53 protein-coding genes (1 of these 53 cut by a window edge) are annotated in these 56,422 nt (G+C 65.6%); 35 read left to right on the forward strand and 18 right to left on the reverse strand.

Annotated elements, in window-relative coordinates:
- Positions 1 to 169: 169 nt before the first annotated feature.
- A complete protein-coding gene (locus ACQR0W_RS32715) occupies positions 170 to 1,099 on the reverse strand; it encodes a LysR family transcriptional regulator (RefSeq protein ID WP_315736697.1) in 930 nt (309 codons plus the stop codon).
- A gap of 104 nt (positions 1,100 to 1,203) precedes the next feature.
- Here ACQR0W_RS32715 and ACQR0W_RS32720 point away from each other — a divergent pair, with 104 nt between their 5' ends.
- From ACQR0W_RS32720 to ACQR0W_RS32760, 9 genes are all read left to right on the forward strand, one after another.
- Entirely contained in the window at positions 1,204 to 1,524 is a 321-nt protein-coding gene (locus ACQR0W_RS32720) for a Dabb family protein (RefSeq protein WP_315754956.1), read from the forward strand.
- 84 nt (positions 1,525 to 1,608) lie between these two features.
- Complete coding sequence (locus ACQR0W_RS32725; protein ID WP_316187475.1) at positions 1,609 to 2,508, forward strand: NAD(P)-dependent oxidoreductase; 900 nt, start codon at positions 1,609 to 1,611, stop codon at positions 2,506 to 2,508.
- A gap of 13 nt (positions 2,509 to 2,521) precedes the next feature.
- Complete coding sequence (locus ACQR0W_RS32730) at positions 2,522 to 3,406, forward strand: intradiol ring-cleavage dioxygenase (protein ID WP_315754952.1); 885 nt, start codon at positions 2,522 to 2,524, stop codon at positions 3,404 to 3,406.
- A gap of 64 nt (positions 3,407 to 3,470) precedes the next feature.
- The gene (locus ACQR0W_RS32735; protein ID WP_316187473.1) at positions 3,471 to 4,865 is read left to right on the forward strand and encodes an FAD-linked oxidase C-terminal domain-containing protein; all 1,395 of its coding nucleotides are present in this window, start codon (positions 3,471 to 3,473) and stop codon (positions 4,863 to 4,865) included.
- Positions 4,862 to 6,385, forward strand: coding sequence for a sugar ABC transporter ATP-binding protein (locus tag ACQR0W_RS32740; protein WP_316187472.1), 1,524 nt, complete (start codon positions 4,862 to 4,864; stop codon positions 6,383 to 6,385). The genes ACQR0W_RS32735 and ACQR0W_RS32740 overlap by 4 nt, the downstream gene beginning before the upstream one ends.
- On the forward strand, positions 6,378 to 7,328 hold the full coding sequence (locus tag ACQR0W_RS32745; RefSeq protein ID WP_316187470.1) for an ABC transporter permease: 951 nt from the start codon (positions 6,378 to 6,380) through the stop codon (positions 7,326 to 7,328). The genes ACQR0W_RS32740 and ACQR0W_RS32745 overlap by 8 nt, the downstream gene beginning before the upstream one ends.
- Positions 7,325 to 8,302 carry an ABC transporter permease gene (locus ACQR0W_RS32750; RefSeq protein WP_316169848.1) on the forward strand — a complete coding sequence of 326 codons (978 nt, stop codon included), beginning with the start codon at positions 7,325 to 7,327 and terminating at the stop codon, positions 8,300 to 8,302. Before ACQR0W_RS32745 ends, ACQR0W_RS32750 begins: the two co-directional genes overlap by 4 nt.
- A gap of 38 nt (positions 8,303 to 8,340) precedes the next feature.
- Positions 8,341 to 9,315: a sugar ABC transporter substrate-binding protein gene (locus ACQR0W_RS32755; protein ID WP_315752360.1), complete on the forward strand. Its 975-nt coding sequence runs from the start codon at positions 8,341 to 8,343 to the stop codon at positions 9,313 to 9,315.
- 66 nt (positions 9,316 to 9,381) lie between these two features.
- A complete protein-coding gene (locus ACQR0W_RS32760) occupies positions 9,382 to 9,669 on the forward strand; it encodes a YciI family protein (RefSeq protein ID WP_315752359.1) in 288 nt (95 codons plus the stop codon).
- A 156-nt stretch (positions 9,670 to 9,825) separates the two neighbouring features.
- On the opposite strand, the gene ACQR0W_RS32765 is transcribed toward ACQR0W_RS32760, so the two are convergent.
- The 7 genes from ACQR0W_RS32765 to ACQR0W_RS32795 all read right to left on the reverse strand — a co-directional run bounded on the left by ACQR0W_RS32765 (position 9,826) and on the right by ACQR0W_RS32795 (position 17,014).
- Complete coding sequence (locus tag ACQR0W_RS32765) at positions 9,826 to 10,719, reverse strand: NAD(P)-dependent oxidoreductase (RefSeq protein WP_316174297.1); 894 nt, start codon at positions 10,717 to 10,719, stop codon at positions 9,826 to 9,828.
- On the reverse strand, positions 10,716 to 11,120 hold the full coding sequence (locus ACQR0W_RS32770) for a carboxymuconolactone decarboxylase family protein (RefSeq protein ID WP_315713518.1): 405 nt from the start codon (positions 11,118 to 11,120) through the stop codon (positions 10,716 to 10,718). The genes ACQR0W_RS32765 and ACQR0W_RS32770 overlap by 4 nt, the downstream gene beginning before the upstream one ends.
- Before the next feature lie 210 nt (positions 11,121 to 11,330).
- A complete protein-coding gene (locus tag ACQR0W_RS32775) occupies positions 11,331 to 12,791 on the reverse strand; it encodes an aldehyde dehydrogenase family protein (protein WP_316169850.1) in 1,461 nt (486 codons plus the stop codon).
- Between the two features lie 360 nt (positions 12,792 to 13,151).
- Complete coding sequence (locus tag ACQR0W_RS32780) at positions 13,152 to 14,129, reverse strand: HEAT repeat domain-containing protein (RefSeq protein WP_315825319.1); 978 nt, start codon at positions 14,127 to 14,129, stop codon at positions 13,152 to 13,154.
- Positions 14,130 to 14,131: 2 nt separating this feature from the next.
- Complete coding sequence (locus ACQR0W_RS32785) at positions 14,132 to 14,365, reverse strand: 4Fe-4S dicluster domain-containing protein (protein WP_006609939.1); 234 nt, start codon at positions 14,363 to 14,365, stop codon at positions 14,132 to 14,134.
- A gap of 21 nt (positions 14,366 to 14,386) precedes the next feature.
- Positions 14,387 to 16,129, reverse strand: coding sequence for a fumarate reductase/succinate dehydrogenase flavoprotein subunit (locus ACQR0W_RS32790; RefSeq protein WP_315713521.1), 1,743 nt, complete (start codon positions 16,127 to 16,129; stop codon positions 14,387 to 14,389).
- A 111-nt stretch (positions 16,130 to 16,240) separates the two neighbouring features.
- Positions 16,241 to 17,014 carry a ferredoxin--NADP reductase gene (locus ACQR0W_RS32795; RefSeq protein ID WP_315825320.1) on the reverse strand — a complete coding sequence of 258 codons (774 nt, stop codon included), beginning with the start codon at positions 17,012 to 17,014 and terminating at the stop codon, positions 16,241 to 16,243.
- Between the two features lie 254 nt (positions 17,015 to 17,268).
- Here ACQR0W_RS32795 and ACQR0W_RS32800 point away from each other — a divergent pair, with 254 nt between their 5' ends.
- The 6 genes from ACQR0W_RS32800 (at position 17,269) to ACQR0W_RS32825 (ending at position 22,820) form a co-directional block, all read left to right on the forward strand.
- Positions 17,269 to 17,559, forward strand: a complete 291-nt coding sequence (locus ACQR0W_RS32800; RefSeq protein ID WP_315713523.1) for a gamma-butyrobetaine hydroxylase-like domain-containing protein — start codon at positions 17,269 to 17,271, stop codon at positions 17,557 to 17,559.
- Positions 17,560 to 17,633: 74 nt separating this feature from the next.
- Positions 17,634 to 18,419, forward strand: coding sequence for a Crp/Fnr family transcriptional regulator (locus ACQR0W_RS32805; RefSeq protein WP_315752353.1), 786 nt, complete (start codon positions 17,634 to 17,636; stop codon positions 18,417 to 18,419).
- Between the two features lie 163 nt (positions 18,420 to 18,582).
- Positions 18,583 to 19,998 (forward strand): ABC transporter substrate-binding protein, encoded by a 1,416-nt coding sequence (locus ACQR0W_RS32810; protein ID WP_316169851.1) that lies wholly within the window; start codon positions 18,583 to 18,585, stop codon positions 19,996 to 19,998.
- Positions 19,995 to 20,882, forward strand: coding sequence for an ABC transporter permease (locus ACQR0W_RS32815; protein ID WP_315825322.1), 888 nt, complete (start codon positions 19,995 to 19,997; stop codon positions 20,880 to 20,882). The genes ACQR0W_RS32810 and ACQR0W_RS32815 overlap by 4 nt, the downstream gene beginning before the upstream one ends.
- Complete coding sequence (locus ACQR0W_RS32820) at positions 20,879 to 21,751, forward strand: ABC transporter ATP-binding protein (RefSeq protein WP_315769575.1); 873 nt, start codon at positions 20,879 to 20,881, stop codon at positions 21,749 to 21,751. Before ACQR0W_RS32815 ends, ACQR0W_RS32820 begins: the two co-directional genes overlap by 4 nt.
- A 310-nt stretch (positions 21,752 to 22,061) precedes the next feature.
- The gene (locus ACQR0W_RS32825) at positions 22,062 to 22,820 is read left to right on the forward strand and encodes an SDR family NAD(P)-dependent oxidoreductase (RefSeq protein WP_316169852.1); all 759 of its coding nucleotides are present in this window, start codon (positions 22,062 to 22,064) and stop codon (positions 22,818 to 22,820) included.
- Between the two features lie 13 nt (positions 22,821 to 22,833).
- On the opposite strand, the gene ACQR0W_RS32830 is transcribed toward ACQR0W_RS32825, so the two are convergent.
- Positions 22,834 to 23,859 (reverse strand): LacI family DNA-binding transcriptional regulator, encoded by a 1,026-nt coding sequence (locus ACQR0W_RS32830; RefSeq protein WP_316169853.1) that lies wholly within the window; start codon positions 23,857 to 23,859, stop codon positions 22,834 to 22,836.
- 18 nt (positions 23,860 to 23,877) lie between these two features.
- Complete coding sequence (locus tag ACQR0W_RS32835; protein WP_315825479.1) at positions 23,878 to 24,144, reverse strand: hypothetical protein; 267 nt, start codon at positions 24,142 to 24,144, stop codon at positions 23,878 to 23,880.
- Here ACQR0W_RS32835 and ACQR0W_RS32840 point away from each other — a divergent pair.
- From ACQR0W_RS32840 to ACQR0W_RS32860, 5 genes are all read left to right on the forward strand, one after another.
- On the forward strand, positions 24,083 to 25,222 hold the full coding sequence (locus ACQR0W_RS32840) for a sugar ABC transporter substrate-binding protein (protein WP_315825326.1): 1,140 nt from the start codon (positions 24,083 to 24,085) through the stop codon (positions 25,220 to 25,222). The two genes, ACQR0W_RS32835 and ACQR0W_RS32840, sit on opposite strands and share 62 nt — an antisense overlap.
- 76 nt (positions 25,223 to 25,298) lie before the next feature.
- Complete coding sequence (locus tag ACQR0W_RS32845) at positions 25,299 to 26,840, forward strand: sugar ABC transporter ATP-binding protein (RefSeq protein WP_315713530.1); 1,542 nt, start codon at positions 25,299 to 25,301, stop codon at positions 26,838 to 26,840.
- Positions 26,837 to 27,817: an ABC transporter permease gene (locus ACQR0W_RS32850; protein ID WP_315713531.1), complete on the forward strand. Its 981-nt coding sequence runs from the start codon at positions 26,837 to 26,839 to the stop codon at positions 27,815 to 27,817. Before ACQR0W_RS32845 ends, ACQR0W_RS32850 begins: the two co-directional genes overlap by 4 nt.
- Complete coding sequence (locus ACQR0W_RS32855) at positions 27,814 to 28,794, forward strand: ABC transporter permease (protein ID WP_315713532.1); 981 nt, start codon at positions 27,814 to 27,816, stop codon at positions 28,792 to 28,794. Before ACQR0W_RS32850 ends, ACQR0W_RS32855 begins: the two co-directional genes overlap by 4 nt.
- A 461-nt stretch (positions 28,795 to 29,255) precedes the next feature.
- A complete protein-coding gene (locus ACQR0W_RS32860; protein WP_316187469.1) occupies positions 29,256 to 30,239 on the forward strand; it encodes a phosphatase PAP2 family protein in 984 nt (327 codons plus the stop codon).
- A 79-nt stretch (positions 30,240 to 30,318) separates the two neighbouring features.
- On the opposite strand, the gene ACQR0W_RS32865 is transcribed toward ACQR0W_RS32860, so the two are convergent.
- From ACQR0W_RS32865 to ACQR0W_RS32895, 7 genes are all read right to left on the reverse strand, one after another.
- Entirely contained in the window at positions 30,319 to 31,014 is a 696-nt protein-coding gene (locus ACQR0W_RS32865; RefSeq protein WP_315713534.1) for an ABC transporter ATP-binding protein, read from the reverse strand.
- Positions 31,014 to 31,763 carry an ABC transporter ATP-binding protein gene (locus ACQR0W_RS32870; RefSeq protein ID WP_315752344.1) on the reverse strand — a complete coding sequence of 250 codons (750 nt, stop codon included), beginning with the start codon at positions 31,761 to 31,763 and terminating at the stop codon, positions 31,014 to 31,016. Before ACQR0W_RS32870 ends, ACQR0W_RS32865 begins: the two co-directional genes overlap by 1 nt.
- A complete protein-coding gene (locus ACQR0W_RS32875) occupies positions 31,760 to 33,052 on the reverse strand; it encodes a branched-chain amino acid ABC transporter permease (protein WP_434840897.1) in 1,293 nt (430 codons plus the stop codon). The genes ACQR0W_RS32870 and ACQR0W_RS32875 overlap by 4 nt, the downstream gene beginning before the upstream one ends.
- Positions 33,049 to 33,996, reverse strand: coding sequence for a branched-chain amino acid ABC transporter permease (locus tag ACQR0W_RS32880; RefSeq protein WP_315752342.1), 948 nt, complete (start codon positions 33,994 to 33,996; stop codon positions 33,049 to 33,051). The genes ACQR0W_RS32875 and ACQR0W_RS32880 overlap by 4 nt, the downstream gene beginning before the upstream one ends.
- A gap of 118 nt (positions 33,997 to 34,114) precedes the next feature.
- The gene (locus tag ACQR0W_RS32885) at positions 34,115 to 35,347 is read right to left on the reverse strand and encodes a branched-chain amino acid ABC transporter substrate-binding protein (RefSeq protein ID WP_434840896.1); all 1,233 of its coding nucleotides are present in this window, start codon (positions 35,345 to 35,347) and stop codon (positions 34,115 to 34,117) included.
- Positions 35,348 to 35,593: 246 nt separating this feature from the next.
- Complete coding sequence (locus ACQR0W_RS32890) at positions 35,594 to 36,865, reverse strand: serine hydrolase domain-containing protein (protein WP_434840895.1); 1,272 nt, start codon at positions 36,863 to 36,865, stop codon at positions 35,594 to 35,596.
- A 119-nt stretch (positions 36,866 to 36,984) separates the two neighbouring features.
- Positions 36,985 to 38,205 (reverse strand): ABC transporter substrate-binding protein, encoded by a 1,221-nt coding sequence (locus ACQR0W_RS32895; RefSeq protein ID WP_434840894.1) that lies wholly within the window; start codon positions 38,203 to 38,205, stop codon positions 36,985 to 36,987.
- Between the two features lie 282 nt (positions 38,206 to 38,487).
- On the opposite strand from ACQR0W_RS32895, the gene ACQR0W_RS32900 reads away from it, so the two are divergent.
- Together ACQR0W_RS32900 and ACQR0W_RS32905 are read left to right on the forward strand one after the other, a co-directional pair.
- Positions 38,488 to 39,180 (forward strand): TetR/AcrR family transcriptional regulator, encoded by a 693-nt coding sequence (locus ACQR0W_RS32900; protein WP_315713541.1) that lies wholly within the window; start codon positions 38,488 to 38,490, stop codon positions 39,178 to 39,180.
- Positions 39,181 to 39,232: 52 nt separating this feature from the next.
- Positions 39,233 to 41,278 carry an acetoacetate--CoA ligase gene (locus ACQR0W_RS32905; protein WP_434840893.1) on the forward strand — a complete coding sequence of 682 codons (2,046 nt, stop codon included), beginning with the start codon at positions 39,233 to 39,235 and terminating at the stop codon, positions 41,276 to 41,278.
- A 22-nt stretch (positions 41,279 to 41,300) separates the two neighbouring features.
- Here the strand turns inward: ACQR0W_RS32905 and ACQR0W_RS32910 are convergent, their stop codons facing one another.
- Positions 41,301 to 42,206 carry an MBL fold metallo-hydrolase gene (locus ACQR0W_RS32910; RefSeq protein ID WP_434840892.1) on the reverse strand — a complete coding sequence of 302 codons (906 nt, stop codon included), beginning with the start codon at positions 42,204 to 42,206 and terminating at the stop codon, positions 41,301 to 41,303.
- 233 nt (positions 42,207 to 42,439) lie between these two features.
- Between ACQR0W_RS32910 and dinB the strand changes: the two genes are divergently transcribed.
- The 13 genes from dinB to gudD all read left to right on the forward strand — a co-directional run.
- Positions 42,440 to 43,546, forward strand: coding sequence for a DNA polymerase IV (dinB, locus tag ACQR0W_RS32915; protein ID WP_434840891.1), 1,107 nt, complete (start codon positions 42,440 to 42,442; stop codon positions 43,544 to 43,546).
- 164 nt (positions 43,547 to 43,710) lie between these two features.
- A complete protein-coding gene (locus ACQR0W_RS32920; protein WP_315825333.1) occupies positions 43,711 to 44,532 on the forward strand; it encodes a sulfurtransferase/chromate resistance protein in 822 nt (273 codons plus the stop codon).
- Positions 44,529 to 45,920 carry a chromate efflux transporter gene (gene chrA / locus ACQR0W_RS32925; protein ID WP_434840890.1) on the forward strand — a complete coding sequence of 464 codons (1,392 nt, stop codon included), beginning with the start codon at positions 44,529 to 44,531 and terminating at the stop codon, positions 45,918 to 45,920. Before ACQR0W_RS32920 ends, chrA begins: the two co-directional genes overlap by 4 nt.
- Positions 45,921 to 45,971: 51 nt before the next feature.
- A complete protein-coding gene (locus ACQR0W_RS32930; RefSeq protein WP_316174313.1) occupies positions 45,972 to 46,886 on the forward strand; it encodes a DUF1259 domain-containing protein in 915 nt (304 codons plus the stop codon).
- Between the two features lie 262 nt (positions 46,887 to 47,148).
- A complete protein-coding gene (locus ACQR0W_RS32935) occupies positions 47,149 to 47,817 on the forward strand; it encodes a Crp/Fnr family transcriptional regulator (protein ID WP_315752481.1) in 669 nt (222 codons plus the stop codon).
- A gap of 88 nt (positions 47,818 to 47,905) precedes the next feature.
- Positions 47,906 to 48,109 carry a YgaP family membrane protein gene (locus tag ACQR0W_RS32940; protein ID WP_315752337.1) on the forward strand — a complete coding sequence of 68 codons (204 nt, stop codon included), beginning with the start codon at positions 47,906 to 47,908 and terminating at the stop codon, positions 48,107 to 48,109.
- A gap of 70 nt (positions 48,110 to 48,179) precedes the next feature.
- Positions 48,180 to 49,067, forward strand: a complete 888-nt coding sequence (locus ACQR0W_RS32945) for an MBL fold metallo-hydrolase (RefSeq protein WP_315825335.1) — start codon at positions 48,180 to 48,182, stop codon at positions 49,065 to 49,067.
- Between the two features lie 151 nt (positions 49,068 to 49,218).
- Complete coding sequence (locus ACQR0W_RS32950) at positions 49,219 to 49,560, forward strand: hypothetical protein (protein ID WP_315825336.1); 342 nt, start codon at positions 49,219 to 49,221, stop codon at positions 49,558 to 49,560.
- A 177-nt stretch (positions 49,561 to 49,737) separates the two neighbouring features.
- Complete coding sequence (locus ACQR0W_RS32955; protein WP_316169859.1) at positions 49,738 to 51,852, forward strand: protein-disulfide reductase DsbD family protein; 2,115 nt, start codon at positions 49,738 to 49,740, stop codon at positions 51,850 to 51,852.
- Positions 51,849 to 52,487, forward strand: coding sequence for a DsbA family protein (locus ACQR0W_RS32960; protein WP_316169860.1), 639 nt, complete (start codon positions 51,849 to 51,851; stop codon positions 52,485 to 52,487). Before ACQR0W_RS32955 ends, ACQR0W_RS32960 begins: the two co-directional genes overlap by 4 nt.
- 502 nt (positions 52,488 to 52,989) lie before the next feature.
- Positions 52,990 to 53,892 carry a LysR substrate-binding domain-containing protein gene (locus ACQR0W_RS32965; protein WP_315713553.1) on the forward strand — a complete coding sequence of 301 codons (903 nt, stop codon included), beginning with the start codon at positions 52,990 to 52,992 and terminating at the stop codon, positions 53,890 to 53,892.
- Positions 53,893 to 54,026: 134 nt separating this feature from the next.
- The gene (gene kdgD / locus ACQR0W_RS32970) at positions 54,027 to 54,971 is read left to right on the forward strand and encodes a 5-dehydro-4-deoxyglucarate dehydratase (RefSeq protein WP_315752332.1); all 945 of its coding nucleotides are present in this window, start codon (positions 54,027 to 54,029) and stop codon (positions 54,969 to 54,971) included.
- 156 nt (positions 54,972 to 55,127) lie between these two features.
- On the forward strand, positions 55,128 to 56,422 hold the 5' portion of the coding sequence (gene gudD, locus ACQR0W_RS32975; RefSeq protein WP_315825339.1) for a glucarate dehydratase. The gene runs 61 nt beyond the window's last position; only the first 1,295 of its 1,356 coding nucleotides appear in the window; it begins with the start codon at positions 55,128 to 55,130; its stop codon lies off the right edge, out of view.

A 56,422-nucleotide genomic window follows, 5' to 3' on the forward strand; every position in this document is an offset into this window, starting at 1 on the left:
TCTGGCACAGCCGTCACGTCCATCGCAGCCCACCTCCACGTTCGTGACGACGCGTACGTCCCTCTGCTCGAGGCGGGTTGCACGCAAGAGACCATGATTTCCGAAAAATAGCAATGTAATTATTTTTCTCAGAACATGATCCACCCTCCCCCCGCACGCGGGCATCGGCTCAATCCGGCTTGGGCGGCTCGATCCAGATCCCCGGGTCGGAATGGGTCCGGATGTGATCGACGAGGAAATCGGCGAACACCCTGATCTTGGCCGGCAGCCTGACGCGGTTCTGGTAGGCGATGTTCATCGTCAAGAGCGGCAGCTCCCAGTCGAGCAGGACCGGCACCAGCCGGCCGGCCAGAATGTCGCTCTGCACGATGTAGAGCGGCTGGATCAGGATGCCGAGCCCGGCAAGCGCGGCGCCCTTGATCACCTGGCCGTCATTGCTGTCGAGCGTCGGCGCGATCCGAATGCTCTGGGCTGTCGTGCCGTTGCGCAGGGACAGGGAATACGGATCATTGGCAAGATTGTAGATCAGCATGTCGTGGCGCACCAGATCGCCGGGAACGACGGGACAGCCACGGCTCGCGAGATAGGACGGCGCGGCCGCCAGCACGCGCCGCATCTGCCCGATGCGGCGAACGACGATGCCCGAGTCCGGCTCATGCTCGCGGGTGCGGATCGCCACGTCGATGCCCGCCTCGATGAAATCCGGGTAGCGGTTGGCGGCGATGATCTGCAGGCTCAGCTTTGGATACATCGCGCGAAACGCCGGCAGCATCGGCGCGAGATAGATCGTCGCGAACGACAGCGAGCTGGTGACGCGCAGCATGCCCTGCGGCGACAGCGCGCGGTCGCTGACGGCGTCCTCGGCCTCGGCCAGCTCGTTGAGCAGCGGGCCGCAGCGCTGCAGCAGCTCCTGCCCGGCTTCGGTCAGCCAGAGCCGGCGCGTGTTGCGCTCGATCAGGCGCACCGCGAGCCGTTCCTCCAGCGCGCTGAGATGCCGGCTCGCCGCGGCGTTGGACATCCGTAAGGACTCGGCGGCCTTGGACAGGCTGCCCAGCTCGGCCGTCTTGGAAAACACCTCGAGTTGGAGCAGACGGTCCATTGTTACGCTAAACGGAAAACAGAGTTACAATTTTTGTCCTTTATTTCCATTTCCTGCAAGGCAAAATCGTCAGACAAGAACAAGCACAGGTGAGGGACGCACGAATGACGGGGCCGATCAGGCACATCGTGATGTGGCGGCTGCGCGCCGAGACGGCTGCCGAGCGCGCCGCGGCCCGGCTCAAGGTCAAGACCCTGTTCGAGAGTTTGAAAGGCCGGATCGACGGCCTGACCCACATCGAGGTCGGTCTCGATGTCAGCGACGTCGACTATGCCTGCGACGTCGTCCTGTTCTCCGAATTCGCCAGCAGCGCCGCATTGAAGGCCTATGCGTCGCATCCGGAGCACCTGCGCGTCCGCGAGGAGCTCGGCGACCTCAGGATCGGCCGCTTCCAGGTCGACTATCCCGTGGCGACCGGCACGTGACCGGCCCCCTCACGTCGACGAACCTGCGAGGCAGTATCGCGTCGCCACAGGCGCAGCAAATGAAGCAATCGGCGGACCTCACCCATGTCACTTCCTGACAAGCGCCTCGCCTTCATCGGCATCGGCAAGATCGGCCTGCCGATCGCGGCGCGGCTCGCCAAGGCCGGCCATGACGTCACGGCGTTCGATCCCAACGCCGCCCGGCTCGACGAGGCACGTGTGCTCGGCATGGCCGCCGCGTCGTCCGCTGCCGAGGCGGTGCGCGACCATGCCGTGGTCATCTCGTCGCTGCCCGACGACGCCGCACTGCGCGCGGCGATGCTCGGCAGCAACGGACTGATCGCAGCCATGGCGACCGGCGCGATCCTGATCGAGACCAGCACCGTGGGCGTCGATGCGTCGAGCGAGGTCGATGCCGCCACGGCCGCCCGCGACGTCGCTTATCTGCGCACGCCGATCTCCGGCAATGCCAGCATCGCCCACACCGGCGAGCTGACCTGCTTCGTATCCGGACCGAAAGCGGCCTTCGCGCGGATCACGCCGCTGCTGGCAAGCTTCACACGCGCGCAGACCTATCTGGGTGCGGCGGAAGAGGCGCGCTACGCCAAGCTCGCCGTCAACCTGATGATCGCTGCGACGGCGGCGATGATGGCCGAAAGCCTCGCCCTCGCACGCAAGGGCGGCATCGCCTGGCCCGACATTCTGAAGGTGCTGCATGACAGCGCAGTCGCCTCGCCGATGGTGAAGTACAAGACCGCGCCGCTGTTGGCGCGCGACTTTGCCGCGACGTTCTCCTGCGCGCAGATGGCCAAGGATCTCGATCTGATTCTCGGCGCCGGCCATGCCGTCGGCGTGCCGCTGCAGCTCGCGGCGCAGGTCCGTGAGACCTATGGCGCGCTGATCGCGTCAGGCGATGCCGACACCGACTTCCTCGCCACCGTCCGGCATGTCGAGCGGCTGTCCGGGCTCGGCGAGCCTCTCTGAAAGGAGCCGCGTCTTGCGCAACTTCAACGAGACCACGATCACAGATGCCGTGCTCGAACGCCTGGCGGGCGCGCGTGATGCGCGGATCAAACAGGTCAGCGAGGCGCTGGTGCGGCATCTCCATGCCTTCGTGCGCGAGGTCCGTCCGACCCAGCAGGAATGGGAATACGGCATCGACTTCCTGACCCGCACCGGCCAGATGTGTGACGACAAGCGCCAAGAGTTCATCCTGCTGTCGGATACGCTCGGCGTTTCGATGCTGGTCGACGCCATCAATCATCCGGTGCCGGAAGGCGCCACCGAGACCACGGTGCTCGGCCCCTTCTTCGTCCAGGCGGCGCCGGAACGCGCCAATGGCGACGATATCGCGGGCCCGATGAAAGGCGATCCGCTGCTGGTGACCGGCTCGGTGTCGAGCGCGGACGGCGCGCCGCTGGCAGGCGCCGTGGTCGACGTCTGGCACTCCGACGACGACGGCTATTACGACGTGCAGCGGCTCGAGCAGATCGGCGATCTCGCCATGCGCGCGCGCTTCCACACCGACGCCGACGGCCGCTTCCATTTCTGGTCGATCAAGCCCGCCGCCTATCCGATCCCCAACGACGGGCCGGTCGGCGACATGCTCACGGCGCAGGGGCGGCATCCGTGGCGGCCGGCGCATGTGCATTTCATGATCTCGGCGCCGGGCTTCGAGCGGCTGGTGACGCATGTGTTCGTCGCCGGTGACCAGTATCTCGATTCCGACGTCGTGTTCGGCGTCAAGGACAGCCTGATCCGCGACTTCACGCGCTGCCCGCCGGGCCGTGCGCCAGATGGCCGCATGGTGACGGACGGATATTTTCATCTCAATTATGATTTCGGCCTGAAACGGCTTGCGGAGCGCGCCAATCAGGTTTGAGCTGAGCGGACGACAAGGACCGTCAAGAGTCCTGTCATCGTCGAGGAAGCGGACGGGAGGAATGATGGAGTTGCGGGTCGGCACCGGCGCATTGGCCGAGCGGCTTTCGAACCTGATCGGGCCGCGTGCGAGTCTCGCGCGCGGCGTGCTGGATCAGCACGGCCGGAGCGAGTCGTACTATCCGGCGATGCCGCCCGACATCGTCGTGTTTCCCGAGACCACGCAGGAGGTTGCCGACATCGCCAGGCTGTGCGCCGAGGCTGCCACGCCGATCGTGCCGTTCGGCGCCGGCACGTCGCTCGAAGGCAACGCTGCGGCTGTCGCGGGTGGGGTCTGTTTCGACTTCGCCCGCATGAACAAGGTGCTGGCCGTGCATGACGCCGACATGGACGTCGTGGTGCAGCCCGGCATCACCCGCAAGCAGCTCAATGCCGAGCTGCGCGGCAGCGGCCTGTTCTTTCCGATCGATCCCGGGGCCGATGCCTCGATCGGCGGCATGAGTTCGACCCGCGCCTCCGGGACCATGGCGGTGCGCTACGGCACCATGAAGGACAACGTCCTCGCGTTGGAGGTGGTGCTGGCCGACGGCCGGGTGATCCGCACCGCCAAGCGTGCGCGCAAATCCGCCGCCGGCTACGACCTGACACGGCTGTTCGTCGGATCGGAGGGGACACTCGGCGTGATCACCGAGATCACGCTGAAGCTGCATCCCCTGCCCCAGGCGATCTCGGCCGCAACCTGCAGCTTCCCGACTTTGCACGACGCGGTCGACACAGCGATCGCGCTGATCCAGTCGGCCGTCCCCGCAGCCCGCATCGAGCTCGTCGATGACGTCATGATGCGCGGCATCAATGCCTATTCGAAGCTCGGCTATCAGGAGAGGCCGACCCTGTTCCTGGAATTCCACGGCTCCGAGGCCGCCGTCGCCGAGCAGGCGCAGACGGCGGAGGCGATCGCGATCGAGCATGGCGGCCGCGGCTTCGCCTGGGCCAAGGCGGCCGAGGACCGCAGCCGGCTCTGGCACGCCCGCGACAATACGCTGTACGCCGGCCTCGGCCTGCGGCCGGGCGCCCGCGCCGTCATCACCGACGTCTGCGTGCCGATCTCGCGCCTCGCCGAATGCCTGACCGAAACGCGCCGGGACGCCGACGCCAACGGCTTCCTCGCACCGATCGTCGGCCATGTCGGCGACGGCAATTTCCACATGCTGATCATGATCGATCCGACTGATGCGCACGAGCTGGCCGGCGCCAAGGCGCTGCAGTCGCGCATGGTGGCGCGCGCGATCGCGATGGACGGCACCTGCACCGGCGAGCACGGCATCGGCCTCGGCAAGGTCGACTATCTCCGGGACGAGCTCGGCGAAGCCGTCGCGGTGATGCGCGCCATCAAGGCCGCGCTCGATCCGGATGGCCTGATGAATCCGGGCAAGATCTTCGCCGCCGGAGCGCAGGCATGAGCGCCGCAGCCGCCATCGCATCTCCATCGCCTGCGCCGCTGCTGGAGCTGCGCGGCATCAGCAAGACGTTCCCCGGCGTCAAGGCGCTGGACGACGTCTCGTTTGCGATCTACCCGGGCGAAGTCCACATGCTGCTCGGCGAGAACGGCGCCGGCAAATCCAGCCTGATGAAGATCCTGTGCGGCGCCTATAGCGCCGATGCGGGTGAGGTCTATTACAAGGGTAAGAGGGTTGCGATCGCCTCGACGGCCGATGCGCAAGACCTCGGCATCGCCGTGATCTTCCAGGAATTCTCGCTGGTGCCGTTCCTCGACATCGCGCAGAACATCTATCTCGGCCGCGAGCCGAAAGGCCGCCTGCCCGGCACCATCGACCGCCGCAGGATCCTGGCCGATGCGAAGCGCGTGCTCGACAGCATCGGCTTCGACATCGATCCTTCTGTCATCGTCGACACGCTCGGCGTCGCGCAGCAGCAGATGGTCGAGATTGCGAAGGCGATCAGCCAGAATGCGCGGATCCTGGTGATGGACGAGCCGACGGCGGCGCTGTCCGACCGCGAGGCGGAGCTGCTGTTCGCGCTGATCCGACGGCTGAAGGCGGACGGCGTCGCGATCGTCTACATCTCGCACCGCATGGCCGAGGTGTTCGCGCTCGGCGACCGCATCACTGTGCTGCGCGACGGCCGCCGCATCGGCGATGTCAGCCCCGCCGACGTCACGCCCGACCAACTCGTGCGCATGATGGTCGGCCGCAATGTCGACATGACCTATCCGCGCCACTTCGCGGAAGCACCCGGCGAGCTGCTGCTCGAGGTCAAGGGACTGAGCGCCACGACCGGGATCGCCGACATCAACATCGAGGTGCGGCGGGGTGAGATCGTCGGCCTGTGCGGCCTCGTCGGCTCCGGCCGCACCGAGGTGGCGCGCGCGATCTTCGGCGCCGATCCGGTCAGCGAAGGCGAGATCATCTTCGACGGCAAGCCGATCGCGGGCGAGCCCGACGTCGCGGCCCGCCGCGGCATCGCGCTGATCCCCGAGAGCCGCAAGAGCGAGGGCCTGGCGCTGCTGCGCTCGGTCGGCGACAACCTCGTGGTCTCGGCGCTGAAGAAGCTGTTTCCCAGCGGGCTCTACGATCCCCGCGGCGCACAGCGCGCGGCGGACGGGCTGATCCGGCAATTGCGCATCGCAACACCGAATGCGCGGCAGACGGTCGGCCTGCTCTCCGGCGGCAACCAGCAGAAGGTCGTGATCGGCAAGTGGCTGGCGGCAGGCGCCAGGCTGTTCATCTTCGACGAGCCGACGCGCGGCATCGACGTCGGCGCCAAGTCCGAGATCTTCGCGCTGATCGACCGGCTGGTCGCCGATGGCGCGGCCGCGCTGATGATCTCGTCCGAGCAGATCGAGATCTGCCACGTCTGCGACCGCGCCTATGTCATGCGCGAAGGCCGCATCGCCGGGCACCTGGCGCGCAGCGAGCTGACCGAGGAGAATATCGTGCGACTGGGGATGCATGATGAGTGACGCCACCATCGTCGCGCCGCTCCGAACGCTGCAGCGCATCCCGGGCGTGGCGATCGTGCTGGTGCTGTTGATCGCGCTGTTCGGCGCGATCGCGCCGGGCTTCCTGTCGGCCGCGAACCTGTCCAACGTGCTGGTGCAGTCGACGATCCTGACCATGCTCGCGCTGCCGATGACCCTGATCATCATGACCGAAGGGCTCGACCTCTCGATGGGCGCGGTGCTGACGCTGACCTCGCTCTGCGTCGCCATCGTCTCGCTCGCGACCAAGTCCGTGCTGCTCGGCCTGGGCGCCGCCGTCCTGGTCGGCGCGGCGTTCGGCACCATCAATGGTTGGCTGGTCGCGATCGTCGGGATTCCGCCGTTCGTGGCGACGCTCGCCACGCTCGGCATGGCGCAGGGCCTGTCGCTGATCGTGAGCGACGGCCAGAGCGTGGTCGGAATTCCCCACGGCGTGCGCGACATCTATTCGGCGACGCTGCTCGGCATTCCCGTGCCGATCGTGATGGGGCTTTTGACCTACGCTGCGTTTCACGGCCTGCTCTATCACACCAGGTTCGGCACCTACATCTTCGCGCTCGGCGGCAATCGCGAAGCGCTGCGCTATGCCGGCCTGTCGCCGACACGACTCCTGATCGCGGTCTACGCGATCGGCGGCACGATGGCTGGCATCGCCGGTCTGCTGATGACCGCGCGGATGAATTCGGGACATCCGACCGCAGGGCTCGGGATGGAGTTCGACGCCATCGCGGCGGTCGCGGTCGGCGGCACCTCGTTCGAGCGCGGCAATGGCTGGCTGCTCGGCACCGTGCTCGGAGTCGTCGCCGTCGGCGTGCTGCGCAACGGACTCAATTTGGTATCGCTGCCGTCCTCGGTGCAGGTCGCGAGCGTCGGCGCGCTGGTCATCATCGCGATGTTCCTCGACGGCCTGCGGAGCCGGTCATGACCGACATCGCCAAGGACACGCTGCCGCCGCCGCGCTCGCTCCTGTCGCAGAACGCCGCGCAGGTGTTCTATCGGATGCTCGCCGCGCTGCTGATCTGCGCGGCGCTGACCGTGCTGAGCGACTCCTTCCTCAGCCTCGGCAACATCCTCAACGTGCTCAGGCAGGCGAGCCTGACCTTCTTCATCGCCTCCGGCCTCACCCTGGTGGTGCTGACCGCCGGCCTCGATCTGTCGGTCGGCGCCAACGTTGCCTTGTCGGCGTGTCTCGCCGGCACCGTGATCCATCAGACCGGCTCGCCCGCACTCGGGATCCTGACCGGGCTGCTCGCCGGCGGCAGCGTCGGCTTCCTCAATGGCTTCATGGTCACGGCGCTGCGCATCCCCTCCTTCATCGCCACCTACGGCATGCTCTGGGTGCTGAACGGCGTCACCTACTGGTACATGGCGGGCGAGACGATCCACGGCTTTCCCGCGGGCTTCCGCCAGATCGGCAGCGGCTATCTGCTCGGGCTGCCGATCCCGGTCTATCTGCTGCTGGTGTTTCTCGCGATCGGATCGTTCTTCGCGCAACGCACGATCTGGGGCCAGGAGATCTACGCCATCGGCGCCAATCCGGTCGCGGCCCGGTTGTCCGGCATTCCGGTCGCGCGCCGGCTGCTGCTCGTCTACACCGTCTCCGGCACCATGGCCGGGCTCGCCTCCATCATCTTCCTGTCGCGGCTCAACTCCGCCGAAGCCGACATCGGCGAGAGCCTGACCTTGCCGGCCATTGCCGCGGTGCTGATCGGCGGCACCTCGCTGTTCGGCGGCGTCGGCACGGTGTTCGGCACCTTCATCGGCGCCCTGATCCTGACGCTGGTGCTGAACGGCATGAACCTGCTCGCGATCAGCGCCAACTGGCAGCCGCTCGTCACCGGAATCATCGTGATCGTCGCCGTCTGGCTCGACATGAAGACCCGGCGCCGGGCGCAATGAACCTGGAAGACAACCAAAAAACGAGGGAAGGAAACGATATGCAACAACGGATCACGCGCTGTCTCGCTCTGTCACTTCTGATCGCCGCAGGCGCGACGCAGGCCCGCGCCGACGGCGAGACCATCGCCGTCTTCACCAAGAACCAGACCAATCCGTTCTTCCAGACGGTGCGCGTCGGCGCCGACAACATGGCGAAGGTCCTCAACGCCAAGATCCTGCACTACATCCCGACCAAGCCGGACTCGATCCCCGAGCAGCTCAGCCAGATCGAGGACGTCGTGGTGAAGAAGCCGAGCGCGATCGTGTTCACGCCGGTCGACTACAAGGCGATGGTGCCCGGGGTCGAGAAGATCAACGACGCCAAGATCCCCGTCGTCAACATCACCGACCGCTCCGCCGGCGGCAAGTTCGTCGCCTTCGTCGGCGCCGACGACTACAGCCTGGGCCTTGAGACCGGACGTTTCCTGCTCAAGACGCTCGGCGGCAAGGGCAACATCGTCATCATCGAAGGCGTCAAGGGCTCGCTGACCAATGTCGACCGCGTCCGCGGCTTCAACGACGCGCTCAAGGAGAACCCCGGCGCCAAGCTGCTGGCGTCGCAGCCCGGCAACTATCAGCGCCTGCAGGCCCTGCAGGTGATGGAGAACCTGATGCAGTCCAATGCGCAGATCGACGGCGTGCTCGCCGCCAACGACGCCATGGCGGTCGGCGCGATCGAGGCGCTGGACGGCGCCGGCCGCAAGGCGCAGGTGATCGGCATCAACGGCACCAAGGAGGCGATCGACGCCATCAAGTCCGGCAAGCTGCTCGCCAGCGGCGACTACAACGGCTTCGCCCAAGGCTGCCTCGGCACCATGATGGCCGTCCGCGCATTGCGCGGCCAGCCCGTCATCAACGAGATCGTGCTGAAGCCGACCGTCATCACCAAGGACAACTATCAGCCGTTCGACGTGACGCTGGAGCAGCGCACCTGCCCGAGCTTCGAGGATGCAGGCAAGCTCAGCGCGAAATAGGATCAGCCATCAGTCGGGAAGCAGGACGGCACGCAGCCGTCCTGCTTCACTTTGCGGAGAGAATTCATGCTGTTTGCGATTCACGCGCTCGACAAGCGGGACGCGCTGCCGGTCCGGCTTGCCAACTACGACGCGCACAAGGCCTATCTCGGCGACAGCGCCCGCCTGCCCGTCACCATCGTGATGTCCGGCCCGCTCGTCTCCGACGATGGTTCGACGATGATCGGAAGCCTGTTCCTGGTCGAGGCTCCCGGCCGCGCCGAGGTCGAAGCGTTCAACCGCGCCGACCCGTTTGCCGCGGCCGGGATCTGGGAGAAGGTGACGATCACCGGGTTCCTGCGGCGCCAGGGTTAATCCGACTGCGTCACGCGGATCTCAGCAGTTGCAGTTTCCGCCGTCACCCGGAATCTGGAAATTGTCAGGTGTGGACGCAAAACAATCGCGAGATCCCGGGTTCAAGGCCCGCGGCCTTGCCCCGGAATGACGGTGGTTGCGACGCAGTAGTACCAGTCACCCCTTCAGCTCGACGCCGGCCAGCGCCTCGCTCAGCTTCGCCAGCGCGGTGTGATCCTGCCCGGGTCCGAGCATCCCCTGCGCGCTGGCGCTGAGCTCGCGGCAGAGGTTGGAGAACGGCGCGGCGACGCCGGCGGCACGCGCGACCTCGAGCGCGATCGACAGGTCCTTCACCATCAGGTCGAGCCCGAAGCCGCTGTTGAATTGGCGCGACAACACGAACTGCTTGAACTTCTTCTGCGTCGAGTTGTTCATGCCGGTCGAGGCGTTGAGCACGTCGGTCATCAGGCCTGGGTCGATGCCGAACTGCTGGCCGATCAGCAGCGCCTCGACGCCGATCAGGAAGCCACCGGCCGAGACGAGGTTGTTGAGCGCCTTCATCGCCTGGCCCGAGCCGAGGCCGCCGATGCGGTGGATCGTGGTGCCCATGGCGCGCAACAGCGGCTCGACGCGGTCGAGCGCGCCCGGCTCGCCGCCGGCCATGATCGCGAGCTCGCCGGTCACGGCGCGCGGCACGCCGCCACTGACCGGCGCATCGAGCATGGTGACGCCGAGCGGGGCGAGATCGGCGGCGATCGCCTGCGTCGCCGCCGGCGCGCCGGAGCTCATGTCGATGACGATGTGATCGCGCGTCAGGCCGGCGCGCAGCGCGCCGACGGCGTCCGCGACATGTTTGCTGGTCGGCAGCATCGTGATGATGACATCCGCCTGCCCCGCCGCGGCCGCGAGGTCGCCGGCCTCGACACCGCCAACCTTGGCGACGAACTCAGCAGCCCGCCCGGGCACGGCGTCATTGACGGCGACCGCAAAGCCGGCGCCGAGCAGGCGCGCGGCCATCGGCCAGCCCATGTTGCCGATGCCGACGAACAGGACCATTTGCGGCGCGCTCATGCGCCGTCCTTCTTGGCGATGGCACCTTCCGCGACCAGCACCTCATGCGCGGCCTTGAACGCCTCGAGGCCCGCGGGAATGCCGCAATAGACGGTCGCGTGCAGCAGGATCTCCTTGATCTCGTCGACCGTGACGCCGTTGGTGAGCGCGCCCTTGACGTGCAGCTTCAGCTCGCTCGGCTTGCTGAGCGCGGTCAGCATCGCGAGATTGATGATGCTGCGGGTGCGGCGATCCAGTCCTGGCCGGGTCCAGGCATAGCCCCAGCACATTTCGGTGGTGATGTGCTGGAAGGCCATCATGAAGTCGTCGGCCTTGGCGAGGCTGCCATCGACATAGGCCGCGCCGAGCACCTCGCGGCGCACCTTCAGGCCCTTCTCGAACAGTTCTTTTTCGTCGCTCATCCACTCGTCTCCTTCTGCAAACCCTGATGTCATCTCGTTGTTTGCGCATGATCTCCGCGCAAACGCCTTCGGCGTTTGTCGCGAGGGAAAACCGGCTTCCACTTTTCCGGACCCTGCTCTGGCGCCTCGCCGCGCGGACTGACAACGACAACGCCGGGCGGCATTGTCAGTGACGTCCGCACGGCGGAATTGATCGGAGATGCGAATCCGCTAGCCGTGCTTGACGATCAGGGTCTTCATCGCGGCAAGCTCGTACAGCGCCTCGAAACCCTTCTCGCGGCCGTGTCCCGATTTCTTCATGCCGCCGAACGGCAGCTCGATGCCGCCGCCGGCGCCGTAGCCATTGACGAACATCTGGCCGACTTTGACCTTGCGCGCGACGCGCATCGCTCGCGAGCCGTCGCCCGACCAGACGCCGGCGACCAGGCCGAAATCGGTGGCGTTGGCGAGCCTGACGGCGTCGGCCTCGTCGTCGAACGGCATCGCCGCCAGCACCGGACCGAACACCTCCTCGCGCGCCAGCTCGGAGTCGCGCGCGACGTGCTGATACAGCGCCGGCGCCACATAGAAGCCCTCGCTCGGCACGCCCTCGGCGATCCTGCCGGACGCCACGCGCCTGGCGCCGCCACTTTCGGCGCGCGCCAGCATGTTTTCGATCCGCGTCTTCTGCACCGCGCTGATGACCGGACCAAGATCGAGATCCATCTCCGGCGTGCCGGCCGTGATCTTCTCGAAGCGGAGCGTGAGGTCGGCCAGGAAGCGGTCCCAGATCGAGCGCTCCACCAGCACGCGCGAGCCGGCCGAGCAGGTCTGGCCGGCGTTCTGCACGATCGCCGCGGCCACCGAGGTCAGCGCGGCATCGAGATCGGCGTCGGCGAACACGATCTGCGGCGACTTGCCGCCGAGTTCGAGCGTGCAGCCGATGTGGTTCCTCGCGGCCGCCGTCTGCACGAGCGTGCCGACCTCCGGGCTGCCGGTGAAGGAGATGAAATCGATGCCGTCATGCGCCGACAGCGCCGCACCCGCCTCCTCGCCAAGACCCGGCACGACATTGATCGCACCGGCCGGGAAGCCGGCTTCCGCCGCGAGCTCGGCAAGACGCAGCGGCACCAGACAGGCCTCCTCGGCCGGCTTGATCACGGTCGCGTTGCCCATCGCCAGCGCCGGCGCGACGGTGCGACCGAACATCTGGCCCGGATAGTTCCAGGGAATGATGTGGCCGGTGACGCCGAGCGGCTCGTACACCGTGGTGACGAAGAAGCCGTCGAGGAACGGGATGGTGTCGCCATGCACCTTGTCGGCGGCGCCGCCGTAATATTCGAAATAGCGCGCGACGGCGACGACGTCCGCCTTGGCCTGCTTCATCGGCTTGCCGGTATCGGCCGCTTCGAGCTTCGCGAGCTCCTCGGCATTGTCCTCGACGAGGCGGCCGAGCTTCGACAACAGGCGCCCGCGGTCCACCGCGGCGAGCCGGCCCCACGGGCCTTCCAGCGCGCGGCGCGCCGCCGCCACGGCAAGATCGATGTCGGCCGCGTCACCGGCGGCAATCGAGGCGATCACCTGTCCGGTCGCCGGCGCCAGCATCGCAATGGTGCGGCCCGACTGCGCGGGCTGCCACTTGTTCTCGATGAAGACGCCCTTGGCGGCAGGCAGTTTGATATTGGCGTTCATGGCAGCTCTCCGACTTCCTTTGCAGCTCGTCCGCGGGTCATATCAGACCTCGGCACGGCGCATCCCCTCGCGGCCGCGCGACAGCCGGTCGGCAATGGAGGCGTGTCACCAGGGCCGGACTGACCGGCCCCTCTCTCCGTTTGCGCTGCAGCGGTCATGATGCCCGATGGATGCGTCCGACGTTTCTGTCAGACAATCCGGGAGCCGTCCAGAACGGGACGTGGGGCGCACGAGAACGTGCGGCGCGCGGCCCTGCGGGGCTCGCGCGCGATCGGCCGCGACATGATCGTCGCAAGGCTCGTCATCTGGCTGACCGCCCGGTCCGCCATGCGGTCGGGAACGCTCGTGGCCGGCGCGCGATTACGCGCCGGTTCTCGCCTTGCTCGCCGCGATCTGGTGCAGCGCCCATCTCGCATTCTTGCGCACGTCGGGATCGAGATCGTCGGCGACCAGCGCGAGGTACGGCTCGCCGTCGGGCGCAGCGATCTCGCCGAGCGCAGCCGCCGCCTCCTTGCGCAGATTGGCCTGCTCGTGGGTGATGCATTGGCCGATCGGCCGCACCGCATGCGGCACCTTCATGCGTCCGAGGCTGCGGATCGCCTTCAGGCGCACCTGCCAGAACTCATCCGCCAGGCAGGCGATCAACGGATCGGCGGCGACTGCACCATTGACGTTGAGCCCGAGCGTCTCGGCCGCCATCTCCCGCACCATCCAGTCGGAATCCTTGAGCGCGCGTGTGATGGTCTCCGCGGCGATCTTCATGTGCGAGAAGGCGAGCGCGCTGACCGCCGCGCGCCGGACATGCGCATCGGGATCACTGATCAGCGCCGTCAGCGCCGGAATCGACTCCTCGAGCTTGAGGAAGCCGATGACGCCGATCGCCTGCACGCGGACCGCGGCATCCGGATCCTGCAGCGCCTCCAGCGCCGGCTTGAGCGTGTCCTTGCGCCGCAGCTCCTTCAGCGCGCGCAACGCGCCCATCCGGACGAAGGCGTGGGCATGCTTCACCAGCGGCAGGATGGCGTCGGCCGAAGCGGGATCCTTGAACTCGGCGAGACTGTCGGCGGCTGCCGATGCAACGATCCGCTCGGGATCGACGAGCAATTGGACCAGCGCCTCCGCCGCCTCCGGCCCGTCGAACTCGCCGAGCGCCATGGCGACCTGCTGGCGCACGCCGGCGTCGGGATCGGCGACCATCTTCGCCAGATGCGCGACCGCGGCGGGATCGCCGGAATGTCCCAACGCGATGATCGCGACCCGCCGCTCCGCCGGATCGGCGGCGCCGAGCCGCTCGTCGGCGTCGTCGAGATCGTCGTAGGATTCGAACGGGCTCGACATGATCACCTCAACAGATAGGGAATGTTGACGGTGACGGCGCCGGTCGGGCAATCCGCCTCGCAGGGCATGCAGTACCAGCATTCATCATAGGCCATGAAGGCCTTGCCGGTCATGTCGCTGATCCGGAGCACATCGAGCGGGCAGACGTCGACGCAGACCGTGCAGCCCTTGTCGGCGATGCATTTGGCGTCGTCAACGACGACCGGGACCGACGTCTGATAGGTCGCAAGAGGCATGTCTCGTTCTCCTTCTGATCGTCAGGCGCTGGCGCGGATGCGCTGCTTGTCGTAGAGGTCCTTCTCATCGTCCGCGATCGGCACGACATAGGGCTGCACCGCCCGCTTCTCGCTGGTCATGCGGCCGTCCAGCTTGCTCAGCAGCGTGTGACAGAACCAGTTCTCGTTGTCCTTCTCCGGAAAATCGGTGCGCCAGTGATAGAGCCCCCAACGGCTCTCCTCGCGGAACAGCGAGGCATGGGCGGCCATGTCCGCGCAATCCATGATCGACTGTACCTCCAGTGCGCGCAGCAGTTCATGCGCGTTGCGTGCGATCATGCGCTCCTGCATGTCCTCGCGGACCTCGGCGAGCCGGCGCATCCCGAGCTCGTACTTCCGCGTCACCTTCGGCGGCTGCAGATAGTCGTTGACCAGGCGCCGCGTCTTGTACTCGATCTGGTTCGGCGGAATGCCATCCTCGCGCTTGGTCGGCGCAAGCACGCGCTCGCGCTCCAGCGCGATCTCGGCGGCATCGATGTCGCCGAAATCATGATTGTCGGCGAACTCCATCGCGTCGAGCCCGGCGAACGAACCGTTGGTGAATGCGCCCAACATATAGTTGTGCGGAACGCTGGCCATGTCGCCGGCCGCATAGAGCCCGGGGACGGTCGTGCGGGCATTGTCGTCGACGAACACGCCCGACGCGCTGTGGCCGGAGCAGAAGCCGATCTCCGAGATGTGCATCTCGATCGATTCCTTGCGGTAGTCGACGCCGCGGCCCTCCTGAAACAGCCCCCGCGTGGGCCGCTCGACCTTGTGCAGGGTGTGCTCGATCTCCTCGATGGTCTTGTCGTGCAGGTGCTTGAGCTGCAGGAACACCGGCCCCTTGCCGGACAGCAGCTCGTTGTAGAATTCCAGCATCATCTGGCCCGACCAATAGTCGCATTCGATGAAGCGGCGATCCTCGTTGTTGGCGGTATAGGCGCCGAAGGGACCGGCGACATAGGCGCAGGCCGGACCGTTGTAGTCCTTGATCAGCGGATTGATCTGGAAGCATTCGAGATTGGCGAGCGCCGCGCCCGCGTGATAGGCCATCGCATAGCCATCGCCGGAATTGGCCGCATTCTCATAGGTGCCGAACATGTAGCCCGAGGTCGGCAGGCCGAGCCGTCCCGCCGCGCCCATGCACAGGATGACGGCCTTGGCCTTGATCACCAGCATTTCGGCGGTGCGGGTGTTGACGCTGACGGCGCCGGCGATGCGGCCATCGCTCGACTTCAAGAGCCGCGTCGCCATGTAGCGGTTGGAGATCAGGATGCGTGCGCGGCGCAGTTGCCGGTACAGCGCCTTCTTGACGGTCTCGCCGTTCGGCATCGGCAGCACGTAGGTGCCGATGTGGTGCACCTTCTTGACGGCATAGTCGCCGTTCTCGTTCTTGAGGAAGCGGATGCCGAAGCTGTCGAGCTCCTCGATGATCCCGTAGCAGCTCTGGGCGTATTTGTAGACCGCCTTCTGATCGACGATGCCGTCATTGGCGATCGTGATCTCCTTGGTGTATTGCTCCGGCGTTGCATAGCCGGGGATGACGGCGTTGTTCAGGCCGTCCATGCCCATCGAGATCGCGCCGGAGCGCTTGACGTTCGCCTTCTCCAGCAGAACGACGTTCGCCTTGGGATTCTTCAACTTGGCCTTCAGGGCAGCCATCGGACCGGCGGTGCCGCCGCCGATCACCAGCACGTCGCAGGACACCTCCGAGAGGCCGTCGACGATCTCATCCATTGCCATTCTAAGCTCCTGCTTGGCCGGGGTCACACCGGTCCGGATCAGACTTGTTCAGCGGGGCACCCGGCGATAGCAATTAGTTGTCGCCTGAGCGCATTTCTTCGCGCCGGCCAGTCAGCGCTCGACGAACGCCTTCTCGACCACGAAATGGCCGGGCGTGCTGTGGTTGCCTTCGACGAAGCCGCGCCCCTCCAGCATGACCTGGAGCTCGGCCAACATCGCCGGGCTGCCGCAGAGCATGATGCGGTCGGTCTCGACATCGAGGTCGGGCCCGCCGATGTCGGCGAACATCTGCCCCGATGCGATCAGGTCGGTGATGCGGCCCCGGTTGCGGAACGGCTCGCGGGTCACCGTGGGATAATGAAGCAGCCGGTTCCGGACCAGCGGTCCAAAGAATTCGTGGCCGCGCAGGCCATCGACGAGCTGCTCGCCATAGGCGAGCTCCGAGACCTGGCGGCAGCCATGGGCCAGCACGATGGTCTCGTAGGTCTCGTAGATGTCGGGATCCTTGACCAGGCTGGCGAACGGCGCCAGCCCGGTGCCGGTCGACAGCAGCAGCAGACGCCTGCCCGGAATCAGGTTGCCCGCGATCAGCGTTCCCGTCGCCTTGCGCCCCACCAGGATGCGATCGCCCTCTTTGATCTTCTGCAGCCGGGAGGTCAGCGGCCCGTCCGCCACCTTGATGCTGAAGAATTCCAGCTCCTCCTCGTGATTGGCGCTCGCCATGCTGTAGGCGCGCATCAGCGGCCGGCCGTCGACCTCGAGCCCGATCATCGCGAACTGGCCGTTCTGGAAGCGGAAGCCGGGATCCCGCGTGGCGGTGAAGCTGAACAGCGAATCGGTCCAGTGCCGGACCGACAACACCGTCTCGGTCTGAAAAGCGCTCATCGTCGTCTCCTGAGGCGCGGGGCGCGCCGTGTGGCGGTTGCTGACGACGATGTCGCGGAAACGGCGCGGTTCGGCAATTTCGAACGCGCCGCGGCGGTGGATTAGTTGCAAAGATTGTTCCGCGGGAAGGCGAGCGCGCGGCAACGAAGCACCTCGCGCTCCACATTCCGTCGAACGAGGCAATTAGTTGCTGGGGGCCCCGGTCCGTCTCCCCTAGCGTGACGACGCCGGCTTCGGCACAACCAGGAGGCGCCATGATTCCAGCCGATACCCTCAACAGCGAAGTCAGTCCCGACCTGGCGTCGTTACGGCTGCGGAATGCCGGCGGCGCTCCCGCGGAGCTGTCCGCCGAACGGCTGCGGCTGTCCTGCATGTGCGCGCATTGCAGGCGGGCCCGCCTCGACGGCCGCTTCCCGGCGCAGTTTCCCGGGATCGGCATCGTCGGGGTCGGAGATCTCGGTTACGGCTTGAACATCGCGTTTTCCGACGGCCACAATCGCGGCATCTATCCGAAATCATACCTTTGGGAACTCGTTGCCGCCTGAGGTGTGTCGCGTGGTGACGGATGGCACGAACATTGCTCCGCTTCTGATCAGTATGATCAATGCGGAGGCAAGACATGTTGCTGCAGGCAGCCAAATCAGCTGCGGACGCCGTGCCCTCTCCCATGACGTCAGCGCGCGCGGTGACCAGTTCGTCGCTCCTGCTCACCGAAAGCCAGCAATCCATCGGCGGCCCGCCGTCGCTGATCGAAAGGCTCAGCCTGCGCGAGCGTGAGCAGGTGCTCAAGCAGGGCCGCCGCAAGGTGCTGAACCGCGGCCAGACGCTGTTCAGCCAGGGCGCCAGGCACGACGGCATCTTCCTGGTCGAGAGCGGCCGCATCCGCGTGTTCTATACGTCGCCGCAGGGGCGCGAGATCACGCTGGCCTATTGGCATGTCGGCAATTTCGTCGGCGGTCCCGAGGTGTTCGACACCGGCGTGCATCAATGGTCCGGCATCGCCGCCAGCAACGCCAGCGTGATCCAGCTTCCCGGCAAGGAGCTGCGAACGCTGGTGGCGGAGATCCCCAATCTCGCGATCGGACTGATCGAGGGGTTGAGCTTCAAGGGAAAATGCTACTCCGCCCTGGCGCAGATGCTGGGGACGCGTTCGATCACCGAGCGGCTCGCTCATCTGCTGCTGCATCTCGTCGATCTCTATGGCGTGGACGATCCCGACGGCAAGGTCATTGCCGCGGCCTTCACCCATGCCGACATCGCCCACATGGTCGGGGCGACGCGGCAGTGGGTGACGATCAGCCTCAAGCGGATGCAGGAAAAGAATATCGTCCGCACCAGGCGTTCGCAGATCGTGGTCTGCCGGCCCGACGTCCTGGACGAGATGCGCGGCCAGGCCGCGGATTAGCCGGCCTGCTCATGCAAGCGGCTGTCATGAGCGAAATTGCCCAAGGAGTACGCAACCGGATTTTGACGGCAACTAATCCACCCGCTGCCGAACTCCGGATTTGCGCTCGTGGACGCGGCCTTCATCATGGCGCCATCAGCCATCCAACCGAACGGGGATGAGAATGGTCCGCTGCCGTCACGCGCTCTTGCTATCCGTCACCTGTCTGTCCCTGATCGCGGCGCAGCCCGTCGCAGCAGAGACAGTCACGATCGGCATAGGCACCCAGGACACCACGACCAACACGGTGACGGCCGGCACCATCGTGCGGCAGCTTCACCTGCTGGAGAAGTATCTGCCCAAGGACGGCAAATACGCCAACATCAAGTTCGAGATCGAATGGCAGAACTTCACCTCCGGTCCGCCCGTCACCAACGGGATGATGGCGAACAAGCTGCAGTTCGGCATGATGGGCGACTACCCGCTGATCGTGAACGGCTTCACCTTCGAGAACAATCCCGAGAGCAAGAGCCGGCTGATCGCCGTCGCCGCCTACAGCCTCGCCGGCTCCGGCAACGGCATCGTCGTTCACAAGGACTCGCCCTACTACGAACTCTCCGACCTCAAGGGCAAGCTGGTCAGCGTGCCGTTCGGCTCGGCCGCACACGGCATGGTGCTGAAGGCGCTTCAGGACGGCGGCTATCCGGCGGATTTCTTCCAGCTGGTGAGCCAGACGCCGGAGGTCGGCTCGACCAACCTGCAGGAAAAGAAGATCGACGCGCACGCCGATTTCGTGCCGTTCGCGGAACTGCTGCCGTTCCGCGGCTTTGCGCGCAAGATCTTCGACGGCGTCCAGACCAACCTGCCGACATTCCATGGCGTCGTCGTCCGCACCGACTTCGCGGAAAAATATCCCGAGGTCGTCATCGCCTATGTCAAGGCGGTGATCGCCGCCAACCAGTGGCTGCGCCAGGATCCGAAAGCGGCGGCCGAAAAGATCCAGGAATGGACCGGGATCAACAAGGAGGTCGTCTACATCTTCCTCGGCCCCGGCGGCAACATGACCACGGATCCGACGATCAAGCCGGCGCTGGTGGATGCCGCCGCAACCGACGTCAAGGTGTTGCAGAGCCTCGGCCGCATGAAAGAGTTCGATCCGAAGACATGGGTCGACGACAGCTACATCCGCAAGGCCTATGCCGAGCTGAAGCTGGACTACGACAAGGATCTCGCAAGCACCGCGAACTACGAAATCTCCGGCGAGGACAAGTTCTGCAACAGGCCGATCACCGAGCCGCGCAAGGCCGGCGAGGTCTGGGTCGACGGCGAGGGCATCATAGCCTTCAGCAGCGCGACCTGCACGCTCGGCGCCTATGCCGACTACAAGGCCAAGGGCAAGAAGATCAACGTCGCCTACGTCTTCGACACCGGGCGCGGCATCAAGCTGTTCGCCGACCAGGCGTTCTTCGCCGCGGCCAATGGCGAGATCGCGCCGTTCCTGCTGAAGAAGGATGCCGAGGCCTATGCCGCCAAGATCGGCGGCAAGGTGATGGGACTTGATGACGCCGTGAAGCTGGCGGTCGCGGGAGGCAAGACTTGAGCAGCCCCGCTTTGATGACGTCCCCCGACCAGGCCGCGGTGACCGCCGCGCCTGGCACCGCGATCCCGCCGAGCCGTCCGGACGTCTCCGCCCGCGCGGCACGCTGGTTCCGGCTGAACCAGGACAGGCTGCAGTCGGTGCTGATCGGCACCGCGTCGCTGATCCTGTTCCTGATCGGCTGGCACCTGCTGACGACCTACCGCGTCGTCTTCTTCGTGAAGTTCACCAACGTGCCGGCGCCGCTGGCCGTCTATGCGAGCTTCACCAAGGCGATCCACGATCCGAAATTCCTGATGCACATCCTGCTCAGTTGCCGCCGGATCTTCATCGGGTTCTCGCTGGCCGCACTGGTCGGCGTGCCGCTAGGCCTGATCATGGGCCGCTTCAGGCTGGTGCACGAGATCGTGTTTCCGGTCGCCGAGGTGCTGCGTCCGATCCCGGCGATCGCCTGGGTCCCGATGGCGATCATGCTGTGGCCGACCAACGAGCAGAGCATCGTCTTCATCACCTTTCTCGGCTCGTTCTTTCCGATCCTGGTCAACACGCTGCACGGCATGACACTGGTCGACCCCGTGCTGGTGCGGGCCGCCAAGTGCCTCGGCGCGCGGGAGACCGCGATCTTCCGCGAGGTCTATTTCCCGGCGTCGCTGCCGCACATCTTTACCGGCCTCACCGTCGGCATGGGCGTCGCATGGGTGTCGCTGATCGCGGCCGAGATGATCTCGGGGCAGTTCGGCATCGGCTACTTCACCTGGGAAGCCTATTCGCTGGTCCAGTATGCCGACATCGCGCTCGGGATGATCGCGATCGGCGTGCTCGGGCTCGGCTCGAGCCTCGTGATCCGCGCAGCCGGACAGTTGGTGATGCCCTGGAGGTCGCGATGAGCCAAGCCGCAGCGGATACGAGACAGGGCCATATCGAGGTCTGCAACTTCGCCCTGAGCTACGAGACCATCGACGGCGCCGTCGAGGCCGTCACCGACACCCAGATCCACGTCGAGCCCGGTGAGTTCGTCTCGATCGTCGGACCGTCGGGTTGCGGCAAGTCGACACTGCTCAACGCCGTCGCGGGTTTCCTCAAGCCCACCAGCGGCGTCGTCACGGTCGACGGCCATGCCGTGACGGGTCCGAGCGCCGAGCGCGGCATGGTGTTCCAGCAATATTCGCTGTTTCCCTGGAAGACGGTGCGCGAGAACGTCGAGTTCGGGCTGAAGATGCGCGGCATGCCGAAGTTCGAGCGCGCACGCGCGGCGCGCACTCTGCTCGGGCTCGCCGGCCTCGAGGCGTTCGAGAACCATTATCCCGAGCGCCTCTCCGGCGGCATGAAGCAGCGCGTCGGCATCGTGCGCGCGCTCGCCACCGGTCCCAAGGTGCTGCTGCTCGACGAGCCGTTCGGCGCGCTCGACGCGCAGACCCGCATCATCATGCAGCAGATCCTCACCAACATGTGGCAGCGGCTGAAGATCTCGGTGCTGTTCGTCACCCACGACATCGACGAGGCGATCTTCCTGTCCGACCGCGTCTACTGCATGACCGCGCGCCCGGGCTCGATCAAGGCCGAAATCCAGATCCCGCTCGAGCGCCCGCGCCAGCAAGCGATGATGATGTCGTCGGAATTCCTGGCGCTGCGGCGCGGGCTGATGTCGCTGATCCGCGAGGAAAGCCTGAAGGCGATGGGCGGCGAGATCACCGATCTCGGCATGCAGGGACTCAGCATCGAGCTGCAGGGCCAGTCGATCGCCGAAATCCTCTGAGGCGCTCGACCCGCGACGTCCGCTCCAGCTACGCCCGAAAGCGCCCGATGGTCGCACCCGGGCGGCGCATCAGTGCTGGCGTCCCTGCCGGTCCTGACGCAGAATGCCGGAAAGCCAAACAAGGACATCGCAGGGGGAGTGCCCGGATCCGTCAGCATCGACATCGGGCGCGAGTTGCTCGCAGGCGCACACGAAGGGGTCCAGGCGAACGCGCACCGGCTGTGCATCGCACGGCACGGACGACGTTCGAGATCCTGCCAGTGTCGCCGTCGGGCGCGGCTGCTCTCCAGGCGCAACTGAGAGGAAGCCAATGCAGGGCACCATCTTTCCAAGCCTCAAGGATCGGGCCGTCCTCGTGACCGGCGGCGGCTCCGGCATCGGGGAAGCGATCGTGCGCAATTTCCTCGGCCAAGGCGCGCGTGTCGGATTCATCGACATCGATCTGGAGGCGTCGCAGCAGCTGCTGGCGAGCCTGCCTGCGGAGGCCAAGGTGCACTTCGAGCATGCCGACCTTCGCGACATCGGTGCGCTGAGGGCCGCGGTCGACGGCGCCCGTGCGGCGCTGGGGCCGATCACCATTCTGGTGAACAACGCCGCGCGTGATGACCGCCACGCGATCGAGGACGTCACGCCGGACTATTGGGACGAGCGCATCGCCGTGAACCTCAAACATCAGTTCTTCGCGGCCCAGGCGGTCGCGCCGGACATGATCCAGGCCGGAGGCGGCGCGATCGTCAATCTCGGTTCGGTGAGCTGGGTGCTCGGCCAGGGCAACATGCCCTGCTACACCACGGCGAAGTCGGCGATCCAGGGACTGACCCGCGCCCTCGCCCGCGATCTCGGACCCAATAACGTGCGGGTCAATTCCATTCTTCCGGGCTGGATCATGACCGAGCGGCAGCAGAGACTCTGGCTGACGCCCGAGGGCGAGGCCGAGCTCATGCGCCGCCAATGCCTCAAGCGCAAGCTCATGCCGGACGACATCGCCCGCGTGGTGCTGTTCTTCGCCGCCGACGACAGCGGCGCCTGCACCAACCAGAACTACATCGTCGACGGCGGCTGGGCCTGAGGCTCGACCATCATCACGAAGCCACGAGGTGCGGTCCGGTGCTGCCGCGTGCGACGATCTCGAAGCCGAGGTCGATCCGCCGCGTTCTCGGCCGCTTGCCGGTGGCGATCACCTGAAGCACCAGTTCGGACGCCACGCGCCCCATGTCGGCGCGCGGCGTCAGCACGGTCGACAGCGGCGGATTGGAGGCCGCCGCGAATTCCAGGTCGTTGAAGCCGATCAGCGAGATCCGGCGCGGGACCTCCAGCCCCGCCTGCTGGCAGGCGAATAGCGCACCAAGCGCGATGTTGTCATCGCAGCAGAAGATCGCATCGGGAGCTTCGCTCGCGAGCATCTCCTCGGTCAGCTTACGCCCCAGCGAGATCGTCGCCTGCGCCGGCAGCCAGGCCACCAGCGACGTGCCGTCCAGCCCCGCTTCGGCCAGCGCCGCACGATACCCCTCGAGCCGGGCGCGGGCCCGGTCGTCGCGCTGTCCCGAGAGATAGGCGATCCGCCGATGTCCCAGCTCGATCAGGAAGCGGGTCGCGGCGTAGCCGCCCTGGCGCTGCGAAAGTCCGACATTCAGATCGATCGGATCGTCGGTCAGCTCGAACGTCTGCACCACCGGAATCCGCGAACGTTCGAGAACGCGCCGCGCGGCCCGCGTCTGGTTCACTCCGACCAGGATCAGCGCCTCGATGTTCTGGCCCAGCAAGGTCCTGATCGCGCCCTCTTCCTCCTCCGCCGAGTAGCGGCTGCTGACGACGACGGGGCGAAAGCCGAGCGGCAGCAGGGTGTCGTAGATCGCCTGCAGGTAGTCCGCGAAGATGCCGTTGGAGAGCGACGACACGACGATGCCGATCGAATGCGTGCGGGTCGAGGCGAGCCGGCTCGCCGCGTAGTTCGGCACATAGGCCAGCCTGTCGACCGCGGCATCGATCCGCTTGCGCAACTCCGGCGACACCATATCGGGCCGCCGCAGCGCCCGCGACACAGTGACAGCGCTGACATTGGCGATGCGCGCGACGTCCTCCAGCGTGGTGCGACGCTTCTGAGACATGATCCTTGCAACATTGATTCACGCGGATTTGTCCGAACCATATTCATGACATGCGGCCGGCCGCTTGGCAAAAGCCGCGCGACGGTAATTGACAGCGCTGTCATTGATCAGTAACGCTTGGCGGGTCGAGACGACGAGCAATGCTCGCACAACCTCCGGAAACAAAGAGGCGTCTCGCACATGCGTCATTGATTTGGCGCCACAACAACAGGGGAGGTCACGAATGTCGTCCAAGTCGATGAGGGCGCGATGCCTTGCCACTTGTGCATCGCTGGTGTTGGTCACGGCGTTTGCCGGCAAGGCGCTGGCGGAGCCGGAGATGGTCAAGGGACCGGCGACCGAGCCTGAATGCATGGTGCCGTGGACCACGGACACCAAGTTCTTCAAGTTTCCGGCCAAGAAGGGCCCGTACCGCATCGCACTGGCGAACGGCTACATCGCCAATACCTGGCGCATCCAGATGATCCAGACCGCGAAGGCCTATGCGGCGCAGCCGGAGGTCAAGGCCAAGCTGAAGGAATTCAAGGTCGTCTCGACCGGCGAGGACGTACCGGCCCAGATATCGGCAATCAACAACTTCATCGATTCCGGCTATGACGCCATCGTCGTCAACGCGCAGAACCCGACCGCGTTCGGGCCGGTGATCAAGCGCGCCAAGCAGGCCGGCGTGATCCTCGTCGCCTTCGACAACATCCTCGCGACGGAAGATGCGATCAACGTCAATGTCGACCAGAAGGGTCTCGGCGAACTCTGGGCGAAGTGGCTGGTCAAGAACGTGCCCGGCGGCGGCAAGGTGCTCGAGGTGCGCGGCGTCGCCGGCACCTCGGTCGACACCGATCGGCACAACGGCTTCCACTCCGTTCTCGATGCCTCCGGCAAGAAGTGGCAGGTCACCGAGGTCGTCGGCAAATGGGACGACGGCGTCGCCCAGAAGGCCACGGCGGATGCGATCGCGACCAATGGCCCGTTCGATGCGATTTCCGGCCAGGGCGGCGACACCGGCATCGTGCAGGCCATGCTCGACGCCAAGCACAAGATGGTGCCGTTCGGCGGCGAGACCGAAAACGGCTTCCGCAAGTTCTGCGCCGCCAAGGCGTCCGAAGGCCTGAAATGCTCTTCCGCCGGTACCGGACCTGCGCAGGTCGCGGTCGCGATCAAGGTCGCGCTCGCCGCGTTGGAAGGCAAGGTGGTGCCGCAATCGGTCAAGCTGCCGCTCGCCGTCGTCGAAGATCCGAACTTCAAGAAGGATCAGGACTACTTCCCGGCCCAGTCCGACAACTTCTTCGTCGGCAACTCCTTCCCGACCTGCGGCATCAACTTCACGGCGCAGGAGATCATGGGTCAGTCGAAGGAAAATCAATAGGCCGGTGTGATCGCTGGTCCGCGAGTTCTCTCGCGGCCAGCCCGTCCCTATTGCCCAAACGACTGAGGGAGCAAGCATGATCGCGGCCGAGCCGCTGTTTCGCGCCGAAGGACTGTCCAAGCGCTACGGCGGCGTGATCGCTCTCGACGGTGCGGACCTGGAGGTCCATCCCGGCCGCATCCACGCCATTCTCGGCGAGAACGGCGCCGGCAAGTCGACGCTGATCAAGCTGATGGTCGGCGTGGTCGCGCCGGACGAAGGCCGGATGACGCTTGAAGGACGCGCGGTCGCCTTCAGCGGTCCCTCCGCCGCGAACGATGCCGGCGTCGTCTGCATCTTCCAGGAGCTGTCGCTGATCCCCGACCTGTCGGTCGCCGACAACATCATGATCTCGCATCCGCCGACGCGGTTCGGCATGATCGACCGGCGCGCCCAGCGCCGACTTGCCGAGGAGGCGCTGCACCGCGCCGGCGCCAGCGACATTCATCCGCGCGCGCTGGTGAAGGACCTGCCGCTGTCGCGCCGCCAGATGGTCGAGATCGCGAAAGCGCTGTCGCGGCAGCCCAAGATCCTGATCCTCGACGAGGCAACCTCGGCGCTGACCGCATCCGACGTGACCAAGGTGTTCAAGGTGCTGAAGCGCCTGCGCAGCGAGGGGCTGGCGCTGCTCTACATCTCCCATCGCATGCACGAGATCGCGGAACTCGCCGACGATTGCAGCGTGTTCCGCAACGGCCGCCGCATCTCGACCTTCCCGGCCGGCACCAAGACGGATGCCGAAGTGATCGAGCTGATGATCGGCCGCGAGTACAAGCATGCCTTCCCGGAAAAGCCGCCGCGCAAGACCGATGGGCGGCCGCCCGCGCTGCAATGCAGGAGCATCAGTTGGGGCGACCGGCTGAAGGACATCTCGTTCTCGCTGCAGGCCGGCGAGATCATCGGTCTCGGCGGGCTCGACGGCCAGGGCCAGCGCGAGCTGCTGCTGGCGCTGTTCGGCGTGCTGCGCGACTGTCGCGGCGACATTCTGATCGACGGCAACAAGGTGACGATCGACAGCCCCGTCACCGCCAAGTCGGAGCGCATCGGCCTCGCGCTCATTCCGGAGGACCGCAAGACCGAAGGACTGATGCTGCCGATGTCGGTGCGCGACAATCTCTCGGCCGCCGCCTTCGACCGGTTCGCGACATTCGGCATCATCGACCGGCAGCGGCAATCGATGCTGATCGAGGAGATGATCCGCCTGATCGAGATCAAGACCGCCTCCCCCGATCTCGCTGTCAGCGCGCTCTCCGGCGGCAACCAGCAGAAGGTCGTGATCGCGAAATGGCTGATGAACAAGCCGCGCATCATCCTGCTCAATGATCCGACGCGCGGCATCGATGTCGGCACCAAGCAGGAGATCTACCGGCTGCTGCGCCGGCTTGCCGACGAGGGCGCCGCGATCCTGCTCTATTCGACCGACTATGACGAGCTGATCGGCTGCTGCGACCGCGTGCTGGTGATGTACGATGGCGCGATCAGGCGCGAGCTCGCGGGCGCCGAGATCACCGAGCGCGCGCTGGTCAGCAGTGCGCTCAATGTCGACGAAGGCGAGCGAGCGGAAGCGAGTCTGGCATGACCGAGTGGCGGTACTGGCTCTCCGAACAGCGCGGCACCCTGCTCGCGATCGGGATCTTCGTCGCGATGTTCCTGCTCTATGCGACCAATCATCCGGCCGGCTTCAGCGCCAACATGGTGCAGACCGCGGCCAACAAGGCGACGCTGCTGGCCTTTGTCGCGATGGCGCAGGCGATCGTGGTGATCACCGCCGGCATCGATCTGTCCGTCGGCATGATCCTGACCCTGACCAACTGCCTCGCATCCTGGATCGTGGTCGGCACCGCCACCGAGACCGCGCTCGGCGTGGCCGGCGTGCTCGGCACCGGCATCGTCTGCGGCATGATCAACGGCGCGATCGTGATCTTCGGGCGCCTGCAGCCGATCGTGACGACGATCGCCACCGGGGCGATGTACTACGGCATCGCGCTGTTCCTGCGGCCCAATCCCGGCGGATCCGTCAACGAGACGCTGGCGGATGCCTTGACGGGAAGATTGTTCGGCGTGCTGCCCACGAGCCTCGTGGCACTGGCTGCGGCGGCGCTGCTGATCTGGGTACCCTATAGCCGCTCGGTCATCGGCCGCGCCGCGTTCGCGACCGGCTCCTCCGAGGTCGCAGCCTACATGTCCGGCGCGCCGATCCGCGCGGCCAAGTTTGTCGCCTACACCTTGGCTGGCCTATTGTCGGCGATCGGCGGCCTGTTCCTGACGTTCTTCTCCTACACGGGCGAAGCCGCCTATGCGAGTGGCAATGCCTACACGCTGTTCTCGATCGCGGCCGTGGTGCTCGGCGGCGTATCGCTGATGGGCGGACGCGGCAGCGCGATCGGGGCGATCTTCGGCGCGCTCGCCTTCCGCACCATCGGCGATCTGCTGTTCGTGTTCGATTTCGATCCGCTGTGGCAGCCGCTGTTCCAGGGTCTCGTGCTGATGCTCGCGGTCTCGATCGGCGCGTTCGGTCTGGTGCGGGTGCGCAATCGGCTGGAGTGGTTCGGATGAGCGACGCAACGGCACCACGACCGACCCATCGCGGGATCGCCATGCTGCGTCGGATCGATCCGGCGGTGGCGGCCTCGTTCGGCTGCATCCTGCTGCTGCTGCTGGTGGGCAGCCTCTATTCGCGCAGCTTCCTGTCGCCGGATTATCTGCTGCAGCAGTTGAAGGTCGCGAGCTTCCTGGGCGTGATCGCCACCGGCATGATGCTGGTGATCCTGCTCGGCCAGATCGATCTCTCGGTACCCTGGGTTGTCACGACGGGCGCGATGATGGCCTGCGCGGCGGCCGCCCATGGCACGACCGGCGCCATCATCGCGATTCCCTGCGGCATTCTCTGCGGAGCCGCCATCGGTCTCCTGAACGGCATCGGCGTCGCCTATCTGCGCATTCCCTCGATGATCATCACCCTGGCGACCAACGCGGTCGCGCAAGGGCTGATGGTCGCCTACACCGGAGGCTTCGCGCCGCAGGATTCCGCCTCCAAGGCGATGCGCTATCTCGCCACCGGCAATATCGTGCCCGGCCTTCCCAACGCGGTGCTGGTGTGGGCGATCATCGGCGGCGCCGCGATCTGGCTGCTGTCGCGGACCACGTTCGGCCGCGCCATCTATGCCATCGGCAATCGCGAGCGCGCGGCCTATCTCTCAGGGATCGATACACGCCGCATCACCATGCTGGCGTTCGCGCTGTCCGGCGCCCTCTCCGCCTGCGGCGGCGTTCTGCTCGCGGGCTACGCCTCGAAGGCGGCGCAGTCGATGGGCGACGCTTATCTGCTGCCCTCGATCGCGGCCGTCGTGCTCGGCGGCACGCACATCCTCGGCGGCCGCGGCAGCTATCTCGGCACCGTCGCCGGCGTCGTGCTGATCACCCTGCTGCAATCCATTCTGTCGGTGATGCAGATCAGCGAGGCCGGTCGCCAACTGATCTACGGCGCGGTGATCATCCTGATGCTCCTGATCTACGGCCGCCAGAAGCTGTGATGCATGCGACGTCGCGACGGACTTTGCTGACGGCGACCACCTCTCGCGCAAGCCCGCGAGCGATCGGCCGCTGACCCCACAGCACCACCACAAGTAGCTCGCCCGCAACGACTGGCGAAGCCCTTCAAACCAAAGCTGCCTCGGATTCGCTCTCGGTCTCTTCTCACCGATTCACCCGCTTTCTATGGGCGCGAAGGCGGCCTCATCGCCGAATGTGCTTTCCTGTCCGGCACAACCGAAACAGGGTTCCAGGCTACGCTTGATTAAGCATCGTTGCACGGTATCTGCGTATTTTACCCGCCGAGGTTGATTTATTGGCCCGACCGGCCGTAACAAGACACCGACGGGAAACAAATCGAAATCCATTTGAAATGTGAGAGCGGACGACAATGTCGGACACCGCAGCCGGTGGTCTATTGCCTGATCTCAGCCGCCGCTGGCTCCCCTGGACAAAGAGCGTCTTGCAACGGGCGCATGACAGCGAGGATGCCGCGACGGCCTGGGCCGTGTTCCGGTTCAACTGGGCTGTCATGACAGCTCTTTGGGTGCTGTTCGGACTGTGCCTGATCTTCACGGATTTTCGCATCGAACCCGTCGGCTACATCATCGTGCTATCGACATCGGCCATCTATGGTGTCATCGGCTACGCCAACGCACGGTCGGCGCGGCGTGCCAAACCCTGGATGTTCTCATTCCTGACGGGAATGGCCCAGACCACACTGGCATCCACCGTGCTGGCATCACTGTCCTACATTGCGACGGCCGCCAACCTGCCGCTTCAGGACGCCAACCTGCTCGCCCTCGATCGCGCCCTTGGCTTCGACTTTCGCGACTACTTGTCGTTCGTCAATGACCGCCCCTGGGCCGTCCTGAGCCTCGCGTTCGGCTATCGATCCATTTCCTGGACGATCTGCATCATCGTCGTGGCCCTTCCCTTGCTGGGCCACTATCGCCGGTTCGCGGAGTTCAACCTCGCGATCAGCCTGACGCTGGCGCTGACCTGCATCATCACCTTGTTTGTCCCTGCACTCGGCGTGTATCACGCGTTGGAGCTGCCGCCGTCCGCCTACGCAAACCTCATCCCGCAGGCCTATTTCGACACGGCGCGCGAGGTGCCCCTGGTTCGCGATGGGACGCTGCGCCTGTTGGATACCAGCCATCTCGCGGGGATCGTGACCTTCCCGAGCTTTCACGCGGCAGCCGCGGTCCTCGACGGCTGGGCATTGTGGTCATTGCGCTGGTTGCGACCGTTCAATGTCCTGATCCACGGCGCGATGCTGCTCTCGACCCCGATCGGCGGCGGACATTTCCTCGTCGACATGATCGCCGGCATCGCGATCGCGACGGCGTCGATCTGCATCGCGCGCCTCGTTGCCCTGAGGCTACGCGAACGCCACGCCGCGTTTCCGCACCGCATGCTGCGACATCCATTGCCTCAGACCTGAAGGATTTGGACAAGGCGGGTGTCTGTGGCAGATCTGCCCGAGCTGCATCGGCGAAAATGTGCCGGCGGCTCCTGCGCCCTCACACTTCGAGCCACTCCTGCCGGACCGCGGTGTTGGCCTTGAGCTGATCCGGTGTCCCTTCGAACACGACGCGACCGTGGCCCATGACGTAGACGCGTTTCGAAATGCGCATCGCGATCGAGAGCTTCTGCTCGACGAGCAGGATCGCGACGCCCGCCGCTGCGATCCGGGCAATCAGATCGCCGACCTGCTGCACGATCAGCGGCGCCAGACCTTCGGTGGGCTCGTCGATCATGATCAGGTCGGGGTCGCCCATCAGCGTGCGGCAGGTGGTCAGCATCTGCTTCTCGCCGCCCGACAGCACACCCGCAGGCGTATCGGCGCGCGCGGCGAGATTGGGAAACATGTCGAGCATGTCCTGAAGGCGCCACTTCCCCGGCCGCCGCGTGTCCTTGATGCCGAGCACGAGGTTTTGCCGAACGGTGAGGCTCGGGAAGATGTCACGGTGTTCGGGCACATAGCCGAGGCCAAGGCGCGCGATCTTGTAGCTCGGCAAGCCGGCAATGTCCCGGCCCTTGAAGCGGATCGTCCCCTGCGGACTGACCTCGCCCATGATCGCCTTCACGGTGGTCGAGCGGCCGACGCCGTTGCGGCCGAGCAGGCTCACCACTTCGCCGGCGGCGACGTCGAGGTCGACGCCCTGCAGAATATGGCTCTTGCCATAGTAAGCGTGGAGGTTCCTGACCTCGAGCATCAGTGGGCCTCCTCGCCGAGATAGGCTTCCCTCACCTTCGGGTCGCGACGGATCTCCTCCGGCGTGCCCGACGCGATGATGTGGCCATAGACCAGCACCGAGATGCGATCGGCGAGACCGAATACCACGCTCATGTCGTGCTCGACGATCACCAGCGTCCGCCCCTCGGTGAGCCGCCGGATCAACGAGACGGCGCGCTCGGTTTCCGCGTGGCTCATTCCGGCGGTCGGCTCGTCGAGCATGACGACCGTCGCACCGCTCGCGATGGTGACGCCGATCTCCAGCTCGCGCTGCTCGGCATAGGTCAACAACCCCGCGGGAATGTCACGCCGATGCGTGAGATGGATGTCATCGAGGATCTGGGCGGTCCGCTCGCGCACCTCCGGCAGGCTGTCGACGTTCTTCCAGAACGCGTAGCGATGTCCGGTCGCCCACAGCACGGCGCATCGGACGTTCTCCCACACGGTCATGCGGGCGAATACGTTGGTGACCTGGAACGAGCGCGACAGGCCGCGCCGATTGATCTCGAACGGCCGCAGGCCGGAGATGAGCGTGCCGTTCAGCCTCACCTCGCCGGAGGTCGGCCTGATGTGTCCGCTGATCAGGTTGAACGTCGTGGACTTGCCGGCGCCGTTCGGGCCGATGATGGCGTGGCGCTCGCCCTTGGTGACGCTGAGATTGAGGTCGCGGATGACGCCGACATTGCCGAAGCGCTTTTCGACGGCGCGAACTTCGATCGCTGCGGTCATGCCAGATACCCCCGATCACGCGCCACGGTGGCGGCCCTGTCCCAGGCTCCGGCGATCCGCTGCCACGTCGACCGCGCGACAAAGAAGCCGGCGACCACCAGAATCGCGGCGACGCCCCATGTCGCCGGCGATTGCGGATTGAAGGCCACGCCGAACAGGTTGATGGCGTCACCACCCGAATAGCGCGCGACCGTCTCGATGGTCAGGATGACGCCGTAGGCGAGCGCCCCGGTCGGCACGATGGCAACGAGATAGGACGGGATCACCATTCCGAGCGTTCCGGCACGGACCAGCGGCCGGTGCATCATCAGCAGACCGGCAATGCCACCGGGTGAGAACATGACGATGCCGATGAAGATGATGCCAAAGTAGAGCTGCCATACGCTGGTGAGGCTCGTCAGCCCGAGCTGGAGATAGGTCACCAGGATCGCGCCGAGGATCGGACCGAAGAAGTAGGCCGTCCCGCCGATGAAGGTCGCGAACAGCACCAGGCCCGACTGGATTGCACCGAGATAGGCGGAATTCGCGATCTCGAAGCTGATCGCCGCGAGGCCGCCCGCGACGCCGGCGAAGAATCCGGCAAAACAATAGGCGAGATAGCGGACGACGTGCGGGTCGTAGCCGATGAACTGGACCCGTTCGGGATTGTCGCGCACCGCATTGCTGATCCGCCCCAGGGGCGTCCGGGTCAGCGCATACATCGCGATTGCCGACAGCACCAGCCAGAACGCGATCAGGTAATAGACCTGCAGCTGCGGCCCGAAGGTCCAGCCGAACATGCGCGGCAGAGCGGTGCGGTCCGTGGTGATGCCGGCTTCGCCGCCAAACACCGAGCGCAGGATCAGCGACGACGACGCCACGAGCTCGCCGATGCCGAGCGAGATCATCGCGAACACCGTGCCGGCGCGCTTGGTCATGACCCAGCCGAGGATGATCGCGAAGGCGAGCCCGCCCAGCCCGCCGAACAGCGGAATGAAGGGCAGCGGAATCGGCCAGCCATGCGCCACCACCGCATTCATCATGTGACAGGCCGCGAAGCCGCCCAGGCCGTAGTGAACCGCATGACCGAACGACAGCAATCCGGTCTGACCGAGGAGGATGTTGTAGGAGAGCGCGAAGACGATCGCGATCCCGATGAGGCTGAACGAGGTCAGCGATCCGCCCGAATTGAAGAGCAGCGGCAGCACGATCAGCGCCGCCACGCCGATCACCCAGACGGCATAGAAGCGGAGACGGGATCCGGCGGGCTTTGCCGCGAGATGAGACGCGGAGGTCACTGCTGCGGTCATGATTCGCGAGTCCCCATCAGGCCCACGGGGCGCACGATCAGGACGAGCACCAGCAGCAGGTAGGGAACGATCGGCGCGACCTGCGCGATCGTCACGTTCCAGATGTCGGTGAGCACTGATGGCCCGGCGGATGGATCGAGCGGGCCGAAGGCGCTTGCCAGCGAGCCGTTCAGCGCGACGGCGAAGGTCTGCACCAGGCCGATCACCAGCGAAGCGATGAAGGCGCCCGGCAGCGAGCCCAGGCCGCCGAACACGATCACCACGAACAGGATCGGCCCGAGCGCCGCGGCCATGTCGGATTGCGTCACCAAAGCGGGACCGGCGATGACGCCGGCGAGACCGGCCAGCGCGCTACCGACCCCGAACACCACCATGAACACGCGTCCGACGTTGTGGCCGAGATGGCCCACCATGTGGGGATGGGTCAGCGCCGCCTGAACGATCAGGCCGACCCTGGTGCGCTTGAGCACGATCAGCAGCGCCACGAAGATCGTCACCGACACCGCCAGCATGAACAGCTTGTAGGCCGGATAGTTGGTCGAGAAGATCGTGAACGCGGGAAAGTCCAGCAGCGCCGGGACGCGATAGTCGAGCGGCGTCTTGCCCCAGATCATCGAGACGACTTCCTCGATCGCGAATGCAAGGCCGAAGGTCAGCAGCAGCTCGGCGACGTGGCCATGCTTGTGCGTGTTGCGGAGCCCGTAGCGCTCGACGGCCATGCCGATGGCCCCGACGAGGAGCGGCGCCAGCAGCAGGGCCGGCCAGAAGCCGACCCATTTCGTGAGCTGGAAGCCAAAGAAGGCGCCGAGCATGTAGAAGCTGGCGTGAGCAAAATTGAGCACCCCCATCATGCTGAAGATGACGGTCAGCCCGCTCGACAGCAGGAACAGCAGCATGCCGAACAGCACGCCGTTGAGGGTGGAGATGACGATGAGTTCAAGCACGGTGCACCCGCGAATGTCCGGGGCCTCGATACCCCGCCGCTCATTCCCTAACAGATCGACGCAGGGCCGACGCCGCTTCCCGCACGGTGAGGACGTGCGGGAAGCCAGCGCGGATCGGTTACGGCCGCGCCATCTTGCACGTCGTCGACACCATGGCTTGGGGCGTATCGACCCTGGAGACCAGGTGCCATCCCCAGCCGGTGTTCTCCTCGTCGAACGGCTCGTTCGCCGCGAGCTTGCCGAAGGACGAGACGTAGATCGGCTGCAAGAACTGGTGATCATCCTTGCGCATGAAGCCGGTGCCGCCATCCAGCACCTCGAGCTTGAGGTCCTCGAGCGCGGCCGCGACCTTCACCGGATCGATGGAGTTGGCCTTCTCGGCCGCCGCCTTGAACATGCGCATCTCGTTGACCGCCCGCGGATACCACAGCGACATGTTGACCTTGGCGCGGAACGCCTTCTCGTAGTCCATCGCAGCCTGGTGGCCCGAATTGGCGAAGCCTTCGGTCAGCTGGAAGACCTGATGATCCAGGCCGGTCTGCTTGATGGCGGTCGGGCCGCCGGCGCCGCCCGCATAATAAGTGTACCAGTTGACCTTCAGGCCGGCATCCGCGGCGGCCTTGAGCAGCAGCGCGATGTCCTGGCCCCAATTGCCGGTGATGACGCTGTCGGCGCCGGACGCCTTGATCTTGGCAATGTAGGGCGAGAAGTCCGTGATCTTCAGCAGCGGATGCAGCTCGTCGCCGACGATCTGGACATCGGGTCGCTTCGCCGCCAGCATCTTGCGCGCATCGCTGCGGACCGACTGGCCGAACGAATAGTCCTGATTGATCAGATACACCTTCTTGATGGAAGAGATGTCCTTCATGTAGTTGGTGAGCGCCTCCATCTTGATGTCCGAGCTGGCGTCCCAGCGGAAATGCCAGTAGCTGCATTTCTCGTTGGTCATGCTCGGATCGACGGCGGCATAGTTGAAGTACAGCACTTCCTTGCCGGGGTTGCGCGTGTTGTGCTTGTTGACGAAATCCTCCAGCGCGAGCCCGACGGACGATCCGTTGCCTTGCGTGATGTAGCGGACGCCGGCGTCGATCGCCTTCTGGGCCTGGATCAGGCTCTCTTGCGGATTGGTCTTATTGTCGAACGGCACGATCTCGACCTTGTGGCCGAGAATGCCGCCCTTGGCGTTGAGCTCGTCGGCCAGGTACTGGAACGTCTTCAGGCCACCCTCGCCGATGCTCGCGCCGCCGCCGGACAGCGGATCGATATAGCCGATCTTGACGGTGTCTTCGGCCTGCGCGGCATGACCGAGCATCGGGACGATCAGGGCAATGGCTAAAGTTAACTTGCGCATAGTCTTGTTTCCTCGCTGGCTGTCGACTTCAGTCGATCGATACGCATGATCGCGCAATTTGAAGAAGCAATGAGCAGAATAACGGCCGGATGACAAGCTCGGCATGACGTGAACGCCAGTTGCAGCTCCGGCAATGTGGAAGACAGGCCGCCCGCCGCCGATCGGACGTTTCATTCGGCGGAATGTTGGCGTCCACATCTTGGACGAACCCGCCGGGCACCCGAGGGGTGACAAGCGCTGCCCCGTTCATGTCGCTTGTTCCGCAAGCTGGGACAGCGCGGCGTAGGTTCCACGCTGATAGACAGGAAGAGCACGGCGGCCGGCAGCACCGCGCCCAGTGGCAATCGTGGCCCCTGTTCCCGCCGAGACCGGCACGTGATGCTGAATCAGATAGATCATGATCAGGTCATTGACGGGATCGGCCTGCCACCAGGTGCCGAAGATGCCCGGCCAGGTGATCGTGCCCGGTGCGCCACAGGCATAGGGATTGCCGGCGGCATCCTCGACGATCGCAAGCCCGAGCCCAAATCCGCAGGTCTGCCACAGCGGCATGCCGGCGAAGGGAATCTGGCGCTGCGCGTCGATCAGCCGGTTGGTGCGCATCAGGTTGACGGTTTCGGGCCGCAACAGCCTGACGCCGTCCAGCTCGCCGCCTCCGAGCAGCATGCGCGCGAACCGATGATAGTCGGGCGCGGACGAGATCAGCCCGCCGCCGCCCGGCGTATAGGCCGGCGGCTCGTCATACATGACCGGCTCGACCTTCGCGAGCCGCCCCGCCGTCTCGTCATATCCGTACAGGCTCGCCAGACGATCTCGCTTGGCGTGCGGCAACCAGAAATCGCTGTCGACCATGCCGAGCGGCGCGAAGATGCGCTCCTGTAGCACCTGCCGAAGCGGCCTGCCTGCGACCCGGCCGATCAGGAAGCCGAGCACGTCGGTCGAATGACCGTAGTGGAAGCAGTCGCCGGGCTGATACGCCAGCGGCAGCGTGCCGAGCGCCGCGAGCCATTCGTCGGGCGTCGACCGGTTCATCGCGGGATCGCCGAGCGCGCGCTCATAGGCGACCTTCAACGGGCCTTCCGAGAAGAACGCGTAGGCGATGCCCGAGCGGTGCGTGAGCAGATCCTCGATGGTGATCGCGCGCCGGGCGGGCACGGTCTCGTCGAGCGGGTCGGCGGCGTCGCGCAGGACCCGCAGATCGGCGAGCTCCGGAATCCAGCGGGAGATCGGGTCGGCCAAGGCGATCCTGCCTTCCTCGACCAGCATCATCGCCGCCACCGAGGTGATCGGCTTGGTCATCGACGCGATCCGGAACAACGTATCCGGGCGCATCGGGCTCCTGGTTTCGACATCGCGCCAGCCGATCGTCTCGGCATGAACGATCTCGCCGCCGCGCGAGGTGAGAGACACGATGCCGGCGAGCTCGCCGCGATCGACGAATTCGGCGAGTGCCGGGCCGATCGCCGCAAGCGCCGCAGGATCGAAGCCCCGACGGCGGCGGACGGCTTCACTGGTCATGAGCGGCGCTCCGACGGACAGAGTTCAGTCTTCGGCGCCGGCCGGCGCGGGTGACGGAGAGACAGCGGGGTATCCTGGCGCGCAAGCGGCGCTCGGTCAGGCCATGGCCGATGAGAGGATTAGTCCGCCTTGACGTCGTCGGTCAGAATCGGACCCGATATGATCCAGCGCTGACCGTCGAATTTCATCATCTGGAATTGCTTGCTGATGCGGTAGTCATCGGGGGTTGTCGTCACCGACATTCCCGGCAACCCGAGATCGGGAACGAAGCCCTTGATGCTGGTCGCCTGCTTCATGATGTTGGCGCGCGTCAGCTCGTCGCCGCATTGCCTGAGAATGTGGACGAGCAGGGCCGCCGTCGAGTAGCCATAGGTCGCAAAGCCGCTGTTGGCGTCCTCGCCGGGCGCGTATTTCGCCATGAACGCCTTGTAGCGCTTCATGCCCTCGTCATCGGCCCATTGCGGATCGAGCGGATCCTTGCCGTAGGCGACCGAGATGATGTCCTTGGCATTCTCGAGCCCTGCGGGCACGAGCACCTGACCGACCGCCGTCGCGTTGACCTCCAGGATGTGGACGGGCTTCCAGCCAAGCTCGGCGGCATTCCTGATCGATTGCGCCGCGAATTTCGGCGTCGACATGTTGTAGAACAGATCGGCACCTGACGCCTTGAGCGTCACCAGCTGGGAATCGATCGTCGGATCGGACAGCTCGTAGGACATCTCTTTCACGATCATGCCGGCCTTGGCGCCGAGCCCGTCCTTCAGCCCCTTGACGTAGTCTTTGCCGAGGTCGTCGTTCTGATACAGGATGCCGATCTTCGCGTTCGGGTGGTTCTCCAGAATGTATCTGGCGTAGATGTGCGCTTCCGACTGGTAGTTCGGGTTGGCGGAGATCGTCCACGGAAAGTTCTTGGGATCGGTGAAGCGGGACGCTCCGCTTCCCGCCAGAAGCTGCGGAACGCCCTTGCCGTTCAGATATTTCTGGACCGCGGCGTTCGGCGGCGTGCCGATGATCTGGAACGTGGTCAGCACCTCGTCGCTTTCGACCAGCTTGCGCACCTGCTCGACGGTCTTCGGCGGGCTGTAGGCGTCGTCATACTGGATGAGGTTGATCTTGCGCCCGTTGACGCCGCCCTGCTCGTTAATCATGCGGATATAGGCCGCTTCCGCCTTGCCGATGGCTCCGAAAGCGGAAGCCGGCCCGCTGAGCGGGTTCGTCTGGCCGATCTTGATCTCGGTGTCGGTGGCCCCGACGTCGTATTTCTTCTGCGCGAACGCCGGGGCTGAAAGCGCCACGCCGAGCATCAGCACGGCAGCCGCCGTCGACGCGATCCGTGTCATGTGTCCTCCCGTGAGCGGCTGATCCATGGCCAGCCGATTCTCTTTGATGATGTCCGCGCACGACGAGACTGGCAGCGCGTTGCCCGCCGCCCGATCGTCGACCGTTTTCCATCAGGTCTCCGAGACCTACCGTCCGACCGGCCGGCGGTCAAGTTCATTCATTTAGCACTAAATGAAAATGTTGGAAGCCCGAAGTCCTGCTTGACCGGGCGCGCCCACCCCCTCATCGTCAAACACCAACGGCGCCGTTCCTGTCTGCGCCGATCAGGGACCACGGAGAGCATGCCAGCACAGCCGAAATCCGAGGGACGCCGCACGCGCGCGGAACAGCGCGCGACGACGGTGAAGCTGATCCTCGACACCAGCGAGGAGCTGTTCGCGCAGCTCGGCTATTTCGGCGTGACGATCAAGGATGTGGCCGACAGGATGGGCATCCATCCCGCGCTGATCCATTACTACTTCGAGGGCAAGAGGGCGTTGTTCGATGCCGTGTTCGAACGCCGCATGGAATACGCTGTCACGGTGCGCACGGCCGGGCTGGATGCCTACGAGGCCAAGGTCGGAGATCGTCCGACCGTTGAAGGCGCGCTGCGCGCCTATTATGACGGCGCGTTCGACGTCTACGTCAACGAAGAGGACAATTGGCGACACTTCGGCCGCATCTTCGCACAGGTCGCCAACGCGCCGGGCTATGGCGTGGAGATGATGGACACCTATCTCGATCCCATGGTGCTGCGTCTCATCGGGCTGCTGCAGAAGGCGTTGCCCGACGCCACGCCTGAGGACCTGTTCTGGAGCTTCCAGTTCACCTCCGGCGCCTACTCGCTGATCCTGTCACGGACCGGCCGGATCGACCGCCTGTCCGGCGGCCTGTGCAAGTCCGACGATTTCGCCGCGGTCCGCGAGCGGTTCGTGACCTTCATGGCCGGGGGCTTCAACGCGCTCTACAAGCGGCGGAAGCAGAAGTCGAAATGAGCGCCTCTTGGCGTCTCCTGGCCGTACCATGCAAACAAGCCCGGAACGAATGATGATAGCTCCCTACGTCCCGCAAATGGTCCTCTATCGGCAATGGCTGAGGGACAATCGCGGCCTCCATTTCGAGAACTTCGAGGAGATGCGGCAATGGTCCATCCGCGACCTCGACGGCTTCTGGCGCGGCATATGGGACTATTATGACCTGCAGTCGCCGACCGCGTTTTCGACCGTCCTGGGCAAGCGCACGATGCCGGGAGCGGTCTGGTTTCCGGGCGCTTCGGTCAACTACGCCCAGCAAGTCTTTCGTCACGTCGAAGCCGCCGATGCTGCGGCCCTGCCTGCGATCATCAGCAGTCACGAGGACGGCAGGCTCACGGAGACGACCTGGCCCGAGCTCCGGCGAAAGGCAGCCGCCCTGGCGCTGCATCTGCGCGAGCAAGGCATAGCGCCCGGCGACCGGGTCGCCGCCTATCTGCCCAATATACCCGAAGCCATCATCGCGTTTCTCGCTTCGGCGAGCATTGGCGCGATCTGGAGCGTTTGCGCCCCCGACATGGCCGCGCCCGCCGTGATCGACCGGTTCAAGCAGATCGAACCCAAGGTGCTGATCGCCTGCGATGCGGTCACCTATGCCGGCCGCCGGCACGATCGCCGCGGTGTCATCGAGGAGCTGCGCCGGTCGTTGCCGACACTCGGCCACGTCATCCTGCATAGTGACGATGCCGGCGCGCCGGTGAGCGGCGGGGTTCGTCTCTCGGACGTTCTGGCAAGAACGAGCCCTGGCGTCGATGCCTTCGAACCGGAGTGGCTTCCGTTCGATCATCCGCTCTGGATCGTCTACTCGAGCGGCACCACCGGGCTGCCGAAACCGATCGTGCATGGTCACGGCGGCATCATCATCGTCACGCTGGCCCTGCTCGGGTTGCACAACGACATCGGCTGCTCCTATCAGCCCAATTCGTTCGGCGAGCGCTATCACTGGTACAGCTCGACCGGCTGGATCATGTGGAACAACCAGGTCGGCGCGCTCCTGAATGGCACCACGTGCTGCGTCTTCGACGGCAGCCCCGCCGGGCCGAAGGATCGTCCGGACTGGACTACGCTGTGGCGCTTCGTGGCGAATTCGAAATCCACCTTCTTCGGTGCGGGCGCGGCGTTCTTCGCGAGCTGCGTCAAGGCGGACATCAACCTGGCCGACGCGGGCGATCTGTCCCATCTGCGTTGCCTCGGGTCCACCGGCTCGCCGCTCAGCGCCGACACGCAGGCCTGGTTCGATCAGCGGTTCGCGGCGCTGTCGCAGGTCAATGGCAGCCGGGCGCAGGCGCAAATGTGGTGGGCCAACATCTCGGGCGGCACCGACTTCGCCGGCGCCTTCATCGGCGGCAACCGCGAATTGCCGCAGGTGCCCGGAACGATGCAGTGCCGCGTGCTCGGAGCAGCGGTCGAGGCCTTCAACGACCAGGGCCAGCCTGTCATCGGCGAGGTCGGAGAGCTCGTCTGCACCGCGCCGATGCCGTCGATGCCGCTGCGGTTCTGGAACGACGCGGGGAATGTCCGCTATCTCGCGAGCTATTTCGACGCCTTCGAGACGCGCGAGGGCGGGCCGGTCTGGCGGCACGGCGACTGGCTAAAGGTCGATCCGGACGGCTCCTGCGTGATCTATGGCCGCAGCGACGCGACCATCAATCGCCACGGGCTGCGCATGGGGACGAGCGAATTGTACTCGGCCATCGAAGCGCTGCCGGAGATCCTGGATTCGCTGGTCGTCGATCTCGAATATCTCGGCCGAGACAGCTACATGCCGCTGTTCGTGGTGCTGCGCGACGGCGTCGCGCTCGATGCGGCGATGAAGCGGAAGATCAACACGGCGGTGGAAGCCAGCCTGTCGCGACGCTTCGTGCCTGACGACATCTTCGCGGTTGCCGAGATTCCGCGCACGCTGTCCGGCAAGAAGCAGGAGCTCCCGATCAAGAAGCTCCTGCTCGGGCAGCCGCTCGACAAGGTCATCAACCGCGATGCGATGGCCAATCCCGATTGCCTCGACTGGTACATCACGTTCGCCCAGAGCCGTTTGCAGAGCGGCTCAGGGGCGACGTAGCAGACGTGCCCGAAGCGAGCCGCTAGACCACCAGCTGGTCGAAATCGATCGCGACACGGCTGTCAGGAAAGATCTCCCGCGCCTCGGCGAGGATCTCCTCGTCGGGATAGCGGCCGGAAATGTGGTTCAGGACGAGCTGCCTGACGTTGCTGGACGCCGCAAGCCCGGCGGCCTCCGCGGCCGTCAGGTGGCCGTAGTCGCGAGCCATGGCGGTATCGCGCCGGAGGAAGGTCGCCTCGATCACGAGCATGTCCGCGTCGCGGACGTGCTCGTGCAGACCCTCGGTCGTTTCCGCATCGCCGGCGATGACGAGCTTCTTCGCCCCCTGCGGAGGCCCCAGAACATCCTCGGGATCGATGGTTCGGCCGTCCTCCAGCGTGACCGGCCGGCCCTCCGCCAATGCCTTCCGCACGGGCCCATCAGGCACCGCGAGCGCTGCCAGACGATCTGGCTTCAGATGGCGGCGCGCTCGACTCACAAATGCAAAGCCGAAGCTGTCGGTCTCGCGGTGCCGGACGGGAAAGCAGTTGGTCGTAAACTCGCCGGCGTCGAGAACCTCCCCGCGCCTGAGCGGAACGAGCTCGAGCGAGATCGGCGCGCGGCCCTCGCCCCACAGCCCTGCGAGCATTCGGACCACCACATCGAGCGTGCCGGGGCTGCCGTGGACGCGCATGATGTCAGCGCTCCTGCGCAGCCGCAGGGTGGAAAACAGTCCGGGAATGCCGAGGACATGGTCGAAATGGCCGTGGGTGAGCAGGATCCGATCGAGCCGCCGAAAGCCTGCCCCACCGCGGAGCAGCTGACGCTGGATCCCCTCGCCGCAATCGACGAGAATGCGATGCCGGCCTGCTCGAACGAGAAGGCCGGGATGATTGCGGTCCGCGGACGGAACGCTCGCCGAGGTCCCCAGGAACGTGAGCTCAAACATCACAGCCGGGCCAGGCGAATTTCGGTCGCGGCGCCGTGACCCGTTTTGACAACGGGTCCCGGCTGCGTCGCTTCGTTTCAATCACCGTAGGCCATCCTTTTCTGAGCGCTTTTCCGTAGCCGCCGTTTGAGGGCCTGACGGCAGATCTCATCGCAACGCCGCCGTCAAAGGGACGTCGCAGGCAACGCTCGGGCCGGGCAGACTTCATCGCCACGCTCTGATAGAGCTTGGCGATGCCAAGCTCCGGTCCGGAACAGGATGCCGCGCCGCCGGCCATTCGCAAGATCATCCACATCGACATGGATGCATTCTATGCGTCGGTCGAGCAGCGGGACAATCCCGAGCTGCGCGGCAAACCCGTGGCCGTCGGCGGATCGCGCGAGCGCGGCGTCGTGGCAGCCGCAAGCTACGAGGCTCGGGCGTTCGGCGTGCGCTCGGCCATGCCGTCGGTGACGGCAAAGCGCCAGTGCCCGGACCTGATCTTCGTCAAGCCGCGCTTCGAGGTCTACAAGGCCATCAGCCAGCAGATCCGCGCCATCTTCGCCGAGCACACGCCGATCATCGAACCTCTGTCGCTGGACGAGGCCTATCTGGACGTCACCGAAAACCTGCGAGGCATTCCGCTGGCGCGCGACATCGCGTTGCAGATCCGGGCCAAGATCAAGGCCGAAACCGGACTCAATGCCTCCGCGGGAATCTCCTACAACAAGTTCCTCGCCAAGCTGGCCTCGGACCATCGCAAGCCCAATGGGCAATACGTCATTTCGCCGGAGATGGGTCCGGTCTTCGTGGAGGGGCTGCCGGTCGGCAGGTTTCACGGCATCGGCCCGGCGACCGCAGCGAAATTCAACGCGCTCGGAATTCATACCGGGCTCGACATCCGCAACCAGACCCTCCCCTTCCTCCAGCAGCACTTCGGCAAGGCCGGCCACCACTACTATTGGATCTCGCGCGGCATCGACAATCGCCCGGTCCGAGCGAATCGCATCCGCAAATCAGTCGGCGCCGAAAACACCTTCTCGACCGACCTGACCGACTTCGAGCCGATGCTGGCGGAGCTGCAGCCGCTGATCGACAAGGTCTGGCAGCATTGCGAAACCAGCGGCAACAGGGGCCGGACGGTCACGCTGAAGGTCAAGTTCGCGGACTTCGAAATCATCACACGCAGCAGGTCCGTCGCCAACCTGGTCGCGAGCCGGGAGGATCTGGCACGCTTGTCCGTCGCGCTGCTTCAGAGCGAGATGCCCCTGGCCAAGCCGGTGCGGCTCCTCGGCGTCTCGCTGTCATCCTTGCAGCAGCAAGACATCGCAGTGGAAGCCCAGCTGCCCCTGCTGATCTGAGGCGGGTCGACCCCAATGGCGACCGCGGCGGTCCCCGATCGTTCCAGCACAGGGATGGGTTGACAGCCGAACAATCGAGCGCTTTATTCTGCGGCACGGGGATGTGCGATCTCCCCGCGAGGCGACATGCCCAAGAATCGCGTCCTGGTCACCAAGGGCGCAGCATGTCATCATCATACACCTCGATCTCACCCGAAAAATTGTCTCGACTGATCGGCACGGCGACCTCGCCACGGCTCGTCGACGTGCGTGTCGACGAGGATTTCGCCGCCGACCCACGCCTCATCCCCGGCGCCGTCAGGCGCTCCCATCTCGACGTCCAGCAATGGGCACCGAGCTTCACCGGCCAATCGGTTGTCGTGATCTGCCAGAAAGGCAAGAAGCTGAGCGAAGGCACCGCGGCCTGGCTCCGGTGCAGCAACGTCGCAGCCGAGGTCCTCGAGGGCGGCCACGTCGGCTGGACGGAGTCCCAACTCCCGACCGTGCCGGCCGACAGAATTCCGAGCAGGGACGACCGCGGCCGCACCGTCTGGGTCACGCGATCACGTCCCAAGATCGACCGCATCGCCTGTCCATGGCTGATCCGTCGCTTCGTCGATCCCGCCGCAGTCTTCCTGTTCGTGACGCCGGCCGAAGTCGAAGCGGTCGCCGAGCGTTTCCAAGCTACTCCCTTCGACATCGAGAATGTCTTCTGGAGCCACCGCGGCGAGCTTTGCACCTTCGACGTCATGGTCGAGGAGCTCGGTCTGCGGACACCACCCTTGGAACGACTCGCCACGCTGGTGCGGGCCGCAGATACGGCGCGACTTGATCTCTCGCCCGAGGCTCCTGGCCTCCTTGCCGCTTCACTCGGGCTGTCGCGAATGTACGACGACGATCTGGAGCAGTTGAGCGCGGGGCTGCTGCTCTATGATGCCTTCTACCGCTGGTGCCGCGACGCCACGAAGGAGGCGCACAACTGGCCGTCCAGCAAGGTGAAGTCATGACGGACGTCGTAGCATCGCGGAAGCCGGTTGCGGCCGAGCACGCCCATGGCATCTCCTTCAACGACGCGCTTCTCGTGTGGATCCGGGTGGCCTGTCTGAGTTTCGGCGGCCCCGCCGGCCAGATCGCGGTCATGCATCGCATCCTCGTCGAGGAGAAGAACTGGATCTCGGAGAGCCGCTTCCTGCACGCCCTGAACTACTGCATGCTGCTGCCGGGACCCGAGGCGCAGCAGCTTGCGACCTATATCGGCTGGCTGCTGCACCGGACCACCGGCGGCATCGTTGCGGGCACACTTTTCATTCTGCCCGGCATTTTCGCCATCATGGGCCTCAGCTACATCTATGCGGCCTATGGCAATGTCGGCGTCGTCGAAGCCTTGTTCTTCGGCCTCAAGGCGGCCGTGCTGGCGATCGTGATCCAGGCCGTCGTCCGCGTCGGCAAGCGCGCGCTACGCAATCGGATCATGATCGGACTGGCGGCCGCAGCCTTCGTCGCGATCTTCTTCTTCCGCGCGCCGTTTCCGATCATCATCATTGCTGCCGGAGTCATCGGCTTCGTCGCTGCCCGCCTCGGCCGGCCGGAATTCGCAGCCCTCGAACACGGCGGCAAGAACGCCGGTGCGATCGACAGCATGCTCGGCGAAGCCGTGCCGGATCACGTCCGTCCGAACGCTTCGCGCGCGCTGCGCGTGGCGGCCGTCTGGCTCGCGATCTGGCTCGCCCCCGTCTTCGCACTGCTGATCCTGCTCGGGCCGAACGACGTCTTCGGTCAGATCGCTATCTTCTTCAGCAAGATGGCGATGGTGACGTTCGGCGGCGCCTACGCCGTGCTCGCCTACGTCGCGCAACAAGCCGCGGAGTACTATCACTGGGTTGCTCCGCGCGAGATGCTCGACGGCCTCGGCATGGCGGAGACGACTCCCGGTCCCCTGATCATGGTCGTCCAGTTCGTGGGCTTCATGGCCGCGTTCCGCGGGGCGAGCGGGCTGTCTCCCATGCTAGCAGGCACGCTGGGCGGACTGCTGGCGACGTGGGTGACGTTCGCGCCCTGCTTTCTCTGGATCTTCGTCGGCGCGCCCTACATCGAGGCGTTGCGGGGAAACAAGGCGCTCGGCGGCGCGCTCTCGGCCATCACCGCCGCCGTCGTCGGCGTGATTCTCAATCTCTCGATCTGGTTCGCGCTGCACACCCTCTTCCGCGAGACCTTTCCGATCCAGGGATTCGGACTGTCATTCGACGCGCCCCGGCCGATGAGCATCGACCTGCCGGCCGTTGTCCTGTCGGTTGCGGCCGCCACGGCCATTTTCCGCTTCAACGTGGGAATGCTCGTCGTGCTCGCCGCCTCGTGCATCGCGGGCATCCTGATGCGCTTTGCGGGCGTCATCTGAGAGCACGCTGCGACGGAACATGGGGCAGTGCCAGACCAAAAGGAGCGAACGATGAGAAGCACGATCTGGAGTCTGTTAGGCCTCGGCGCCTGCCTCCTCGCACACGGCGCCGGACCGATCGTCTCGACGGCGCGCGCACAGGACATCGATTGGCAGAAGGTCGACGAGACATTGGGCCGGAAGCCGTCCGTGGCGGGAGACGTCCGCCGGTACGGCTTCCCGCGCACCGATCTCGCGGTGACCCTGGACGGCGTAACCATCAGGCCGGCGCTCGCGCTCGGCGGCTGGGTCGCGTTCAAGCCGGCGCATGGCGCCACCATGATCATGGGCGATCTCGTCCTGCTGGAATCAGAGATCAACCCGGTGATGGCGAAGATGATCGCCGGCGGGCTCGAAATCAGCGCCGTGCACAACCATCTGCTCCGCGCGAGCCCAGCAACGTCCTACATGCATGTCGTCGGTCACGGAGATCCGGTCAAACTCGCGTCCGCCATCCGCGACGCCCTCGCCGACAGCAAGACACCGTTGACGGTTGCGGCGTCGCCGACCACGCCGCCACCGGCCATCGATCTCGACACGGCACAGCTCGATCAGATCCTGGCGGTCAAAGGACAGGCCAATGGCGGAGTCTATCAGTTCAGCGTGCCGCGACGCGATCCCATCGTCGAGGGCGGACTATCCTTGTCTCCCGTCGCGGCGATGGGCGTCGCGACGGGCATCAACTTCCAGCCTACCGGCGCAGGCAAGGCCGCCGTCACCGGTGACTTCGTGCTGAGCGGGGAGGAGGTGAACCCCGTGATCCGGACGCTCCGTGCCCACGGCATCGAGGTCACGGCGCTGCATAGTCACATGCTGGACGAACACCCCCGCCTCTTCTTCATGCACTTCTGGGCGAACGATGATGCGATCAAGCTCGCCAAGGGTTTGCGGGCGGCGCTCGACAAAACGGCAAGCACCAAGAGCTAAGAGCAAAGAGCCAGGAAAGGCGCGGTCCGAGAGTGTGCGGGCCTTGCTCTGTTGGCAGGTGCGACAACCTTTTGGTCTGGCCCACCTGCAACTTCGCATGCGTGAGACGCCGATCGGTTGCAAGGCAACGCGCTGCCGGAGTCCATGCGAGCTCTCTCGTGGTGCCGAAGATTGGGGACGGGGGGCAGATCCCGTCCCTCGACCCACGCGCGATCCTATGGCAAGTCTGGACGACGCCGATGTGGCGCAGCCGGATGTCGTGATGTCGTCGAAGCAGGACTGGACGCTCGCTTTCCCGCCGTTGCGGCAATTGCCGGAGGAGATCTTCGCGCAGTTGCGCGAGGCCAGCCTCATTGTCGAGCTTCCGGAAGGCAGCCGGATCTTCGGCCCCGGCCAGGCGCCGGACTCCTTCCTGCTGCTGCTGGACGGGACCATCCGCGTGCAGCAGACGTCCGAGTCCGGCCGCGAGATCGTGCTCTACCGCGTCCAGGCAGGCGAGAGCTGCGCGCTGACCACGGCCTGCCTGATGGGTTACGAGGAATACCAGGCCGAGGGCATCGCGGAAACCCGGATCCGTGCAGTGGCGATCCCGCGCGCGCTGTTCGACCGGCTGATCGCCAGCTCGCGCGAATTCCGCCAGTTCGTCTTCACCGCATTCAGCCGCCGTGTCACCAATCTCTTCCGCATCATCGAGGAAGTCGCGTTCGAGCGGATCGATGTGCGGCTCGCGCAGAAGCTTCTGGATCTCGCCGGGGCGAAGCAGCAGATCGCTGCGACGCATCAGGAGCTCGCCAACGAGCTCGGCAGCGCGCGCGAGGTCATCAGCCGGCAGCTCAATGAATTCGCGCGGCGCGGCTGGTTGCGAATGGCTCGCGGAATCGTCGAGATCACCGACAGACCGGCGCTCGTCCAGCTGGCCCAGCATGGCTAGGAACCGGCGTCTCTTGGTGACTTAGTTACATACCCGCGCAATGTCCCGCTCTATCGTCTGCATCATCGCAAGCCAAAGGGAGCGCGACATGACACAGAACATTGGCAAGATCGACCGGCTGCTCAGGATCATCGTCGGACTCGCCATCCTCAGTCTCACGGTCGTAGGGCCGCACACCTTGTGGGGCCTTCTGGGCCTGATCCCGCTCGGCACCGCACTGATCGGCTGGTGCCCGCCCTACGCGATGCTCGGCATCAATACCTGCGGAACGAAGTCCAATCCGACGTCTTAGACCGTTCTGGACGACAAAACGGGGCGTGGGCGGCGATGCCGCCCCGGAGCCAAATCGTGGAGCAGCAGCCATGTCCTATCCAATCGATCTCGGCGTGCAGCCGAAGGTGGCCGGATTCTTCGATCCTGACACCAGCACGATCAGCTACGTGGTGAAGGACCCGTCATCGCCGTCCTGCGCGATCGTCGATCCCGTCCTCGACATCGACTACGCGGCCGGCCGCATCAGCACCCGTTCCGCCGACATGCTGATCGACTACGTGAAGATCAACGGCCTCAGGCCGGAGTGGCTGATCGAAACGCATGCGCATGCCGACCATCTCTCCGCTGCGCCCTACATCCAGGACAAGCTCGGCGGCAAGATCGGCATCGGCGAACATATCCTGACCGTGCAGGAGACCTTCGGCAAGGTCTTCAACGAGGGCACGGAATTTCGCCGCGACGGCAGCCAGTTCGACCGGCTGTTCAAGGATGGCGACACCTATCAGGTGGGACAGATGACGGCCTTCGTGATGCACACGCCCGGCCATACGCCGGCCTGTGCCACACATGTGATGGGCGATGCCGCTTTCGTCGGCGACACCCTGTTCATGCCGGACGGGGGAACGGCGCGGGCCGATTTTCCAGGCGGCAATGCGCGCACGCTGTTTCGCTCGATCCGGAAGATCCTTGAAACGCTGCCGCGCGAGACGCGGCTGTTCATGTGTCATGACTATGCCCCCGACGACCGCGCGGTGCGCTGGGAAACGACCGTCGGCGAGGAGCGGCTCCACAACATCCACGCGCGAGACGGGATGACCGAGAACGAGTTCGTCGCGCTCCGCGAGGCGCGCGACAAGACGCTCGGTATGCCGCGCCTGATCATTCCATCACTTCAGGTCAACATCCGCGCCGGACATCTGCCTCCCGCGGACGCGACGGGAAAGACATTCCTGAAGGTACCGATCAACGTACTTTGAGAACCACTCGCTTTGCTCACGCGATGCCGGCTTGGCCGCGAGTTCGCGGTGTCACGAAGATGTCAGTTGCCAACAGCGGCCGGTCTGCGCGACCAGTCCAAGCTGGAGAAGTTGATCCAAGATGAGGCGTGCTGATTTCGAGATGCCAGCGATGACACGCCGCCTGATAGCGGCGCTGATCGCGCTCGTCTTGAGTCTGGCGCCTCTGCTCGGAACGTTCGAGGTTGCAACGGCAGACGCCGGCGCCGGTGCGCGCCAATGGTCCCGAACGACCACGAGCGCGCCCAAGCCCTGCAGGAAGGCCGTCATCCCGGGCATGATCAACACGTGTCCGTTTGCCGCGGCTGGTCTGACCGCCGTCCCGGCGAGCGACAGTGCGGCGGCACAGCCGGTTGCCGCCTCCCGGACGCTGTCCTGGCGCCCCTATGACGAGGCGCTGACAACGCAATGCGACGCGTCCTCGCCCTACCGTCCCCCCTGCCGCCACGCCTGATCCTTCCGTCGTCATCGGCTTACGGGCCGCGTAACGTCGTGACTTGAGCGGACGAATATCCACCATCGATCGTGCGTCGTGCAGGTCGGCTTAAGGTGCCCATTGCCAGGCGCGCCTTGCGCCGGGTCGCGCAGCGCAACTGCCACGCAATGCACGATCAGCGCGCGGGAGATCATCATGTCCATCCGTCATCTTGGCCGGCTCGCAGGGCTGCTCGGCCTGCTCCATCTTGCGGCGACGACCGCTGTCGCGGGCGAGTTGCGCCCGCAGGCGAACGTCGACACGCGCCTGCTGGTCGGCGACGTCACGCGAGCAGACGGCGGCCCGGCCGCGGCATGGGCCGGACTGGATGTCAGGCTGGATGCAGGCTGGCACACCTATTGGCGCTCACCCGGCGATGCCGGCGCGCCACCCGAATTCGACTGGAGCGGCTCACGCAACGTCGCCGATGTCACCGTCGAATGGCCGGCGCCGAGCCGCTTCAGCGAGCAGGATATCGACACGTTCGGCTACGCTGAGCACGTGCTGTTTCCGTTGCGCGTGCGGCTCGAGGATGGAGCGGCGCCCGCACATCTCACACTGAAAATGGTGCTGTTCGTCTGCTCGGTCATCTGCACCCAGCAGGAGGCCCATCTCGAGGCCGACATCCCCGCCGTCTCGCACCTGCCGAACGATCAGGCGCTGATCGACGAATGGCGGCAGAGCGTCCCCCGCGCGAGCTCGCCGGGGCTCTCCATCACGGCGTTGCGCATCGATCGGCAACCAAAGCCGCATCTGCAGCTCGAGGCGCATGCGACGCCGCCACTGCACGCGCCCGACGTCTTCCTTGATGGGAACGATGCCGTGTCCGGCGGCCGTCCCCGGGTGAGCCCGATGTCGGACGGCGGCGTACGGATCACCGTGCCGGTGCAAGGCCTCGATCAGGCCGGTCCGGGACAACGCCTGCGGGTCATCCTGGTCGATGGCGACCGATCGATCGAGGCCATGCTTCCGGTGGATGCCGATCAAGCTGCTCGCGCTTCGGCGGCCAAAGCAGCCACACCGGCACCGCGTCCTTCGGCGGCATCGATCTGGACCATGCTCGGCGTGGCCCTGCTCGGCGGCTTCATCCTCAACTTCATGCCCTGCGTGTTTCCGGTGTTGTCGCTGAAGCTCGTGTCGCTGGTCGATCACGATCCCGCACACGCGCCCTCGCCGCGCCGGGCATTCCTGGCGACGGCGGCCGGCATCGTCGCCTCGTTCGTGACACTTGCCACCGTCCTCTCCGCACTCAAGGCCGCGGGCGCCGAGGTCGGCTGGGGCTTGCAGTTTCAGCAGCCCGCTTTCCTCATCGCGATGATCATCGTGCTCGCGGCATTCGGTGCCAACCTGCTCGGCCTGTTCGAGATCAGCCTGCCGTGGTGGATCGCCGGCCGCCTTGGCAACGCCGCGAGCCACAGGACGATGGCAGGTCATGCCATCAACGGCTTCGTCATGACGCTGCTGGCCACGCCGTGCTCCGCGCCGTTCGTCGGGACCGCCGTCGCTTTTGCGCTGTCGCAGGCCGCACCGCAAATCCTGCTGGTGTTCACCACGCTCGGGCTCGGCATGGCTGCGCCATATCTGTCTCTGGCCGCGGCGCCAGGCCTTGCCGCACTCTTCCCGCGGCCCGGCCGCTGGATGCTGAAGCTGCGCGTGCTTGCAGCGCTCGCGATGGCGGCGACCGCGCTATGGCTGCTGATCGTGCTCGCCGACATCAGTGGACCCTCGACTGCGGCCGTCCTTGCCGCTGCGCTGCTCGTCCCCGCTCTGATCATGGCGTCGCTCCGTTTCCCGTTGCGGCGAACGATCGCCGGAGCCGGCCTCGCCGGCACGATCGGACTGGCGCTGATCGCCGCCACCTCCGTCAAGCAGCCGGACGGCGCAAGCCGGCCGGCCGGAATCGCCTGGCAGCCGCTGGTGCCCGCCGAGATCACGGCGCAGGTGCGGGCCGGTCACACGGTCTTCGTCGACATCGGCGCCAGCTGGTGCGTCACCTGCAAGGTCAACGAGAAGCTCGTGCTCGACAGCACGGCCGTGCGCAGCCGACTGGCGTCGGGCGTCGTTGCCGTCAAGGCGGACTGGACCTCACCCAGCGACGCGATCGCGACCTATCTCCGATCCTTTGGCCGCTACGGCCTGCCGTTCAACGTCGTGTTCGGCCCCGGAGCTCCTAACGGCATCCTGCTCCCCGAACTGCTGACGCCGCAGACCGTGCTGGACGCCATCGACACCGCCTCGACCATCCCTCATCAGGAGAACGACAAGTCATGACCACGAAGACCTTTGCCGCATCGATCGCCATGCTGCTGCTGTTGACTGCGGCCATCCTGCCGATCCAGTCTCGCGCCGAGGACGACGACACCGACATTCTGAGCGAAGCGCGCATCCTGCACGATCCCGCCATCCCTGCTGTCGGAAACGCCGAGGGCGACATCACGATCGTCGAGTATTTCGACTATCAGTGTCCGTATTGCCGCAAGATCAGCCCGGAGCTCGCCAAGGTGGTTCGCGACGACGGTCACGTCCGTCTCGTCTTCAAGGATTGGCCGATCTTCGGCGGCGCCTCGATCTACGCGGCACGCCTCACCCTGGCGGCGAGATATCAGGACAAGTTCGCCGAGGCCCATGAGGCGCTGATCTCGCTCAATGAGAAGCTGTCCGAGGCCAAGGTCGATGCGGCGCTCAGCGGCGCCGGAATCGACCTCGCCCGCGCCAAGGCCGACCTCGCGGCCAAGCGCGCCGACATCGACGCCGTGCTCGCGCGCAATCACGAGCAGGCCACGGGCCTCGGCTTCCGCGGCACGCCGGCCTTCATCATCGGCCATTTCCGCATCCCCGGCGTCCCCAATGCACAGGCTTTCAAGCAGGCCATTGCGGATGCCCGCGCTGCTGCGTCCGCCAAGTGAGCAGGCACCTGACGCTCGCCATGGACAGCCGGCTGCAGCGCCGTGCCCGCAACGTGCGGCTCAGTAGCTGGCCCCAACGGAGAAGGAGATCTCGTTCCGGACGCTTGGGACAGCGGAGCTTCCCGATTCACTTCCGCGATAGGATAGAGTGAGGTCCTGATGCGGTCGGCCGGCACGGTCAGGCCGATCTCGGCCTTGGCGAGGTGGCAGCCGGGGTCGTCGGCCTCGGCATGGCCGGCGATGCGCCGGCGCACGCCGCGCGCGTATTGCATTGCAGACGTCAACATGTGCGCGGGCACCACGGCGGCCGGCGACTCGGGATTGCATCATCGCTTCGCTCCGCGCATGACGGGCGCGGCAGGCAGTGGCCCCGCCTGATGCGAACCGCCGAGCTTGGCGCGTCCGCCAAGCCGCGGCCGACGATCCCGCCAACATTCCCACGGCACCCAATCGATGCTACCAAGCCCGCACCACCCGCCGTATCCATGCCGAGGACGCATCGATGTTCGACCTCAACCAGCTGCGCTGCTTCGTCACCGTGGCCGAGGAGCTGCATTTCGGTCGCGCCGCGATCCGGCTCAACATGACGCAGCCGCCGCTGTCGCGGCAGATCCAGGTGCTGGAGCACATCATCGATGCGGTGCTGCTGGAGCGCACCAGCCGCTCGGTCAAGCTGACGCCGGCCGGGCGCAGCTTTTTGCCCGAGGCGCGGCGCATCCTGAAAATGGCCGAGAGCGCCGCCCAGGTGGCGCAGCGCATTGCCAGCGGCAAGAGCGGCTCGCTCAAGATCGGCTTCACCGCGGCCGCGGCTTACAGCTTCCTGCCCGATCTGGTCGCCGCCTGCCGCAGCGAGCTTCCAGAAGCCGATCTGTCGCTGAAGGAAATGGTCTCCGGCGACCAGATCGAGGCGCTGGCCTCCGGCCAGATCGACGCCGGCCTGCTGCGGCCGCCGATCGCGCGCCCCGAATTCGCCACCCGCCGCGTCGTCGCCGAGCCGCTCTGCGCCGCGCTGCCGCGCCGCCATCGTCTCGCCTCCGCCGAGGCCGTGTCGATCCGTGATTTCGACGGCCAGAACTTCATCATGTATTCGCAGACCGAGGCGCGCTATTTCCACGATCTCCTGGTGTCGCAGTTCATGCGTGCAGAGGTGCTGCCCCGCTACGTGCAGCATCTGAGCCAGATCCACTCGATCCTGGCGATGGTGCGCGCCGGCCTCGGGCTTGCGATCGTGCCCGAAGCTGCCTCCAGCCTGAAGATCGCCGATGTCCGGCTGCGGCCGCTGAAGCTGCGCAACCCGACGCCGGCCGAGCTGTTCCTGGTCTGGCGGCGCGATCACGACAATCCGCTGCTGCCGGCACTGGTCGAGCTGGCCGGCAATCTCGCCGTGCAGCACGCGGAAGATTGATATCTGATCCGCATCAATCGATACCGTCATTGGCTTGGACCGGCATCGAACTTGGTCCTACGACATCGCCCGGGGGAATGCGCGCCGGCGCCGGCCGCGCCCGTTCCCAAGGACATTCGTGAAGGACCCGCGCGATGAGCAAGATGACCCCGACGGAAATGGCTGCGAAGATCGGCAGCGGCCTGCTCTCCTTCCCCGTGACGCCGTTCAAGGCCGACTATTCGTTCGACGAGGCCACCTATCGCGCCAACATGGACTGGCTGTGCGGCTATGACGTCGCGGGCCTGTTCGCTGCCGGCGGCACCGGCGAGTTCTTCTCGCTGACCGCCGCCGAGGTGCCGGAGGTGGTCAAGGTCGCGGTCGACGAGACCAAGGGCCGCGTGCCCGTGCTCGCTGGCACCGGCTACGGCACCGCGATCGCGCGCGAGATCGCGATTGGCGCCGAGAAGGCCGGCGCCGACGGCCTCCTGCTGCTGCCGCCCTATCTGATGCATGCCGAGCAGGACGGCCTCGCCGCCCATGTCGAGGCGGTCTGCAAATCGGTCAAGATCGGCGTCATCGTCTACAACCGCGACAACGCCATCCTGCAGCCGGACACCCTGGCACGGCTGTGCGAGCGCTGCCCGAACCTGGTCGGCTACAAGGACGGCATCGGCGACATCGAGCTGATGACCCGTGTCTACACCAGGATGGGCGACCGCCTGACCTATATCGGCGGCCTGCCGACCGCCGAGACCTTCGCCCTGCCCTATCTCGACATGGGCGTGACGACCTACTCCTCGGCCGTGTTCAACTTCGTGCCGGAGTTCGCGACGAACTTCTATGCCGCAGTGCGCAAGCGCGACCACGCCACCATCCATGCCGGATTGAAGGATTTCATTTTGCCGCTGATCGCGATACGCAACCGCAAGAAGGGCTACGCGGTCTCGATCATCAAGGCCGGCATGAAGGTGATCGGCCGCGATTCCGGCCCTGTCCGCCTGCCGCTGACCGATCTGACCGCGGAGGAGATGGCGGAGCTGACGGCGCTGGTGAAGGCGCTGCCGGGCGCCGTCTCGGCACAGCAGGCGGCGGAGTGATCTTGCTGTCATTCCGGGGCAAGGCCGCAAGGCCTTGAACCCGGAATCTCCGAGTTGATGGATAAGAAGAGACGCAAGCCAATCTCTGGATTCCGGGTTCAGCCCTGACGGGCTGCCCCGGAATGACGGAGATAGGAAGAAGACCGGGAGGAGCACATGAGTCACGCAGCCACCAGCACCGGAATCTCCGGCGCGCCGATCGTCACCGGCATGGAGGTCATTCCGGTGGCCGGCCGTGACAGCATGCTGCTCAATCTCAGCGGCGCGCATGGGCCGTTCTTCACCCGCAACCTCGTCATCCTCACCGACAATGCCGGCCACACTGGCGTCGGCGAGGTGCCCGGCGGAGAGAAGATCCGGCAGACGCTGGAGGATGCGAAGAGCCTGATCGTGGGCAGGAGCATCGGCGCCTGTAACACCATCCTCGCCACGATGCGTACCGCCTTCGCCGATCGTGACGCCGGCGGCCGCGGCAAGCAGACCTTCGATCTGCGCGTCATGATCCATGCGGTGACCGCAGTCGAATCCGCGCTGCTCGACCTGCTCGGCCAGCATCTCGGCCTGCCGGTGGCGGCCCTGCTCGGCGAAGGCCAGCAGCGCGCCTCCGTCGAGGCGCTCGGCTATCTGTTCTTCATCGGCGACCGCAAGAAGACCGACCTGCCCTACGCCACCGGCGAGCGCGAGAAGGACGGCTGGTATACGCTGCGACATCAGGAGGCGATGACGCCCGAAGCTGTGGTGCGGCTCGCCGAGGCGACGCACGACGCCTATGGCTTCGCCGACTTCAAGCTGAAGGGCGGCGTGCTCAAGGGCGAGGCCGAGATCGAGGCGGTGACCGCCATCGCAAAACGCTTCCCGCAGGCGCGCGTTACGCTCGACCCCAACGGCGCCTGGTCGCTCGATGAAGCGATCCGGCTGTGCAAGGACATGCACGGCATCCTGGCCTATGCCGAGGACCCCTGCGGCGCCGAGGCCGGCTTCTCCGGCCGCGAGATCATGGCCGAGTTCCGCCGCGCCACGGGCCTGCCGACCGCGACCAACATGATCGCCACCGACTGGCGGCAGCTCAGCCATGCGCTGCGGCTCGGGGCGGTCGACATTCCCTTGGCCGACCCCCATTTCTGGACCATGCAGGGCTCGGTGCGCGTCGCCCAGACGTGCCGCGACAATGGTCTGACCTGGGGTTCGCACTCCAACAACCATTTCGACATTTCGCTGGCGATGTTCACCCACGTGGCCGCCGCTGCGCCGGGCAAGGTCACCGCCATCGACACCCACTGGATCTGGCAGGACGGCCAGGCGCTGACCAAGGCGCCGCTGCAGATCAAGGGCGGCAGGATCGCCGTGCCCGAGCAACCCGGGCTCGGTGTCGAGGTTGACCGCGGCGCCATCGAAAAGGCCCATGCGCTGTACAAGAGCCACGGGCTCGGTGCACGCGACGACGCCGTCGC

It is taken from the genome of Bradyrhizobium sp. HKCCYLRH1034, assembly GCF_051168375.1.
Taxonomy (GTDB): domain Bacteria; phylum Pseudomonadota; class Alphaproteobacteria; order Rhizobiales; family Xanthobacteraceae; genus Bradyrhizobium.

Coding starts and splice junctions, on each gene's coding strand:
- ACQR0W_RS32805 (WP_315752353.1), top strand. CDS start 17,634: ATGTTGCTGCAGGCAGCCAAATCAGCTGCGGACGCCGTGCCCTCTCCC.
- ACQR0W_RS32785 (WP_006609939.1), bottom strand. CDS start 14,365: ATGCCTCTTGCGACCTATCAGACGTCGGTCCCGGTCGTCGTTGACGAC.
- ACQR0W_RS32715 (WP_315736697.1), bottom strand. CDS start 1,099: ATGGACCGTCTGCTCCAACTCGAGGTGTTTTCCAAGACGGCCGAGCTG.
- ACQR0W_RS32770 (WP_315713518.1), bottom strand. CDS start 11,120: ATGAGCGACGAAAAAGAACTGTTCGAGAAGGGCCTGAAGGTGCGCCGC.
- ACQR0W_RS32760 (WP_315752359.1), top strand. CDS start 9,382: ATGCTGTTTGCGATTCACGCGCTCGACAAGCGGGACGCGCTGCCGGTC.
- ACQR0W_RS32945 (WP_315825335.1), top strand. CDS start 48,180: ATGTCCTATCCAATCGATCTCGGCGTGCAGCCGAAGGTGGCCGGATTC.
- ACQR0W_RS32755 (WP_315752360.1), top strand. CDS start 8,341: ATGCAACAACGGATCACGCGCTGTCTCGCTCTGTCACTTCTGATCGCC.
- ACQR0W_RS32875 (WP_434840897.1), bottom strand. CDS start 33,052: ATGACCGCAGCAGTGACCTCCGCGTCTCATCTCGCGGCAAAGCCCGCC.
- ACQR0W_RS32740 (WP_316187472.1), top strand. CDS start 4,862: ATGAGCGCCGCAGCCGCCATCGCATCTCCATCGCCTGCGCCGCTGCTG.
- ACQR0W_RS32780 (WP_315825319.1), bottom strand. CDS start 14,129: ATGTCGAGCCCGTTCGAATCCTACGACGATCTCGACGACGCCGACGAG.
- ACQR0W_RS32920 (WP_315825333.1), top strand. CDS start 43,711: ATGTCATCATCATACACCTCGATCTCACCCGAAAAATTGTCTCGACTG.
- ACQR0W_RS32820 (WP_315769575.1), top strand. CDS start 20,879: ATGAGCCAAGCCGCAGCGGATACGAGACAGGGCCATATCGAGGTCTGC.
- kdgD (WP_315752332.1), top strand. CDS start 54,027: ATGAGCAAGATGACCCCGACGGAAATGGCTGCGAAGATCGGCAGCGGC.
- dinB (WP_434840891.1), top strand. CDS start 42,440: ATGCCAAGCTCCGGTCCGGAACAGGATGCCGCGCCGCCGGCCATTCGC.
- ACQR0W_RS32735 (WP_316187473.1), top strand. CDS start 3,471: ATGGAGTTGCGGGTCGGCACCGGCGCATTGGCCGAGCGGCTTTCGAAC.
- ACQR0W_RS32750 (WP_316169848.1), top strand. CDS start 7,325: ATGACCGACATCGCCAAGGACACGCTGCCGCCGCCGCGCTCGCTCCTG.
- ACQR0W_RS32960 (WP_316169860.1), top strand. CDS start 51,849: ATGACCACGAAGACCTTTGCCGCATCGATCGCCATGCTGCTGCTGTTG.
- chrA (WP_434840890.1), top strand. CDS start 44,529: ATGACGGACGTCGTAGCATCGCGGAAGCCGGTTGCGGCCGAGCACGCC.
- ACQR0W_RS32720 (WP_315754956.1), top strand. CDS start 1,204: ATGACGGGGCCGATCAGGCACATCGTGATGTGGCGGCTGCGCGCCGAG.
- ACQR0W_RS32850 (WP_315713531.1), top strand. CDS start 26,837: ATGACCGAGTGGCGGTACTGGCTCTCCGAACAGCGCGGCACCCTGCTC.
- ACQR0W_RS32870 (WP_315752344.1), bottom strand. CDS start 31,763: ATGACCGCAGCGATCGAAGTTCGCGCCGTCGAAAAGCGCTTCGGCAAT.
- ACQR0W_RS32890 (WP_434840895.1), bottom strand. CDS start 36,865: ATGACCAGTGAAGCCGTCCGCCGCCGTCGGGGCTTCGATCCTGCGGCG.
- ACQR0W_RS32935 (WP_315752481.1), top strand. CDS start 47,149: ATGTCGTCGAAGCAGGACTGGACGCTCGCTTTCCCGCCGTTGCGGCAA.
- ACQR0W_RS32830 (WP_316169853.1), bottom strand. CDS start 23,859: ATGTCTCAGAAGCGTCGCACCACGCTGGAGGACGTCGCGCGCATCGCC.
- ACQR0W_RS32855 (WP_315713532.1), top strand. CDS start 27,814: ATGAGCGACGCAACGGCACCACGACCGACCCATCGCGGGATCGCCATG.
- ACQR0W_RS32865 (WP_315713534.1), bottom strand. CDS start 31,014: ATGCTCGAGGTCAGGAACCTCCACGCTTACTATGGCAAGAGCCATATT.
- ACQR0W_RS32930 (WP_316174313.1), top strand. CDS start 45,972: ATGAGAAGCACGATCTGGAGTCTGTTAGGCCTCGGCGCCTGCCTCCTC.
- ACQR0W_RS32895 (WP_434840894.1), bottom strand. CDS start 38,205: ATGACACGGATCGCGTCGACGGCGGCTGCCGTGCTGATGCTCGGCGTG.
- ACQR0W_RS32775 (WP_316169850.1), bottom strand. CDS start 12,791: ATGAACGCCAATATCAAACTGCCTGCCGCCAAGGGCGTCTTCATCGAG.
- ACQR0W_RS32840 (WP_315825326.1), top strand. CDS start 24,083: ATGTCGTCCAAGTCGATGAGGGCGCGATGCCTTGCCACTTGTGCATCG.
- ACQR0W_RS32885 (WP_434840896.1), bottom strand. CDS start 35,347: ATGCGCAAGTTAACTTTAGCCATTGCCCTGATCGTCCCGATGCTCGGT.
- ACQR0W_RS32965 (WP_315713553.1), top strand. CDS start 52,990: ATGTTCGACCTCAACCAGCTGCGCTGCTTCGTCACCGTGGCCGAGGAG.
- ACQR0W_RS32905 (WP_434840893.1), top strand. CDS start 39,233: ATGATAGCTCCCTACGTCCCGCAAATGGTCCTCTATCGGCAATGGCTG.
- ACQR0W_RS32800 (WP_315713523.1), top strand. CDS start 17,269: ATGATTCCAGCCGATACCCTCAACAGCGAAGTCAGTCCCGACCTGGCG.
- ACQR0W_RS32725 (WP_316187475.1), top strand. CDS start 1,609: ATGTCACTTCCTGACAAGCGCCTCGCCTTCATCGGCATCGGCAAGATC.
- ACQR0W_RS32900 (WP_315713541.1), top strand. CDS start 38,488: ATGCCAGCACAGCCGAAATCCGAGGGACGCCGCACGCGCGCGGAACAG.
- ACQR0W_RS32745 (WP_316187470.1), top strand. CDS start 6,378: ATGAGTGACGCCACCATCGTCGCGCCGCTCCGAACGCTGCAGCGCATC.
- ACQR0W_RS32955 (WP_316169859.1), top strand. CDS start 49,738: ATGTCCATCCGTCATCTTGGCCGGCTCGCAGGGCTGCTCGGCCTGCTC.
- ACQR0W_RS32845 (WP_315713530.1), top strand. CDS start 25,299: ATGATCGCGGCCGAGCCGCTGTTTCGCGCCGAAGGACTGTCCAAGCGC.
- ACQR0W_RS32950 (WP_315825336.1), top strand. CDS start 49,219: ATGACACGCCGCCTGATAGCGGCGCTGATCGCGCTCGTCTTGAGTCTG.
- ACQR0W_RS32825 (WP_316169852.1), top strand. CDS start 22,062: ATGCAGGGCACCATCTTTCCAAGCCTCAAGGATCGGGCCGTCCTCGTG.
- ACQR0W_RS32765 (WP_316174297.1), bottom strand. CDS start 10,719: ATGAGCGCGCCGCAAATGGTCCTGTTCGTCGGCATCGGCAACATGGGC.
- ACQR0W_RS32810 (WP_316169851.1), top strand. CDS start 18,583: ATGGTCCGCTGCCGTCACGCGCTCTTGCTATCCGTCACCTGTCTGTCC.
- ACQR0W_RS32790 (WP_315713521.1), bottom strand. CDS start 16,129: ATGGCAATGGATGAGATCGTCGACGGCCTCTCGGAGGTGTCCTGCGAC.
- ACQR0W_RS32795 (WP_315825320.1), bottom strand. CDS start 17,014: ATGAGCGCTTTTCAGACCGAGACGGTGTTGTCGGTCCGGCACTGGACC.
- ACQR0W_RS32910 (WP_434840892.1), bottom strand. CDS start 42,206: ATGTTTGAGCTCACGTTCCTGGGGACCTCGGCGAGCGTTCCGTCCGCG.
- ACQR0W_RS32940 (WP_315752337.1), top strand. CDS start 47,906: ATGACACAGAACATTGGCAAGATCGACCGGCTGCTCAGGATCATCGTC.